Genomic DNA, 57,163 nt, shown 5'->3' on the forward strand with positions numbered 1-57,163 from the left:
GCCAAGGTGGGCGAGGCCGAGTACTTCGTCATCACCACCGACGACCCGGAAGTCACCACCCGCACGGCGGAGCGGGTCAAGCGCCTGTACCCGCACCTGAAAGTGCTGGCCCGCGCGCGTAACCGCCAGCATGTGCACAAGCTGATCGATGTAGGCGCCGAGCCGATTCGCGAGACGTTCTATTCGAGCCTGGAGATGACCCGCCGTGCGCTGGTGGGGTTAGGGTTGAGTGATGAACAAGCGGCGGATCGCATCGCCCGGTTTACCCAACACGACGAAGAAGTGCTGGTAGCCCAAGGGCAGGTGCGTGATGACCGGGCCAAGGTGATGCAGACAGCCAAGGAAGCGCGGGTGGAACTGGAGCGGTTGTTTGATTCGGATGCGGATTGAGTTGTGGATTGAGGCTTGGAGCGCTCGCCGTTAGGTGATTTGTCGCCATAGAGATCGAGCGCCGCGCGGGCGGCGCTCGACTTCATAGGCCTTGAACGCCTATCGACAGGCGCCTAGAAGCCATTAACCAGCCCCACAGATTAAACCGTTAAACTGCGAAACTGCCCTTACCGTTCCACCCGGAGAACGATCATTGGAAGACCTCAACTCCCTCTACTACTTCACCCAGGTAGTGGAGCACGGCGGTTTCGCCCCGGCAGGTCGCGCGCTGGACATGCCCAAGTCCAAGCTCAGCCGGCGTATCGCAGACCTTGAAGAGCGTCTTGGCGTACGCCTGCTGCACCGCACCAGCCGGCATTGCTCGCTGACCGAAATCGGCCAGGCCTACTACAACCGTTGCCTGGCCATGCGCGTGGAGGCCGAGGGCGCGGCGGAGATCATCGAACGCAACCGCAGCGAGCCGCGCGGGCTGGTGCGCATCAGCTGCCCGACCACCCTGCTCAACTCCTGGGTCGGGCCGATGCTGACGCGCTACATGCTCAAGTACCCGCAGGTAGAGCTGTTCATCGAAAGTACCAACCGCCGCGTCGACCTGCTGCATGAAGGCTTCGACGTGGCGCTGCGCGTGCGCTTTCCGCCGCTGGAAAACACCGACATGGTGATGAAGGTGCTGAGCAACAGTACCCAGTGCCTGGTCGGCCAGCCGCAATACCGGGAGCAACTGCCCAAGGGCTTCGACCCGCAGATGCTCGGCCAGCTGCCCAGCGTGCACTGGGGCAGCGCCCAACGTGAGTACCAGTGGGAGCTGTTCCAAGGGGAAGACCAAAGCCACAGCATCGTGATCCCGCACACACCGCGCATGGTCACCGACGACCTGTTTGCCTTGCGCCATTTCGTGGTGGCCGGTGTGGGCATTGCGCACCTGCCCCGGGTAGCCGTGCGCGAGGACCTGGCCGAGGGCCGGCTGGTGGAGCTGTTGCCGGGCTGGCACCCGCGCTGCGGCATCGTGCATGCGATCTTCCCGTCGCGACGCGGCTTGCTGCCGTCGGTGCGGTCGCTGATCGATCACCTGGCCGAGGAGTTCGCCATCAGCGACATGGCCTGAATCTGTACTGCCCTTTCGCGGGTTTACCCGCGAAAGCACACCTTTACAAGACCCTCGCCTGCGCTTGCTCCACAGTCCTGGATCATCCATCCCGGAGCCCCCATGATCCGCGCCACTCACGGCCCCGGCCGCGCCCTGCTCGCCACCCTCGCCCTCTGCCCCGCGCTCAGCCAGGCAGAAGAACCCGGCTGGTCGCTGCTCAGCCGCAACTACTTCCTGCACAGCGACTTCCGCTCGCCTTCCGGCAGCGGCCAGAACTACCGTCAGGAATGGGCGCAAGGCTTCATCGGTGAAATCCGCTCGGGGTTCACCGAAGGCACTGTGGGTGTCGGCATCGATGCCCATGGCTTTCTCGGCCTCAAGCTCGACGGTGGCCGCGGCCATGCCGGTACCGGGCTGCTGCCGCGTGACAGCGATGGCCGTGCCGAGTCCGACTATTCCAGCGCCGGCGCCGCCATCAAGCTGCGCCTGGGCAATACCCTGCTGCGCTATGGCGAGATGACCGTCGAGACACCCGTGTTCGATACCGGCGACAAACGCCTGCACCCCGAATACGCCACCGGCTGGTTGCTGGAGAACACCGCCCTGCCCGGCTGGCGCCTGGAGGCCGGACGCTTTACCGCGTTCAACAACCAGGACAACAGCTCGACCCACGACGATTTTACAGGCTACGGCGCCACCACCCATGGCCGCGCCATCAGCCTGGCCGGCGCCACGTTCGCAGCCGATGGCCCGTTCGGCGGCGCGCTGTACGCCAGCCAACTGCAAGACACCTGGCGCCAGGCCTACCTCAATCTCAACCTGGCCGAAGGCAGTTGGCGCCTGGACGGCAACCTCTACAAGAGCCGTAATACCGGCAACGCCAGCGCCGGCGCCATCGACACCCTTGCCTTCAGCTTGGCGGGCAAGTACAGCTTCGGTGCCCAGGCCCTGACCCTCGCCTACCAGAAGGTCGAAGGCGACACCCCCTTCGACTTCGTCGCTGGCGACTCGATCTACCTGGCCAACTCGATCAAGTACGCCGACTTCAACGGCCCGGGCGAGCGCTCATGGCAGCTGCGCTATGACCTCGACTTCGCCACCCTTGGCATGCCCGGCCTGAGCCTGATGGGCCGCTACGTCAGTGGCCGCGGGGTCGACGGCACGCATGCCCCGGCAAGCGGCGCCTACGCGGCGCAACAGGGCCAGGGCGGGCGCCACTGGGAACGCGATATCGACCTCAGGTATGTGGTGCAGTCCGGCGTCGCCAAAGACCTCAGCCTGGCGCTTTCCCACGTCACCCATCGCGCCAACCAAGCCCAGGCGGGCGACGATATCGACCGCCTCTACCTGATCATCGAATACCCACTCAAAGGCAGCTTCTGAACTGAGCCGATAATTCACTCAAGCAAAAAAAGGGGCCTCTGCAGGCCCCTTCTTCACATCAACTCAGAACGCGAAGCACGAACAACCCAGCGCCCCCCAGAACCCTTGGAAATCGTTCACCGGCACGCTGGAATGCCGCGCCTTTTCATGGCTGTGCGCATGCACCCCACACGGGCCGCTGCACTGGTGCACCGCTGCGGCCAGCGATGGCGTACCCACCCGCCAGTGCCCCGGCACCTTGGCCACCGGCGACCATTCCGGCAGTACTGGCACCTGCGGCGGGCCGAGCCTGTCGAACTCGCCGGCGCCGTACACGACCTTGCCATCGACGAGGGTCAGCACCGACTCGATGCCCTTGATCGCCTCTTCATCGACACTGAAGAAGTCCAGCGACAACGCCGCCAGGTCGGCCAGCTGGCCCACCTTGATCTGGCCTTTCTTGCCCTGCTCACTGGAGAACCAGGCGCTGCCCTGAGTGAACAACTGCAGCGCGGTGTCGCGGCTCAGGCCTTCCGGGTACAGCGCCATGCCGCCAACGGTCTTGCCGCTGACCAACCAATACAACGAAGTCCACGGGTTGTAGCTGGAGACGCGGGTTGCGTCGGTACCGGCCCCGACCGGCACACCCATGTCGAGCATGCGCTGGATCGGCGGTGTCTTTTCGGCTGCCTTGGCACCGTAGCGGTCGACGAAGTATTCACCCTGGAAGGCCATACGGTCCTGGATGGCGATGCCCCCGCCCAGGGCGCGCACGCGCTCGATGTTTTCCGGGGTGATGGTTTCGGCATGGTCGAAGAACCACGGCAGGCCGTTGAACGGAATGTCCCGGTTAACCTTTTCGAACACATCGAGCATGCGCGTGATCGATTCGTTGTAAGTAGCGTGCAGGCGGAACGGCCAGCGCTGCTCGACCAGGTGGCGCACCACCGGCTCCAGCTCTTCTTCCATGGTTTGCGGCAAGTCCGGCCGCGGCTCAAGGAAGTCCTCGAAGTCGGCGGCGGAGAACACCAGCATCTCACCCGCGCCGTTATGGCGCAGGAAGTCCGTGCCGCTGTGAAGCTTCACGCTCGACGTCCACTTCTTGAAGTCGTCGAGTTCTTCCTTAGGCTTCTGGGTGAACAGGTTGTAGGCGATGCGCACGGTCAACTGGCCCTTGTCAGCCAGCTCCTGGATCACCGAATAGTCGTCGGGGAAGTTCTGGTAGCCACCCCCGGCGTCGATGGCGCTGGTCAGGCCCAGACGGTTGAGCTCACGCATGAACTGGCGGGTCGAGTTGACCTGGTATTCCAGCGGCAGCTTCGGCCCCTTGGCCAGGGTAGCGTAGAGGATCATCGCGTTAGGGCGGGCGATGAGCATGCCGGTCGGCTCGCCGAATTTGTTGCGCTGGATCTCGCCACCTGGCGGGTTCGGCGTGTCCTTGGTGTAGCCCACGGCCTTGAGCGCAGCGCGGTTGAGCAGTGCGCGGTCGTACAGGTGCAGCAGGAACACCGGGGTATCGGGCGCGGCCTGGTTGATTTCTTCCAAGGTCGGCATGCGCTTTTCAGCGAACTGGAATTCGTTCCAGCCACCGACCACACGCACCCACTGCGGGGTTGGGGTACGGGCGGCCTGGTCTTTGAGCATGCGCAGGGCATCGGCTACCGACGGTACGCCTTCCCAACGCAGCTCCAGGTTGTAGTTCAGGCCACCACGGATCAAGTGCAGGTGGGAGTCGTTCAGGCCCGGGATGACAGTACGCTGCTTGAGGTCGATGATCTGCGTGGCGGCGCTTTTGTGGGCCATGGCGTCGGCGTCACTGCCGACGGCAATGAAGCGGCCGTCCTTGATGGCAACGGCGGTGGCGGTGGGCTTCTCACGGTCAACGGTGTGCAGTTTGCCGTTGAACAGGATGAGGTCGGCGGTCATGGAGCCTCCTTGGGTGGATGCATGGGCGGAACCGGCGGAGCCGGCGAAGGGCAATGCGGACCAGAGCGCGCCAGCAGCACCGAGCACGGTGCTGGTGGCGAGGAACTGGCGACGGCTCTTGTCGTTGGGGTCCTGGGACATGGTCTTCTCCGTCTGGGTGCGGCGGCGGCAAGCGCAACTGCGGAGCATGCCGGTTCGTGCCTGGCCAAGGCTTGGATGGATGTGCGGTGGGTGGGTGAAGGTTAGCCTTGATCAGCTTTTGTGCAGCGGCCGGCCTCGGCGCGAGGCGGCCGCTGGATTTTCACCGGTTCAAGAACGCCAGCAGGTCTTCGTTCAGCTGCTGCGTATGCGTCACGGCAAAGCCATGCGGCGCGCCTTCATACACCTTCAACTCGGCACCGCGGATCAACTCGGCAGCCTTCTTGCCGGTGGTCTCGAACGGCACGATCTGGTCCGCGTCACCGTGGATAACCAAGGTAGGCACCTCGATCTTGGCCATGTCGGGGCGGAAGTCGGTCTCGGAAAACGCGCTCACGCAATCCAGTGTGCCCTTGATCGAGGCCAGCAGCGCGATGTTCAGGGTTTGCGTCAGCACACCCTGGGACACTTGCTGGCCTTGGTTCAAACCATAGAACGGCGTGGCGAAATCAGCGATGAACTGCGCCCGGTCCGCACGCAGCCCTGCCTGAATGCCTTCGAACACCGATGCATCGACCCCTTCTGGGTTGTCATCACGCTTGCCGAACACCGGCGTCACCGCGCCCAGCAGCACTAGCCCGGCAACTCGCTCGTTGCCATGGCGGGCGATATAACGGCTGACATCGCCGCCGCCCATGGAGAAGCCCACCAGGGTCACTTCACGCAGGTCGAGGTGCTCGATCAACTGGGCGATGTCATCGGCAAAGGTATCGTAGTCGTAACCATTCCACGGTTGGCTCGACCGGCCGAAGCCACGGCGGTCGAACGCGATGGCGCGGTAGCCGCGGCTGGCCAGGAACTCCATCTGCGCGTCCCACATGTCGGCATCCAACGGCCAACCGTGGCTGAACAGCACGGGCTTGCCGCTGCCCCAGTCCTTGAAATAGAGCGAAGTGCCGTCGCGGGTTACGAGTGTGCTCATGTCGGTATCTCCTTGAAAGTCTTTTGGGGTGGGGGGTGGAGCTGGCTCAGCCACGCAGCCAGTTGGCGCAGCGGCGGGTTACCCACGGCATGATGTAGAACACCACGGGCAGGATGACGAACAGGTTGACGATCAGGTTGCCGGTGATCGGGCCGCCCAGCTGCGGGACGCGGGCGAACAACGGCGCCAGCAGTTGCGGGATGATCATGGTCATCGGGCAGATCACCAGGTAGGTCAGCAGTGCCTGCTTCCAGCGCGGCGGTTGCTTCGCGGTGGTGCTCGGCGGGGTGAACCAGAACTCCGGGTCGTCGTGGACCTGGGTGTTGTCACCCTCCTCCAGCAACGGCAGCACCTGGCTGACCAGCGTCTGGCGCTCGGTGGAGTTGACCCAGGCCTGCAACAGGCTGGCGTCGCTGAAGCGCACCACGGTGGTGAAGTGGCGGCCACCGTCTTCCGGGCGGATCACGTTGACATCGAGGTGGCCGGGTTGGCGGCGTGCGGCGCTGACCGTGTGCTTGAGCCACGCTTCGTAGCCTGCCAATGCTTCGGCACGAACCTTGTGCTGGATGACCAGGGTAACCACGTTGCGGTTGTCTTGGAGTGCGGTGTTCATCGGCGTTCCTTGGGATGAGCTGGCCCGCATCCACTGTGCAACGGCGAACGGGCGGAAGATTGCATGGGTGTGCTGCCCTTGCCGGGCACCGACTGGCGGTGCCCGGGGGCGTGGCGGGTTACTTGCCGGCGTTGAAGGCGTTGTAGCTGCTCATCAGGTTGCGGTAGTCCGGGATGTGGTTGGAACACAGCGCCGCCAGGCCTTCGACATCGTTGCGCCAGTCGCGGTGCAGCTCACAGGCCACGCCGAACCAGGTCATCAGTTGCGCACCGGCACGGCTCATGCGGTCATGGGCGGCGTCGCGGGTCATGGCGTTGAAGGTGCCGGACGCATCGGTCACCACGAACACCTCGAACTCTTCTTCCAGGGCTGCCAGGGCCGGGAAGGCTACGCACACCTCAGTCACGACACCGGCGATGATCAGTTGCTTCTTGCCGGTGGCCTTCACGGCCTTGACGAAGTCTTCGTTGTCCCAGGCGTTGATCTGGCCTGGGCGGGCGATGTAGGGCGCGTCCGGGAACAGCGCTTTCAGCTCGGGTACCAGCGGGCCGTTGGGGCCTTGCTCGAAGCTGGTGGTGAGGATGGTTGGCAGGTTGAAGAACTTGGCCAGGTCGGCCAGGGCCAGCACGTTGTTCTTGAAGGCGTCCGGCTCGATGTCACGCACCAGGGACAGCAGGCCAGCCTGGTGGTCGACCAACAGCACGGCTGCGTCGTCTTTGTTCAGGCGGTTGTATTTGAATGGGGTCATGGTCGTTGCTCCTAAGGGTTTTGATCTTCAGTGATTTGGGTGTTTCGCGTTGATGGGAGAAGATTAAAACCATCACCTATGGAGCGGTAGATAGCTGTTTTTGGCTTTAGCGTTCTATTTTGTGAACGATTAGTTGGCAATGGATTTGCTGGCTTGTTTGCGTAGCGGCCTCAGCATTCTGAAATGCCAGCAATGTCCTACTGCGATGTCAGTCATTACCTGCGAAACCGCGTCGCATCGGGAAATCCCCTACGAACTGTGTCGATTCCCTTCTGATTGTTCGCGCTCTGCCCGCTCCCTAGGCTTGTCGAGCCCTATCGCTTCAGCCCTCCGCTTGTCACCAGGTACCTCCTTGACCGTCACTACCCCACCCGCAAAAATCACTGAGAAAGGGTGTCAGCGCACTTGGCTGGATATGGGGCTACCCGATCTCAGGTCACTTCACCGTGAGATGCGTGCTCAAGCTATCGAGGAGATTGCTGCAGCGGACTCCCATGACGATGCTATCGAACTGGTCGCTCAGCACTTCGGCTTTAGCGACTCACCTATCGCCTTTGTGGTTCTCAAGACGCCCTTGGGAGGTGTTCAGGTTCGGCGCAGCTGTATCTGTCACATCGTCGAAAAAAGGCAGGATGCCCGGGAACGTTATGCCCAAGTAGCCTTGGATACCTTGACCGGGCCGTTTGAAGTGTGGAGTGTCGCCTATACCAACGACACACATAGATTGGCATTTATCAGGGTCTATGAGACCAAGCGACAGATGCTGGTGATCGTGACGCTCGAGAGCGGAAAAATGCTGTGGAATTTTATGCAGTGCGACGCGAAAGCGTTGAACAAGCATCGCCATGGCGAGCTGCTCTTCAAACGCTATGCGTTTCTGCCGAACAAAGAAAAGGGCCACTGTAACCAGTAGCCCTGAAAGAGGTGCTTGATATTCATATACACACCCTCAAGCCGGGGTGTGGAGGTCTCACCCTGCGCTGATGATTCAGCCATCGACGGGGTTCCTACGCCAGTTACTGCCGCTGAATGGCAACTGGTTTCGCGCTCAGGTAAAACGCTACCACAGTCCTTGGACAAGTCAACAGGCGACCAGGGTGAGCGCAGCCGGACAACATTGCCTGGCGAACCAACCTGCTCTATTACTACCCACAGCCCTCCCCTCATCCCGAGACCACCATGCTGGCCTTTATCCAGTCTTCCCCGTTGCTGCTCGGCTGCGCCCTGATTCTGCTCGACCTCGTGCTCTGGCAACTGATCCCCCTCCAGCGCCGGGCCTGGCGTATCGGCGCGCGGCTGGTGATCTTCCTGCTGTTCAGCTCGGTGCTGCTGGCCGCCGGCATGAGCCCGTTGCAACCACCGCCATGGCCCGAGGATGTGTCGCGCAACCTGATGGCCACGGTGCTGACGATCGGCTGGTGGCTGTTCGGCGCGCGCACGGTGACGGTGGTGTTCGGCCTGCTGCTGGTGGCGCGCGGCAGCCATGGCGGGCGGTTGCTGCAGGATGTGCTGGGGGCGCTGATATTCCTGGCGGCGGTGGTGGCGGCGGCAGGCTACGTAATGCAGCTGCCGGTGAAGGGGCTGCTGGCCACCTCCGGGGTGATGGCCATCGTTATCGGCCTGGCATTGCAAAGCACCTTGGCCGATGTGTTCAGCGGCATCGTGCTGAACACCACACGGCCCTATCAGATCGGCGATGCGATCTCCATCGATGGCACCGAAGGCAAGGTACTGGACATCGACTGGCGCGCCACCCGCCTGCTGACCGGGTCCGGCAGCCTGGCGGTGATCCCCAACTCGGTCGCGGCCAAGGCCAAGCTGCTCAACCACAGCCGCCCGGCCGATGTGCACGGTGTATCGATCAGCGTGGTGGTGCCGGCCAAGGTGCGGCCGAAGCGGGTATTCGATGCGCTGGAAAAGGCCTTGCAGGGCACCCGCGCGATACTGGCCTCGCCCAAGCCGAAAGTCACGGTGAAGGCCTCGAGCCTGGAATCGGTGGAATACGAGGCCAGTGGTTTCATTGCCGACATGGGCGGCAAGACCGAAGCGCGCAATCAGCTGTTCGACCTGGCCCACCGGCACCTTGAGGCCAGTGGCGTGATGTGGAACGTCGACCTGGCCATGCCGCCACGCAGCCGCCAGCGCGAAGTACTGGACGAGGTGCGGGTGTTCCGCTCGCTGAGCGATGACGAACGCGATGCGCTGAGCCAGCGCATGACCGCGGTAGAGTACCTGGCCGACCAGGTGATCCTGGGGGTGGGCGAACGCTCGGAGCATCTGTTGGTGATTGGCAGCGGCGTGGTTTCGGCGTCAGTCCGCGACGGCGACAAGTTGCTGGAGGCTGGGCGCATGGGGCCTGGGGAGGTACTGGGAATCGAGGGCATCCTCGACGAGGACGACGGCTTCGCTGAATTCCGCACGCTGACCAGCTGCGTGCTTTACCGCATCGACAAGGAACAGGTGAAGAGCTGCCTGGTGCAGCGCGGCGAGGTGCAGACGGCGTTGAGCAAGTTGCAGCGGTTCCGGCGCCAGAGCCGGGAATCGCTACTGCTGCAGAAGCCGACCCTGATCAAGAAGGGCGGCTTCCTCAGTTGGTTGCACAAATGACCTGGGGCCCCTGAATTGGCGCTGATTGTAGGAGCGGCCTTGCGTCGCGAAAGGGCAGCGCAGCGGCCCCAAGTTCTGTGGCGCAGCAAAAATCGCCGGGGCCGCTGCGCGACCCTTTCGCGACGCAAGGCCGCTCCTACAGAACCGTACCAGTACCTTACAGCACCACTCTCAAGCACTGCCCCGCGTGGTACAGCGAGAACCCGGACTCATAGAACGCCGTGCGCAACGACGGCGCACTCACCCCGGTCATCGGCGAGAACGGAATCGGCAAGCTGTCCGCCTCACCCTTGAGCAGGAACTCGGCAAACGCCCGGCCGATCACGGTCCCGGTGGTGTTGCCGCGCCCGTTGTAACCGGTCACCGCGACCAACCCAGGCGCCGGCTCGAACAGCCGCATCAGGTGGTCGGGGGTGAAATCGATGCAGCCAGTCCAGTGCATCTCCCACTCGACCTTGCCCAGCTCCGGGTAGTAATGGCTCTGGATCCGGTCCGCCCAACTGCGCACGAACCAGGCCGGCTTGTTGTCGACCCGGCCCAGGCTGCCCAGCAGCAGGCGGCCCTGGTCGTCACGGCGGATGCTGCTGAGCACAGTGCGGGTGTCCCAGGAGCCTTGGCCATGCGGCAGCACCTTGTCGGCGGCGGCGCCCTGCAGCGGCTTGGACGCCACCTGGTAGTAGTAACCGCGGAAGAACTGCTTCTGCAGGTTGCTCCAGTCGCCTTCAGTGTAGGCACCGGTGGACATCACCACCTTGTCGGCGCGCACCGAGCCGCGCGCGGTCTTCACTCGCCAGCCATCACCCTCGCGCTCCAGGCCCTCGACGGACGACTGCTGGAACACTTTGCCACCCAGGCGCGAGACCGCAGCGGCCAGGCCTTGGGTGTAACCCATGGGGTTGATGGTGCCGGCGCGGCGGTCGAGCAGCGCGGCGGAAATTTTGTTGGTACCGCAGTATTCCTGGCATTGGGCGCCGGTCAGCAGCTCCACATCAGCCCCTCGCCGGCTCCACTGTTCATGGCGGGCTTCGAGGTCGGCGATGCCGGTGGCGTTGTGCGCCATGTGCAGCGTGCCTTTGTGCTGGGCCTGGCAGTCGATGCCAAGGCGCTCGATCATGGCGAAGACCTCGCCGGGTGCCTCGCCGAGCACCTTGTTCAAGCGGCTGCCCTGCTTCTGGCCGAGGGTCGCCTCGACATCGTCGGGGCGGATCCAGGTGCCTGCGTTGACCAGGCCGACGTTACGCCCGGAGCCTCCGTGGCCGATTTGCCAGGCTTCCAGCAGGATCACCGACTTGCCCTGCTCCAGCAGGTGGATAGCTGCGGACAGGCCGGTGATGCCGCCACCGATGACACAGACATCGGCCTTGTGCTCACCGGCCAGGGCCTGGGCGGCGACGGTGGGTTTGCTGACGAATTCCCACAAGCATTGTTGACGCAGTTCGGACATGGCCGGCTCCAGCAGTGTTGTTCTTATTGCGGGTGCATCTCGTGTTTTGGCGCCGCTTTGCGGCCCATTCGCAGGCAAGCCCGCTCCCACAGAGATCGCGTTGTGTGCATGATTTCTGTGGGAGCGGGCTTGCCCCGCGAACCGGGGGCATCGCCCCCGGCCATGCAGCATCAGTCGAACACGATACCCTGCGCCAGCGGCAGCTCGCGCGAGTAGTTGACGGTGTTGGTCTGGCGACGCATGTAGCCTTTCCAGGCATCCGAACCGGACTCACGGCCACCGCCGGTCTCCTTCTCGCCACCAAACGCACCGCCGATCTCGGCGCCGCTGGTGCCGATGTTGACGTTGGCGATGCCGCAGTCGCTGCCCGAGGCACTCTGGAAGCGCTCGGCTTCACGGAGGTCGGTGGTGAAGATGCACGAGGACAGGCCCTGTGGCACTTCGTTGTTCAGGCGCAGGGCCTCTTCGAAGTCGTCGTAGGCCAGCACGTACAGGATCGGCGCGAAGGTTTCGTGGCGCACTACGTCGCTCTGGGCCGGCATCTCGGCGATGGCCGGGGATACGTAGTAGGCGTTCGGGTACTGGTCAGCCAGCTGACGCTCGCCGCCAAACACCTGGCCGCCTTCGTCGCGGGCCTTGGCCAGCGCGCCCTGCATGGCATCGAACGACAGCTTGTCGATCAGCGGGCCCACCAGGTTGTCCTTGCGTGGGTCACCGATACGCACCTTGGCGTAGGCGGCTTTGACGCGGGCAACCACTTCATCCTTGATCGAACGGTGCACGATCAGGCGGCGCAAGGTGGTGCAACGCTGGCCGGCAGTGCCGACGGCCGAGAACAGGATGCCACGCACGGCCAGGTCCAGGTCCGCGCTCGGTGCCAGGATCATGGCGTTGTTGCCACCCAGTTCGAGGATGCTGCGGCCAAAGCGGGCAGCGACACGTGGGCCGACTTCACGGCCCATGCGGGTACTGCCGGTAGCGCTGACCAGCGGCACACGCGGGTCGTCGACCATGGCTTCGCCCGCTTCACGGCCACCGATGACCAGTTGCGCCAGGCCAGCCGGTGCATCGCCAAAGGCTTTCAGGGCTTTTTCGAACAGCGCCTGGCAGGCCAGGGCGGTCAGTGGGGTCTTTTCCGACGGCTTCCACACCACCGAGTTACCGGCCACCAGGGCCAGTGCGGTGTTCCAGGCCCAGACGGCCACCGGGAAGTTGAAGGCGCTGATTACGCCAACCACGCCCAGCGGGTGCCAGCTTTCACGCATGTGGTGGCCCGGGCGCTCGGAGGCGATGGTCAGGCCGTACAGTTGACGCGACAGGCCGACGGCGAAGTCGCAGATGTCGATCATTTCCTGGACTTCGCCCAGGCCTTCCTGGGTAATCTTGCCGGCTTCGATCGAAACCAGCTCGCCGAGGTCGGCCTTGTGCTCACGCAGCACTTCGCCGAACAGGCGGACCAGCTCGCCACGGCGTGGGGCCGGTACGCTGCGCCAGGCTTCGAAGGCGCTGTGGGCCTGATCGATGCGGGCGATGGTCTCGGCCTTGCCGAGCAGCTTCACCGAGGCGATCTGGCTGCCGTCGATCGGCGTGTGAACAGGGTAGTCGCCCTGGGTGTAAGCCTCGGCGGCAACGCCAAGACGCTCGAGCAATCCAGCAACCATTGGTGCATCTCCTACATCGGTGATGGGGTGGAAAAATGATGTGGATCAGTATTAATCCGATCACACCAGTGCAACAAACGACCTTTATTCCGCATATCATTCCGTCAGGTAATGATTTGAGCCGCAGAGACCGCTATGTCCAAACGCCTGGTGCCCTCCATGACCGCCCTGCAGTGCTTTGAAGCCGCAGCCCGTCATTTAAGCTTCACCCGTGCCGCCGAAGAGCTGCACCTGACCCAGAGCGCGGTCAGCAAGCAGGTGGCGCAGCTCGAAGACATGCTGCGCCACCACCTGTTTCTGCGCATTCGCCGCCGCCTGCAACTGACGCCAGCCGGCAGCCTGTACCTGGCCGAGGTCAACAAGATCCTCACCCAGGTCGACATCTCCAGCCGCTACGTCCTGACCTATGGCGAGCAGACCGAGATATTGAAGGTAGCCACTCAACCGAGTTTTGGCGTGCGCTGGTTGATCCCCCACCTCAAGGGGTTTGGCAAACGCCACAGCAATATCCACCTGGACATCCGCAACGAGATGGAGCCGTTCGCCTTGCTGCAAGGCTCGGCGGACGTGGTGTTCTTCTATGGGCAGGGCACCTGGCCGGGGGCGACCTGCATAGAGCTGTTCCGCGAAGAGGTGGTACCGGTATGCGCGCCGGAGCTTTTGGCCGGGCGGGCGCTGGCCGATGCGGGAGAGTTGGCCGAACTGGTGCTGCTGCAGAGCACATCGCGGCCGGAAGCGTGGCATGAGTGGTTTCTCGAACTGGGGCTGCACAGTGTCAGCAGCTACCACGGGCCGCGGTTCGATACCTTCTACATGGCCTTGAGCGCCGCGCAGGCGGGGTGTGGGGTGGCGTTGGTGCCGCAGTACCTAGTGGCCAAGGAATTGAATGAAGGGAGCCTGGTCATTCCGTGGAATCATGCGATGCGCAGTACTGGGGCGCATTACCTGGCGTATGCCGAGCATGCAGCGGAAGTGCCCAAGGTGCGGGCGTTGGTGGAGTGGGTGCGCGAGCAGTTGCAGCGTTGAGCGTGCCGGGGCCGCTTTGCGGCCCTTAGGTCGATCAAAAAAGGAATGACACACCCACTTTTTTTCGCTTGTGAGCCATGTGCATTCCCAGCTTTCATGTAAGCGTCCGAACCTAACCAGGAAGCTAGCGATGCCCGCCCACGATTTCGTCAGCCCAGACAGCATCCGCGCGCAGTTCTCTGCCGCCATGTCGCTCATGTACAAACAGGAAGTACCGCTGTATGGCACGTTGCTGGAGCTGGTGAGCGAAATCAACCAGCAGGTCATGGCCCAGCAACCCAAAGTGGCCGAAGCGCTGCGCTGGACCGGCGAAATCGAACGCCTGGACCAGGAGCGCCACGGCGCCATCCGTGTCGGCACCGCCGAAGAGCTGGCCACCATCGCCAAACTGTTCGCAGTGATGGGCATGGAGCCCGTCGGCTACTACGACCTCAGCTCGGCGGGCGTACCGGTGCACTCCACGGCATTTCGCGCCGTGCACGAGCAATCGCTGCATGTCAGCCCGTTCCGCGTGTTCACCTCGTTGCTGCGCCTGGAACTGATCGACAACCCACAGCTGCGTGAGCTGGCGCAGGGCATCCTGGCCAAACGCGAGATCTTCACCCCGCGCGTGCTTGAACTGATCGAGCAGTGCGAACGTGACGGCGGCCTGAGCGCGGCCGACGCCGAAGCCTTCGTACAGGAAGCGTTGCACACCTTCCGCTGGCACCACGACGCCACGGTAACCGCCGAGCAGTACCAGCAACTGCACGACCAGCACCGTTTGATCGCCGATGTGGTTGCCTTCAAAGGCCCGCACATCAACCACCTCACCCCGCGCACCCTGGACATCGACGCGATCCAGGTCGGCATGCCGGCCAAGGGCATCCCGCCAAAAGCCGTGGTCGAAGGCCCGCCCACCCGTCGTCACCCGATCCTGCTGCGCCAGACCAGCTTCAAGGCACTGCAGGAGAAGGTCGCCTTCTGTGACCAGCAAGGCAGCGAGGGCAGCCACACCGCACGTTTCGGCGAGATCGAACAGCGCGGTGCGGCGCTGACGCCGAAGGGCCGCCAGCTTTACGACAAGTTGCTTGATGCCACGCGCGCGGCCTTGGGCGGTGCCCCCGCCGAAGCCAATGCCGAGCGTTACAAGGCACTGTTGAGCCAGACCTTCGCGGAGTTCCCGGATGACCTGGCGCAGATGCGCGAGCAAGGCCTGGCGTACTTCCGTTACTTTGCCACCGAAAAAGGCCTGGCCGCACGCGATCAGCGCGAGCGCCCGACCACCCTGCAGGGGCTGATCGAAGCAGGGCATGTACACTACGAGGCGCTGGTGTATGAAGACTTCCTGCCGGTGAGCGCGGCAGGGATCTTCCAGTCCAACCTGGGCGATGATGCGCAGGCAGACTATGGCAGCAACGCTAACCGTGAGGCCTTCGAGGCCGCACTGGGGCTGAAGGTGCAGGATGAACTGGCCTTGTATGCGCAAAGCGAGCGCCGCTCGTTGCAGGCCTGTGCGCAGGCGTTGAACCTGGGCTCGATGTAAGGCTCAGGGGTGCATTGGGTCGCGCTGCGGCCCAATCGCCGGCAGGATTTCCACCTTCGGCAGGTCCATGGCCGCCACCTCGTCGTGCAGAAACGCGCTCAACCGCCGCAGCCGCTCGCCGCCCGGCCGGGTACGCGGCCACACCAGGTAATAGTCCATGCCGCTGGGTACCGCCGTCGGCCAGGGCAGGCTCAGGCGCTTCTGCGCCACATCCTCGGCCACCATCAGCAAATCGCCCATGGATATCCCATAGCCACGCGCCGCCGCGATCATGCCCAACTCCAGGGTGTCGAACACCTGGCCGCCCTTGAGCGAGACCTTGTCGCCAAGCCCCATGCGCTGCAGCCACTCTCGCCAGTCGCGCTTGTCCACCGTCGGGTGCAACAACTCGAAGCAGGCCAGCCGATGCTCGTCCCACGGTGCTTCGTCGAGCAGGTCGGGTGCGCCCACTGGGATCAGCAGTTCGGGAAACAACCGGCGCACCTCCCAATGTGCCGGGAACACGCCATCGCTGAGCAACACTGCGCAATCGAAAGGCTCCTGGTTGAAATCGACATGGTCGACGTCCATCCAGGCACTGGTCAGTTGCACTTCATTACCCGGCTGCAGGTGACGAAAGCGGCTCAGGCGCGCCAGCAACCAGCGCATGGTCAGGGTAGAGGGCGCTTTCATGCGCAGGATGTCATCTTCACCGCGCAAGGTATCGCACGCCCGCTCCAGCGCAGTGAAGCCTTCGCGCACGCCGGGCAGCAATAGCCTTGCCGCTTCGGTCAGTTGCAGGCTGCGGCCGCTGCGCACGAACAAGCGGCAGGCGAAGTGCTGCTCAAGGGTGCGTATATGGCGGCTGACAGCACTCTGGGTAATGGACAGCTCTTCGCCGGCGCGGGTGAAGGAGCTCAGCCGGGCAGCGGCTTCGAATGCGCGCAAGGCATACAACGGAGGGAGCTGACGAGACATGAGGCACCTGCCATACGGGGCTGTGAAACCGATCGACCGCAGCATATACCCATGAGTCAGACTCATGCCAATGATCGCTTTTATCCTTTTGTGCAAAGTTGACCAAAGCCTCAGACTCGCCCCTTGCTCACAGAATCAGGAAGAAGGACTACTCACATGCATGTAGCGCCCACCACCGAACTCAAGGCTTTGCTGCGCCTGGCCGGGCCGCTGATCGCCTCGCAGTTGGCGCACATGCTGATGGTGCTGACCGACACCCTGATGATGGCCCGCATCAGCCCACAAGCACTGGCCGGCGGTGGCCTGGGCGCTGCCAGCTACTCGTTCGTGTCGATTTTCTGCCTGGGCGTGATCGCCGCTGTCGGCACGCTGGTGGCCATCCGCAAGGGCGCCAACGACATCGAAGGCGTCACCCGCCTGGCCCAGAACGGCTTGTGGCTGGCCTGGGGCCTGGCGCTGGTCGCGGCGCTGGCGCTGTGGAACCTGGAGCCGGTATTGCTGATGTTCGGCCAGCAGCCGGACAACGTCGCCTCGGCAGCCGAGTTTCTCACCCTGCTGCCGCTGGCCCTGCCCAGCTACCTGACCTTCATGGCCTTGCGCGGGTTCACCAGCGCCCTCGGCCGCTCGACGCCGGTGATGGTCATCAGCGTGATTGGCACGGTGCTCAACTACCTGCTCAACGTCGCGATGATCGAAGGCATGTTCGGCCTGCCCAAGCTGGGCCTGATGGGCATCGGCCTGGTCACTGCGGTGGTGTCGATGGGCATGGCCATTGCCCTGGCACTGTACATCCGCTGGCATTCGGCCTATGCCGCCTACCCGCTGCGCAAGGGCCTGTCGCGCCCTTCGCTGCCGGCCCTGCGCGAGTTGTGGCGGTTGGGCCTGCCGATTGGCGGCACGTACATGGTCGAGGTCGGCCTGTTTGCCTTTGCCGCGCTGTGCATGGGCGTGCTCGGCAGCACGGAACTGGCGGCGCATCAGATCGCGCTGCAGATCGTTTCGACGGCGTTCATGGTGCCCACCGGGCTGTCCTATGCCGTGACCATGCGCGTGGGCTTGTACTACGGCGGCGGCAACCTGCTCGCCGCCCGCAGCGCAGGCCGGGTGGGCATCGGTTTCGGCGGGATGATCATGTTCGCCTTCGCCGCGCTGTTCTGGCTGTTGCCGGATGCCTTGGTGGGGTTGTTCATCGACCGCGACGACCCGGCGTTCGCGGCCATCTACCACTTGGCCGTGCAACTGGTGATGGTGGCGGCGTGGTTCGAACTGTTCGATGGCATGCAGACCATCGCCATGGGCTCGATCCGTGGTTTGAAGGATGCCAAGACCACCTTCCTGATCGGGCTGTGCTGCTATTGGCTAGTGGGCGCACCCAGCGCCTGGCTGTTCGCCTTCAACCTGGGTGGCGGCGCGGTCGGGATCTGGTGGGGGCTGGCGCTGGGGCTGGCCTGCGCGGCAGTGGCGCTGACCTTTGGCTTTGAATGGCGGATGAAGCGGTTGCTGCGCAAGGCTGGGGCTGGCAGCCAGGCAGCGGTGTCGGCCTGAATGCCCGGGGGGGGCGCTTTGCCCTCCCCGGCTATTTCACACGCTGACCAGGTGCGGCTTGCCACTTTCCTGCAAAAACGCCATCAACTCCCCTACCGGCAGCGGCTTGCTGACCAGAAACCCCTGCACCTGGTCACAGCCGAACTCACGCAGCAAGGCCATCTGTGCCTCGCTCTCGACCCCCTCGGCCACCACTTCAAGGTTGAGGTTGTGCGCCAGGTTGATCATCGCGTGCACCAGCTTGCGGTTCTCTTCGCGCATTTCCATTTCGGCAACAAAGCTGCGATCGACCTTGAGCAACGCGATCGGCAGGCTGTTCAAGTGCACGAACGATGAGAACCCCGTGCCGAAATCATCCAGGGAAAACCGCACGCCCAGGCGCCCCAGGGCATCCATGGTCTGGCGTACCAGCTCGTTGCGACGCATGACCGCCGTCTCGGTCAGCTCGAACTCCAGCCAGCGGGCATCGACCCCGTGTTCGATGATCAACCGGCTCAGGGTCGTCAGTAGCTGGCTGTCCTGAAACTGGCGAAAGCTCAGGTTCACCGCCATGTGCAACGGCGCCAGGCCATGCTCGCACAGCGCCTGCATGTCACGCAGCGCGCGCGATATCACCCAGTAGCCCAACGGCACGATCAGCCCGCTCTGCTCGGCCAGCGGCACGAACTCGCTGGGCGGCAACAGGCCGCGTTCGGCATGGCGCCAGCGCACCAACGCCTCCAGGCCGACAATACGCCCATCGGCCAGGTTCAGCCGTGGCTGGTAGTGCAGCTCCAGCTCGTCACGGCGCAGGGCCCGGCGCAGCTCGCTTTCCAGGTCGGCAAGGCTGCGGGCGTTGCAGTTGATGCGTTCATTGAAGACATGAAAGGTACAGCCTTGGCTGCCCTTGGCCTGGCGCATGGCGATATGCGCATGCCACATCAGGGGGTCGGCACCGCTCTGCGCGCGGGCATGCGCCAGGCCCAGGCTGCAGCCGAGCAGCAGGCTTTCGCCGTCGATCCAGTAGGGCTCGGCCAAGGCCTCGATGATGCGTTCGGCCATCCACTCGGCCCGGTTCGGGTCACGGCGGGTATCGATCAGCAGGGCGAATTCGTCGCTGCCCAGTCGCGCCACCAGGTCACCGGCCTCCAGTTGCTGCTTGAGCCGCACCACCACCTGCAGGATAAGGCGGTCGCCGCTCTGGTGGCCGAGGGCGTCGTTGACGTGGCGGAAGTTGTCCAGGTCGAGGTGGCCGAGGGCCAGGCCACGGCCATCACCTTCTGCCAGGCGCGCCGTCAGCAAGGCCTGAAACCCCTGGCGGTTGGCGATGCCGGTCAGTGGGTCCTGCTCGGCCAGGCGTTGCAAGGTGGCCACCAGCACGCCGCGCTCGCGCACATGGCGCAGCGAGCGGCGCAAGGTATCAGCATTGAGATGGTCGCGCACCAGCCAGTCGCTGACCCCGCCGGGCGCCACCTCCGGCTCGTGATCGAGCAGCACGATGGTGGGCAGTTCGCAGCGCCCAGGGGCAGGCTGCAGGGCCGGTGTGGCCAGGACCACGGCCTGGCGGTCATGGCTGAACAGGCTGTCGACCGACTCCCAGTCAGGTGCGGTCAACAACACTGCGCTGCCGCCAAGGGCCTGCACGCACTCACGCAACAGCACGGCCCATTCCGGCTCATCAGCCAACAGCAGCAAACGCAGAGGTTCGACAGGCGTGGACAAGCGGGCTCCTTAGGGCTTGGACGGGGCAGCGGCAGAGGCCAGGTATGCTACTGCATTAATGAAAATGATTTCCATTTTTAGACATGTACACCCCGACGCATTTTGTCGTGCATCCTGCGCGAAACCAGGCCAACCGGCAAATACGATTTTTTCAATGAATAGCATGAGCCTAACTAATGCTTATGCGCAGACAAAAGTCTGACTCAGACGTCAGACGGTCGCGCCATAACCGGCCCATGCCTGTTAGAATGCGCGGCTATTTTCTGGCGACCCCCGGTTTCTAGCATGTCCCGACTCAATCCCCGGCAACAGGAAGCCCGAGACTACGTTGGCGGCCCTCTTTTGGTGCTCGCCGGTGCAGGTTCCGGCAAGACCAGCGTGATCACGCGCAAGATTGCCCACCTCATCCAGAACTGCGGCATCCGTGCCCAGTACATCGTGGCGATGACCTTCACCAACAAGGCCGCACGCGAGATGAAAGAGCGGGTCGCCACCCTGCTGCGGCCGGGGGAAGGCCGCGGCCTGACCGTGTGCACCTTCCACAACCTGGGCTTGAACATCATCCGCAAGGAGCATGAGCGCCTGGGCTACAAGCCTGGTTTTTCGATCTTCGACGAGTCCGACATCAAGGCACTGCTGTCGGACATCATGCAGAAAGAGTATTCCGGCGACGACGGCATCGACGAGATCAAGAACATGATCGGTGCCTGGAAGAACGACTTGATCCTCCCCCCCGAGGCCCTGGAAAAGGCTCGCAACCCGCGCGAGCAGACCGCCGCCATCGTCTATACCCACTACCAGCGCACGCTCAAGGCGTTCAACGCGGTGGACTTCGACGACCTGATCCTGCAGCCGGTCAAGCTGTTCCAGGAACACCCCGAGGTGCTGGAGCGCTGGCAGAACCGCGTGCGCTACCTGCTGGTCGATGAATACCAGGACACCAACGCCAGCCAGTACCTGCTGGTGAAAATGCTGATCGGCATGCGCAACCAGTTCACCGTGGTCGGCGACGACGACCAGTCGATCTACGCCTGGCGCGGCGCGCGGCCCGAGAACCTGATGCTGCTCAAGGAGGACTACCCCTCCCTTAAAATCGTCATGCTGGAGCAGAACTACCGCTCCACCAGCCGCATCCTGCGCTGCGCCAACGTGCTGATCGCCAACAACCCACACGCGTTCGAAAAGCAGCTGTGGAGCGAGATGGGCGTGGGCGACGAGATCCGTGTGATCCGTTGCAAGAACGAGGAAGCCGAGGCCGAACGGGTGGCCATGGAAATCCTCACCCTGCACCTGCGCACCAACCGCCCGTACAGCGACTTCGCCATCCTCTACCGCGGCAACTACCAGGCCAAGCTGATCGAACTCAAGCTGCAGCACCACCAGGTGCCGTATCGCCTGTCCGGCGGCAACAGCTTCTTCGGCCGCCAGGAGGTCAAGGACCTCATGGCCTACCTGCGCCTGCTGGTGAACCCCGACGACGACAACGCCTACCTGCGGGTCATCAATGTGCCGCGCCGGGAAATCGGCTCCACGACCCTGGAAAAGCTCGGTAACTATTCGACCGAACGCGGTATCTCGATGTACGCCGCCAGCGAGGAGATGGGCCTGGGCGAGCACCTGGACGCCCGTTACACCGAGCGCCTGCAGCGCTTCAAGCATTGGCTGGACGGTGTGCGCCACAAGGTGGCGCTGGACGACCCGATCGCCGCGCTGCACGAAATGATCCGCGACATCGACTACGAGAACTGGATCCGCCAGCAAACCGCCAGCGACAAGGCGGCGGAGTTCCGTATCAGCAACGTCTGGTTCCTGGTCGAAGCGCTGAAAAACACCCTCGAGAAGGACGAAGAGGGTGACATGACCATCGAGGACGCCATCGGCAAGCTGGTGCTGCGCGACATGCTCGAGCGCCAGCAGGAAGAGGAAGAAAACGCCGAAGGCGTGCAGATGATGACCCTGCATGCCTCCAAGGGGCTGGAATTCCCTTACGTGTTCATCATGGGCATGGAAGAAGAGATCCTCCCGCACCGCTCCAGCATCGAAGCCGACACCATCGAAGAAGAACGCCGCCTGGCCTACGTGGGCATCACCCGCGCGCGCCAGACCCTGGCCTTCACCTTTGCGGCCAAGCGCAAGCAGTACGGCGAGATCATCGACTGCACACCGAGCCGGTTCCTCGACGAACTGCCGCCGGACGACCTGGCCTGGGAAGGCCTGGACGATGCGCCAGTCGAAGTCAAAGCTGCGCGTGGCAACAACGCACTGGCCGATATTCGGGCGATGCTCAAACGCTGATCAACCCTTACTCTTTAACCGTTGCCGCTGTTGCGGCCACCTTTGCTACATCGAGGAAAACCACAGTGGAAGCACTGCATCAGAAGATTCGCGAAGAAGGCATCGTGCTTTCCGATCAGGTTCTCAAAGTCGACGCGTTTCTCAACCACCAGATCGACCCTGCGCTGATGCAGCTGATCGGTGACGAGTTCGCCCGCCTGTTCGCCGACGCCGGCGTGACCAAGATCGTCACCATCGAAGCCTCGGGCATTGCCCCGGCGGTGATGACGGGCCTGAAGCTGGGCGTGCCGGTGATCTTTGCGCGCAAGCACCAGTCGCTGACGCTGACCGAGAACCTGCTGACTGCCTCGGTGTACTCCTTCACCAAGCAGACCGAGAACACCGTGGCCATCTCGCCGCGCCATCTCAACAGCAGCGACCGCGTGCTGGTGATCGATGACTTCCTGGCCAACGGCAAGGCGTCGCAGGCACTGATCTCGATCATCAAGCAGGCTGGCGCCACGGTGGCTGGGCTGGGTATCGTCATCGAGAAGTCGTTCCAGGGCGGCCGTGCCGAGCTGGACAGCCAGGGCTACCGCGTTGAATCGCTGGCGCGGGTGAAGTCGCTGGCAGGTGGTGTGGTCAGCTTCATCGAGTGATCGCCGTTGGGGCCGCTCCTACAGGTGAAGCAGATCGCGCGAGCCTGTAGGAGCGGCCTTGCGTCGCGAAAGGGCCGCTCTGCGGCCCCGACAATTATCGGGTCGCCGCCAAACCCGCCAGCAATAACCGCTGATAGATTTCTTCCTTCAGCCCTTGGGGATCCCCCAACCCCATGCGCGCCAACTGCGCCGCATACCCCTCCGGCCCCGGCGCATCCAGCGCTGCCTTGCCCAGCCCCAGTACCTCGCTCAACCTGAACTTGCTCTTCAGCCAGTTCAACGCCCGCAGCAAGTCACGCTCTTCGGCCGTGAAATCGGTGCCCAGCGGATACTCCGGAAACAGCCCTGCATGGCGCGCCCGGATGGCCTCAAGGCGCTCTGGCGTGTTGTCGGTAAAGCGTGCTTCCAGCTGGAAATCCCTGGCCAACTTGCCGGCCTTCTTGGCCTGTTCGATCAGCTCGCCCTGGAACCTCGAATCACTGACCGCCAACAACCGTGCAATCACTTCACTGTCGGTCTGCCCGCGCAGGTCGGCGATGCCGTACTCGGTCACCACGATATCGCGCAGGTGCCTGGGGATGGTGCAGTGGCCGTAGGCCCACAGCAGGTTCGAGCTGACCTCGCCCGCCGCCTCGCGCCAGCTACGTAACAGCAGTATCGATCGCCCGCCCTCCAGCGCGTGGCCTTGGGCGACGAAGTTGTACTGCCCGCCCACGCCGCTGAGCACACGGCCATCCTCCAGCTGGTCGGCCACCCCCGCGCCCAGCAGGGTCATGGTGAATACCGTATTGATGAACCGCGCATCCCGGCGCTGGCGGCGCTTCAGTTCTTCCTGGCCATACAGCTCATTGATGAAACTGATACGCGTCATGGCAAACCGTGCGCGCTGCTCCAGCGGCATGTCCCGCAAGCGTTGGTAGAACGCCCGTGGGCCGAGGAAAAACCCGCCATGCACCAGTACGCCCTGCTCGTCTGCCGGGCGCCGCACCACGCCCGCCTCGGCCAGCGCCAGCAGGCCGTTGACGAACATTTCGCTGCATCCGTAGAGGCCTTGGGCGAAGGCATCCAGCCCCCCTTCCCGCTGGATCAGGGTTTGCCAAGGGCCAACATCCAGTTCATCCATCAATGCCCGATAGCCCGCATTGTCGCCCTGGCGCGCTAACAGCGCAGCGGCCACGGCATCGCCCATGGCGCCGATGCCTATCTGCAAGGTGCCGCCATCACGCACCAGGGTGCTGGCGTGCAGGCCGATGCAATGGTCCTGGGTGGTGACCGGCATGTTCGGCGTGGAGAACAGCCGGCGTTGCTCCACCTCATCGATCAGCAGGTCGAATGCGTCGATGCTCAGCTCCGAGTCACCCGGCATGTAGGGCAGCTCGGCATGCACCTGGCCCAGCATGAGAATGGTTTCACCGGCCGCGCGGCGCTTGGCGATCATCGGCAGCAGGTCGAGGGTGATGTCGGGGTTACAGGCCAAGCTCAGGTGCACGGGCTTTTCTGGCGTGGCGGCCACCAGCTGGGCAATCAGGTTAAGGCCCTTGGCGTTGATGTCACGGGCGGCGTGGCTGTAGTTGCTGCTGACGTAGTCCTGCTGGGCGCTCTCGCTGTGCAGCAGGCTGCCGGGCTGCATGAAGAACTGCTCGACGCGGATGTTCGGCGGCAGTTGGTCGTTGCGCAGGTCGGCGAGGTAGGTGAGGTCTTCGTAATCGGCGAACACACGCTCGATGAAGGGTTCGAGGAAGCGCCGCTGCAGGCCGTCGCCCAAGGGTGGACGGCCAAGGGACAAGGCGGTGTAGATCGTCAGCTGGCGCTCGGGCAGTTCGCGCACTCGGGCGTACAGCGCATTGACGAAGGCGTTGGGTTTGCCAAGGCCCAGCGGCAGGCCCATGTGAATGTGGGCCGGCAGGCGCGACAGCGCCTGGTCGACTGCCTGATCGATGGAGCAGAGGTGCATCTTGGCCTCCTGAGTCTTCCATGGGGTCAGGGGTTGGACATGGGGTTCAGCGGGTTGGTTGCCGGCACTGGCTGCACATATACAAAGCCCGCCATCAAAGGCGGGCCTCATGCAATTGAGCGGCTGCTTACAACCCCGACATCTTCTTGATCGCACCCATCAGGTCATCATCCGAGCAATCGGCACAGGTGCCCTTCGGCGGCATGGCATTGATACCGGTAATGGCCTTGGCCAGGATGCCATCCAGGCCGCCCTGGTGGTCGGCACGTTCCTTCCACGCGGCGGTATCGCCGATTTTCGGCGCGCCCAGCAAGCCGGTGCCATGGCAGGCATTGCAGTGCTTGGCGATGATGTCGTCCGGCGTCTTGGCAGCGCCGCCAGCTGCCGCAGTGGCAACCTCCATGCCCTTGCACTCCTGGCCCTGGACGCACACCTGGCCCACCGGCTCTAGGCGCTTGGCGATGTCGTCATTGGTTGCAGCGGTTGCGCTCATTGCCCAGAGGGCGAATACGGCTGCTGGTACAGCCAGCATCTTCTTGATTTGGTTCACGCGTACACCCTCATGGTGGCTAATCACGCTCGCGGCCACGGATCGGCGAGCGTTGAAAAGTATAGCGGGAACCCAGAGGCCGTGAAACGACCCCACACAGGAAAGGGGTATTGCCGAAACAATGCACTGCGCTGGATCAAAAGTTTGAAGGCGTCGCGGCGCTGATCAACCGGGCAGGTTCCTTGAAGGGGTTGCGAAAGCGGTGCGGGCGGGTACTTTCGAAGTAGTAGCTGTCGCCCTCTTCGAGGATGAAAATCTCGTTGCCGACCACCAGCTCAAGCCGCCCTTCAAGCAGGATGCCGGTCTCTTCACCGTCGTGGGTAAGCATCTCGGCACCGGTGTCGGCACCCGGTGGGTAGACCTCGGTGAGAAACGCAATGGCGCGGTTGGGGTGCGACTTGCCCACCAGCTTCATGGTCACCGCACCGTCCGAGATGTCGATCAGCTCATGGGCCTTGTAGACGACCTGCGTAGGGCTCTCGGCGGCCAGTTCGACCGAAAAGAACTCGACCATGGACATCGGAATGCCGCTCAGCACCTTGCGCAGCGAACTGATCGAAGGGCTGACGCTGTTTTTCTCGATCATCGAGATGGTGCTGTTGGTGACACCCGCGCGCTTGGCGAGCTCACGTTGTGACAGGCCCTTGAGCTTGCGGATGGCTTGCAGTCGTTCGCCGACGTCCAAAGCTGGAGCCTCCTGAAACGGGTAGAGAGGGGGGTGAATGTGAACGATATCATGGCAATGCCGTTCAGTATTTACAACACACCACCCTGCAACCTGTCCGCTTCAGCGTCTTATTCGTCGCACCTACTCACCACAGTAGTCCCTCGGCACCCGCTTGAGGTTGCAGAAGATCTGGTACGGAATGGTGCCGGCATGGGCAGCCACCTCGCTGGCCAGCACCTGCTTGCCCCACAGCTCCACCGGGCTGCCCACGGTAGCCTCGGGCACATCGGTCAGGTCGATGCACAGCATGTCCATCGACACCCGGCCAATCAGCTGGCTGCGCTTGCCCGCGACCATCACCGGGGTGCCATTGGGCGCCTGGCGCGGGTAGCCATCGGCATAGCCCATGGCGACCACGCCGACGCGGGTCGGCCGCGTGCCGATGAACTTGGCGCCGTAGCCCACCGGCTCGCCGGCCGGCAGCTCGCGCACGCTGATGACCCGCGATTGCAGGGTCATCACCGGTTGCAGGCGCTCAGCCTCGGCCTGGGCGACTTCGAAGGGGGTGGCGCCATACAGCATGAGGCCCGGGCGCACCCAGTCGCCACCCGCCTGTGGCCACGCCAGCACCCCGGGCGAGTTGCGCAAGCTGCACTCGGCAGCCAGCCCCTGGCGCGCGGCCTCGAACACCGAGATCTGCTCGGCGGTGGCGTCGGCGTCCAGTTCGTCGGCACGGGCGAAGTGGCTCATCAATACGATGCGCAGGACGCTGCCAGTAGCCAGCAGGCGCTGATACGCCTCGTGATAATCCTTGGGGTGCAGGCCGACGCGGTGCATGCCGCTGTCGAGCTTCAGCCAGACGGTCAGCGGCTTGTGCACCTGGGTCTTTTCGATTGCTTCAAGCTGCCACAGCGAATGCACCACGCACCACAGGTCGTGCTCGGCGATCAGGGCCAGTTCGCTGGCCTCGAAGAAGCCTTCGAGCAACAGCACAGGCGCCTTGATGCCAGCTGCGCGCAGCTCTAGCGCTTCTTCGATGCAGGCCACGGCAAAGCCATCGGCTTCGGCCTCCAGTGCCAGGGCGCAACGCACCGCGCCGTGGCCGTAGGCATCGGCCTTGATCACGGCAAGGGCTTTGGCGCCGGTCAGTTCACGGGCAAGGCGGTAGTTGTGGCGCAGGGCCTGGAGGTCGATCAGGGCGCGGGCGGGACGCATGGCGGCATGCCTTATGGTGGTTCAGTTTAATAACGGTGTTTGCCTCTTCGCAGGTAACCCCGCGAAGAGGCCAGCGCAGGCCTTCAAATCATTGATGCACGGGCGCGGTCTGGCCTTGCTTGGTGGCTTCCCGGCTGTTGCCATAACGGGAAATATCCAGGCCTTCGGCACTGATCTGCGGCTTCTTGCGCGCAATCAGGTCTGCCAGCAGGCGACCCGAACCGCACGCCATGGTCCAACCCAAGGTCCCGTGACCGGTGTTCAGGAACAGGTTACGGAACGCAGTGGCACCCACGATCGGTGTACCGTCCGGGGTCGCCGGGCGCAGGCCGGTCCAGAAACTGGCTTGGCTCAGGTCACCGCCGCGAGGATAAAGGTCGTTGACGATCATCTCCAGCGTTTCGCGTCGACGCGGGTTCAGCGACAGGTCAAAACCGGCGATCTCAGCCATGCCGCCGACGCGGATGCGGTTGTCGAAACGGGTGATGGCGACCTTGTAGGTTTCATCGAGAATGGTCGAGGTCGGCGCCATGTCGGCGTTGGTGATCGGCACCGTCAGCGAGTAACCCTTGAGCGGGTAGACCGGCGCCTTGATACCCAGCGGCTTGAGCATCTGCGGCGAATAGCTGCCCAGGGCCAGCACGTAGCGGTCGGCGGTTTCCAGCTTGCCGTCGATCCACACGCCATTGATGCGGTCGCCGGCGAAGTCCAGGCGCTGGATGTCCTGGCCGAAGCGGAACTCCACACCCAGCTTCAGCGCCATGTCGGCAAGCTTGGTGGTGAACAGCTGGCAGTCGCCGGTCTGGTCGTTGGGCAGGCGCAGGGCACCGGCCAGAATGTCTTTTACCCCGGCCAGGGCCGGTTCGACGCGGGCGATGCCGTCGCGGTCGAGCAGTTCATAAGGCACACCGGACTGCTCGAGCACGGCGATGTCTTTGGCGGCGGCATCGACCTGCGCCTGGGTGCGGAACAACTGGGTGGTGCCCAGGGTGCGGGCTTCATAAGCGATGCCGGTTTCGGCACGCAGCTCGTCGAGGCAATCACGGCTGTACTCGGACAGACGCACCATGCGTTCCTTGTTCACCGCATAACGGCTGGCGGTGCAGTTGCGCAGCATCTGTGCCATCCACAGGTACTGGTCAACGTCGCCGGTCAGCTTGATGGCCAGGGGCGCGTGGCGTTCGAGCAACCACTTGATGGCCTTGAGCGGTACACCCGGGGCGGCCCAGGGCGAGGCATAGCCGGGCGAGATCTGGCCTGCGTTGGCGAAGCTGGTTTCCATGGCTACCGCCGGCTGGCGGTCGACCACCGTCACTTCGTAACCTTGCCGGGCCAGATAATAGGCACTGGCGGTTCCGATCACACCGCTACCAAGTACCAGAACTCGCATTGTTGATCCCTCGCACGCGGCGCACCGCTGTCTTTTGTTGAAATGGCATGGATGCGCGCAGTATAAAAATTACAGACCAGTGCAATTCACTATATAAAAGCCTATATTTGGCGAGAATTCTCGGCAATATTGCCTTTCACGGAGGGGCATCCCCTATGAGAACCCAGCACCAGAGCAAGCGTGAACTGGACAAGATCGACCGCAACATACTGCGGATCCTGCAGAATGACGGGCGTATTTCCTTCACCGAACTGGGCGAGAAAGTTGGGCTTTCCACCACCCCTTGCACCGAGCGCGTCCGCCGCCTGGAACGCGAGGGCATCATCATGGGCTACAACGCCCGGCTCAATCCGCAGCACCTGAAGGGCAGCTTGCTGGTGTTCGTCGAAATCAGCCTGGACTACAAGTCTGGCGACACCTTCGAGGAGTTTCGGCGTGCGGTGCTCAAGCTGCCCCATGTGCTGGAGTGCCACCTGGTTTCGGGCGATTTCGACTACCTGGTAAAGGCGCGTATTTCGGAGATGGCGTCGTACCGCAAGCTGCTGGGCGACATCCTGCTGAAGCTGCCGCACGTGCGCGAGTCGAAGAGCTACATCGTGATGGAAGAGGTGAAGGAGAGCCTCTGCCTGCCGATTCCGGACTGACGCTAGACCAGCACCTGGCGGGTGGTGGCAATGAATTGATGAACGAGCTGCTCGGCCTCGGGCTCGATCATCTGCTCCGGGCCACGGCCGCGCGGGCAGGCCATGCGTGGGGTGGTGCCGAACAGGCGGCAGATCATCGGGCGCTCTTCATACACTGTGCAGCCGTTGGGGCCCAAGTGCACGCAGTCCAGGTGCTGCAGCGCAGCGGCTTGCTCGGCCTCGGTCTTGCGCGGCAGGCGAGCCATTTCTTCGGCCGAGGTGGTGACCGGGCCGCAGCAGTCGTGGCAGCCGGGCTCGCACTCGAAAGAAGGGATGAGTTCGCGCAGGAAGTGAATCTTGTGGCGGTTGCAGGACATGGCGGGTACAGAGCAAGAAGGTGGGGTGAATTATAGGCCCATTGCACCGGCCCTGTGGGCGCAGCTTTAACCGCGAACGCGGACGCGGCTCTCGCCTTGTTGCCCACCTTCCGACCCCAGCTTATCCTCCCTCCTCTGCCCAAAAGCCCAGGACCTACCCCATGATTCATAGCGCGCAGCACGCCGCTTCCTATTACGCCGCCAGCAGCGCGCCACACGCCGATCATGCCTTCCTGCAAGGCGAGCACAGCGCCGACGTGTGCATCATTGGCGGTGGCTATTCAGGCCTTAACACCGCCATCGAACTGGCTGAACGTGGCCTCTCGGTGATCCTGCTGGAAGCCCGCAAGCTCGGCTGGGGCGCTAGCGGGCGCAACGGCGGGCAATTGATCCGCGGTGTCGGCCATGGCCTGGAGCAGTTCCTCCCGGTGATCGGCGAGGAAGGCGTGCGCAGCATGAAGCTGATGGGCCTGGAGGCCGTGGAGATCGTCCGCGAGCGGGTCGAGCGCCACAACATCGCCTGCGACCTGACCTGGGGCTACTGCGACCTGGCCAACAAACCTGGCGAGCTGCAAGGCTTTGCCGAAGAAGCCGAAGCATTGCGCAGCCTGGGGTATCGCCACGCGCTGCGTCTGGTGGCGAAAGACGATATTCACAGCGTGGTCGGCTCCGACCGCTATGTGGGCGGCCTGATCGACATGGGCTCGGGCCACCTGCACCCGCTCAACCTGGCCCTCGGCGAAGCGGCCGTGGCCAGCCGCCTTGGCGTGCGGCTGTTCGAGCAGTCAGAGGTCACGCGCATCGAGTACGGCCCCGAAGTCAAGGTACACACCGCTCAAGGCCGGGTCCGTGCCAAGACGTTGGTACTGTGCTGCAACGCCTACCACAATGGCCTCAATCGCGAGCTGGGCGGCAAGGTGCTACCCGCCGGCAGCTACATCATCGCCACCGAGCCCCTGGGCGACGCGCGTGCCCGCGCGCTGCTGCCGCAGAACATGGCCGTGTGCGACCAGCGCGTGGCGCTGGATTACTACCGGCTGTCTGCCGACCAGCGGCTGCTGTTCGGCGGTGCCTGCCACTATTCCGGCCGCGACCCGCAAGACATTGCCGCCTACATGCGGCCAAAGATGCTCAAGGTATTCCCGCAGTTGGCCGATGTGCGCATCGAGTTCCAATGGGGCGGCATGATTGGCATCGGGGCCAACCGCCTGCCACAGATCGGGCGTTTGGCCAGCCAGCCGAACGTCTACTACGCCCAGGCCTATTCCGGCCATGGGCTCAACGCCACCCACCTTGCAGGGCGCCTGCTTGGCGAGGCCATCAGCGGCCAGCAGAGCGGGCGCTTCGACCTGTTCGCCAAGGTGCCGCACATCACCTTCCCTGGCGGCAAGCACCTGCGCTCGCCACTGCTGGCATTGGGGATGCTCTGGCACCGGCTCAAGGAATTGGTTTAGGTGATGTGAGGCGGAGCATGCCTTGAGGGTGATAGTGGCGCGCAAATCGAGCGCCACCATCACCCTCAAGCCATGCACCACGTAGCCCTCAATCAATCCCTCCAAAATGGCTTACGCCCCTCTTCTCGGGCCTGCTCCCAGCTCAGCCCGACATCGCGCAATTCATCATCGGTCAGTTGCAACAAGGCCCTGCGGGTGTGCCAGCGGTGCAGCATCAGCCCCCAACGGCTCAGGCCTGCCGGCGCATTGAAGACCTTGGCGTGCTGCCCGGTTTCCAGCTCCTTGGCCATCAGTTGCAAGCGCACATCGCTCATGCCACCCATCGCTGCGTTCTCCCGCTCAGTTGATACCGTGAAGCAAGCATGCGCGTCGGCACTGATGACAATACAGATCCAATAGCGGCTTATTATTCCCATACAGAATTGGCGAATCGACGGGTGAATGCTGTATTTTCAGCGCAACTGTACTGGTCGCTGCAGCTCAGCGGCGCTGGAGTATGCCGTGACGCTTTACCTCAACCTCGCCGAGTTGCTCGGCGCCCGTATCGAACAGGGCCTGTATCGCCCCGGCCAGCGCCTGCCCTCGGTGCGTGCCCTGAGCGTGGAGCACGGGGTCAGCCTGAGCACCGTGCAACAGGCCTACCGCATGCTCGAAGACAGCGGCATGGTCTCGCCGCGGCCCAAATCCGGCTATTTCGTCAGCGAAGGCCGCCACCTCCCTGCCCTGCCCGCCGTCAGCCGCCCGGCCCAGCGCCCCGTGGACATCTCCCAGTGGGAGCAGGTGCTGGAACTGGTCCGCAGCACCCCACGCCAGGATGTGATGCAGCTGGGGCGCGGCATGCCCGACATCAACAGCCCGACCCTTAAGCCGCTGCTGCGCAGCCTCGCCCAGCTGAGCCGGCGCCAGGACATGCCCGGCCTCTACTACGACAACATCCATGGCAACCTGGCCCTGCGCGAGCAGATCGCCCGCCTGACGCTGGACTCCGGCTGCCGCCTGAGCCCGGCGGACCTGGTGGTGACCACCGGCTGCCATGAGGCGCTGTCCTGCAGCATTCGCGCCGTGTGCGAGCCAGGCGACATTGTTGCGGTCGACTCGCCCAGCTTTCATGGCGCCATGCAAACCCTCAAGGGCCTGGGCATGAAGGCGCTGGAGATCCCCACCGACCCGGTCACCGGCATCAGCCTCGAAGCACTGGAACTGGCCCTGGAGCAGTGGCCGATCAAGCTCATCCAGATCACCCCGAGCTGCAACAACCCACTGGGTTACATCATGCCCGAGGCACGCAAGAAGGCCTTGCTCAGCCTGGCCCAGCGCTATGACGTGGCCATTCTCGAAGACGATGTGTACGGCGACCTGGCCTACACCTACCCGCGCCCGCGCACCCTCAAGTCGTTCGACGACGACGGCCGTGTATTGCTGTGCAGTTCGTTCTCCAAGACCTTGGCACCCGGCCTGCGCATCGGCTGGGTAGCGCCGGGGCGTTACCTGGAGCGGGTGCTGCACATGAAGTACATCAGCACCGGCAGCACCGCCAGCCAGCCCCAGCTGGCCATCGCCGACTTCATCAAAGCCGGCCATTACCAGCCTCACGTGCGGCGCATGCGCAGCCAGTACCAACGCAGCCGCGACCTGATGAGCGACTGGGTGACCCGTTACTTCCCGCCGGGCACGCGTGTCAGTCGGCCCCAGGGTGGCTTCATGCTGTGGGTCGAACTGCCCGAACATTTCGACACGCTGCGGCTGAACCGCGCTTTACTGGAGCAAGGTGTACAGATCGCGGTCGGCAGCATTTTCTCGGCCTCGGGCAAGTTCCGTCACTGCTTGCGCATGAACTTCGCGGCCCTGCCTACGCCGTCAATCGAGGCCGCCGTGCGCAAAGTGGGTGAAACCGCCCTTCGTCTACTGGATCAGGACGACGCCTGCGCGTAACTTTGCGCCGCCCACCATGGTCCAACCCCTTAGGCCTTTGCTGTACAGGACACGCTTACCTTGAGATTGCAGCGAGCTCTGCCGCTTCTGCTGACGCTATTGTGCGGCCTCGCAGGCTGCGCAAGCGTCGACATCCCCCGCGAAGTCAGCCAGGCGCTGCCGGCCAAAGACTCAGCTTTCGGCCGCTCGGTGCTGCGCCAGGCTGCGCCCTACGAGGGCCGTTCGGGCTTTCGTTTGCTGCCCAACAGCAACGAGGCGTTTCGCGCGCGCGCCGAGCTGATCCGCAACGCCCAGGCCAGCATCGACCTGCAGTACTACATCGTTCATGACGGCCTCAGCACCCGTGCGCTGGTCCATGAACTGTTGCGTGCCGCCGACCGCGGCGTGCGCGTGCGCATTCTGCTCGACGACACCACCAGCGACGGCCTGGACACCATCATGGGTACCCTCGACGCCCACCCGAACATCCAGATTCGCGTCTTCAACCCGCTGCACCTGGGGCGTAGCACCGGGGTGACGCGTGCGGTAGGCCGCTTGTTCAACCTGTCGCGCCAGCACCGGCGCATGCACAACAAGCTGTTCCTGGTGGACAACAGCATGGCCATCGTCGGCGGGCGCAACCTGGGCGACGAATACTTCGATGCCGAACCCAACCTCAACTTCACCGACATCGACCTGCTGGGCGTGGGCCCGGTGGCCGAACAACTTGGCCACAGTTTCGACCAGTACTGGAACAGCGCCCTGAGCCGCCCCATCGGCGATTTCCTCTGGCGCCAGCCCGATGCCCACGACCTGCACGCCAGCCGCCATCGCCTGGAAGTTTCCCTGGCCGAGGCGCGTACGCGACGCAAGGCCTTGTATGACCGCTTGATGGCCTACCAGTCGCAGCCGCGCCTGGATGTGTGGCGCAACGAGTTGATCTGGGCGCACAGCCAGGCCCTGTGGGATGCGCCGAGCAAGGTCCTGGCCAATGACGAGCCAGACCCGCAACTGTTGCTGACCCAGCAACTGGCCCCCGACCTGAACAACGTTCGCCACGAGCTGATCCTGGTGTCGGCGTATTTCGTGCCCGGTGAATCGGGCTTGCTGTACCTGACCCACAACGCCGATGCCGGCATCTCGGTCAAACTGCTGACCAACTCGCTGGAAGCGACCGACGTACCTGCGGTGCACGGCGGCTATGCGCCGTATCGCCGGGCGCTGCTCGAACATGGCGTGAAGCTGTATGAATTACGCCGCCAGCCGGGTGACCCGAGTGCCGGGCGGTTGAGCTTCCATGGCGGTTCGGATTCGAGCCTGCACAGCAAGGCGATCGTGTTCGACCGGCGCAAGACCTTCATCGGTTCGTTCAACTTCGACCCGCGATCGGTGCTGTGGAATACCGAAGTCGGTGTGCTGGTGGACAGCCCGGAACTGGCCGAATACACGCGCGCGCTGGCGGTGCAGGGTATGGCCCCGGCGCTGAGCTACCAGCCGCAGTTGCGGGGTGACAAACTGGTGTGGGTGACTGAAGAAGACGGCAAGCAGCGGATACTGACGTCCGAGCCTGGCGGGATGTGGCGACGGTTCAACGCCTGGGTCAGCAAGGCCGTCGGCCTTGAAAAGATGCTGTGATCGCAGCCCTTTAGGCGCCGCCCGACCGTTCAGAAAGGGCCGCAAAGCGGCCCCATACATGCTCAAGCCGAAGCCGGCTCGAAAGCCCCCCGCCGCCGAATCAACACCACCAACCCCGCCGCCCCCACAGCCATCAGCAACGGCAACGCATGCCCGCTGATCCACTGGCTCCCGGCCCCCGCCAAGAGCGGCCCAAGCAGGCAACCAATGCCCCACAACTGCGCCACGTGGGCATTGGCCCGCACCAGCGCATCATCCCGATAGCGCTCGCCGATCAACACCAGCGACAAGGTGAACAGGCCACCGGCACTGGCCCCGAACAGCACCCACAGCGGCCAGATCACCGGCGTGTGCAGCAACAGCGGTATCGCCAGGCTTGAGCACAGCAAGGTCACCGCACAACCGCTGAACAGGGTGCGCCGCGACATGCGGTCGGCCAATGCGCCGATGGGTAATTGCAGCACCGCATCGCCCACCACCACGGTGCTCACCATGAACAGTGCAATCTCGGTAGTGAACCCTTGCTGCAGGCAGTAGACCGGCAGCAAGGTCAGGATCATCGCCTCGAACGAAGCGAACAGGGCAATCGCCCAGGCGATCACCGGCAGGCGCCGGCAGAAGGCGAACAGGTCGCGGAAAGTGACGCTGTACGCTTCGGTGGTAGGCGCCCCGCCGCGCCCCAACAGCACCAGGGGTGCCAGCAACAGCAAGGCGGTCGCGGCCCAGAAACCGAAATCGTCGTCCGAGCCGAGAAAGCCCAGCACCAATGGCCCGGCCAGTTGGCTCAAGGCATAGCTGCTGCCATACAGCGCCACCAGCCGGCCCCGCCATTGCTCGACCACCAGCTGGTTGATCCAGCTTTCGCCAAGGATGAACACCACGGTCAGGGACATGCCGATCAGCAGGCGCAGAGCCAGCCAGAGCGGGTAGCTGGGCAGCAGCGCCAGCAGGCCGATCGACAGCGCACCGCCCCACAGGCACAGGCGCATCGCCGAGGGCACGCCGACCCACCCGGCCAGGCGGCTGGCCAGGCTGGCGCCCAGCAATACGCCCAAGGCAGGCATCGCGGCCATGACGCCGATGGCAAAACTGCCGTAGCCCCACCCGTCCAGGCGCAGGGACACCAGCGGCATGCTCACGCCGAGCGCCAGGCCGACACTGAGTACGGATGCCAGTACGGCGAAGTAGGTGCCCCAGCGCATGTGTTCTTCCTGTTGGATTTTCTTGGGCCCACTCGCGGAACAAGCCCGCTCCCACAAGCTCATCACCGAGATTCTGAAATCAGTGGTGAGCCTGTGGGAGCGGGCTTGCCCCGCGAATGGGCCGCAGCGCGGCCCCAGCGATTTACAGCTTGATCCAGGTCGCCTTCAGCTCGGTGTACTTCTCCAGCGCATGCAGCGACTTGTCACGGCCGTTGCCCGACTGCTTGAAGCCGCCGAACGGTGCGGTCATGTCGCCGCCGTCGTACTGGTTGACCCAGACACTGCCAGCGCGCACGGCACGGGCGGTCTTGTGGGCCTTGGAGATGTCCGAGGTCCAGATGCCGGCGGCCAGGCCATACGGCGTGTCGTTGGCGATGGCGATGGCTTCTTCGGCAGTGTCGAAGGTAATCACCGACAATACTGGGCCAAAGATCTCTTCCTGGGCGATCTTCATGGCGTTGGTCACGCCGTCGAAGATGGTCGGCTCGACGTAGGTGCCGCCGGTCTCTTCGAGGATGCGCTTGCCACCAGCCAGCAGTTTGGCGCCGTCCTTGTGGCCGGCGTCGATGTACGACAGCACGGTGTTCATCTGCTGGGTGTCGACCAGCGCGCCGACGGTGGTCTGCGGGTCCAGTGGGTTGCCAGGCTTCCAGCCTTTGAGGGCCTCGACCACCATAGGCAGGAAGGTATCCTTGATCGAACGCTCGACCAGCAGGCGCGAGCCTGCGGTGCAGACTTCGCCCTGGTTGAAGGCGATGGCGCTGGCGGCGGCTTCGGCGGCAGCTTGCAGGTCTGGCGCGTCGGCGAAGACGATATTCGGGCTCTTGCCACCGGCTTCCAGCCAGATACGCTTCATGTTCGATTCGCCAGCGTAGATCATCAGTTGCTTGGCGATCTTGGTCGAACCGGTGAACACCAGCGTGTCGACATCCATGTGCAGGGCCAGGGCCTTGCCTACTGTGTGGCCGTAGCCTGGCAGCACGTTCAGCACACCGGCCGGGATGCCGGCTTCGATGGCCAGCTGGGCGATGCGGATGGCGGTCAGTGGCGATTTTTCGGACGGCTTCAGGACTACCGAGTTACCGGTGGCCAGGGCTGGGCCGAGCTTCCAGCATGCCATCAGCAGCGGGAAGTTCCACGGCACGATGGCGCCGACCACACCCACCGGCTCACGGGTTACCAGGCCGAGCTGGTCATGCGGCGTCGGCGCGACTTCGTCGTAAACCTTGTCGATAGCTTCGGCATTCCAGTGCAGGGCTTGTGCCGCACCTGGGACGTCGATGCTCGAGGAATCGCCGATCGGCTTGCCCATGTCCAGGGTTTCAAGCAGCGCCAGCTCTTCGACGTTCTTGCGCAGCAGGTCGGCGAAGCGGATCAGCTTGGCTTTGCGCTTGGCCGGCGCCAGGCGCGACCAGACACCGGAATCGAAGGTGGCGCGGGCGTTCTCGACAGCACGGTTGGCGTCGGCCAGGTCGCAGCTGGCGACCTTGGCCAGGAAGCGTCCGTCGACCGGGCTCAGGCACTCGAAGGTTTCACCGGAGGCGGCGTCGGTGTATTCGCCGTTGATGAAGGCACGGCCTTCGATCTTCAGTTGCTGGGCACGTTGTTCCCAGTCCGCACGAGTCAGGGTGGTCATACGAAACTCCTCCTCTTGTTTAGGTGCAACGCCGCACTGAGGACTCACTGGCGTTGTCAGAAATTCTGGCCGGGCGACGAGCGCACACGGGCAAGCGATACCCTAAACCAGGCCGTGTAAACTATCAATATATTTGACACGAAAGGCCTAAACGCCTACTGATGTTCATTTTATTAAACAACAACAGGAGCCGCACCATGAGCATCGCCAGCATCATCGACTTCGCCCAGGTTCTTACCGAGGCCGAACGCTACCGCCCGGCGGCAGAGAAAATCCTCAAAGGCGAGCCGGACCAGGCCGTCTACAACCACTACGCCAGCCCGTGCGGCCAGTTCGCCGCGGGCGTCTGGGAAGGTGAAGTCGGCCAGTGGACGGTCAACTACACCGAACACGAGTACTGCGAGATCGTGCTGGGTGTTTCGGTGCTGCGTGACCAGGACGGCGGCGCCAAGACCCTGCGTGCCGGTGATCGGTTCGTCATCCCGGCAGGCTTCAAGGGCACCTGGGAAGTGCTGGAGCCTTGCCGCAAGATCTATGTAATGTTCGAGCAGAAATAACTATGTAACACAGCCGGCCAGCTGGCATGCGTGAGGATGGCCCTGCCCACACCGGGCCATTTACTTCAGAAGGATACCAAGCATGAACAACGATGAAGCCTTGCAAGCCCTCGCCCATCTGGTCGATACGCCTTACGAGCCTGGGGTTAAAGCCACCATCAGCGCACTCACCGGCCGCACTCGTGTGGTAGGCCCCAATGAGATGTCCACCCTCGAATACGATATCAACCGGGTGCACATCAGGACCGATGCCAACGGCCTGATTAAGGGGTTCAGCTTCGGCTGACCGAGCGAAGGCCATAAAAAAACCCGCATCCTTTCGGATGCGGGTTTTTTTTCAGGTCGCCGATCAATTACTTGATCTTGGCTTCCTTGTACACCACGTGCTTACGAACAACCGGATCATATTTCTTGATCTCGATTTTGTCCGGGGTGGTGCGCTTGTTCTTGTCGGTGGTGTAGAAGTGGCCGGTACCGGCACTCGAAACCAGACGGATCAATTCACGCATGATGTTCTCCCTTAAACCTTGGCGCCAGCTTTACGGATGTCAACCAGAACGGCGTCGATGCCGCGCTTGTCGATGATACGCATGCCCTTGGCGGAAACACGCAGACGCACGAAACGCTTCTCGGACTCAACCCAGAAACGGTGGTGCTGCAGGTTCGGCAGGAAACGACGACGGGTTTTGTTGTTTGCGTGGGAAATGTTGTTCCCGGTTACTGGACCCTTACCAGTAACTTGACAGACTCTCGACATGACTCAGCCCTCTAAAACCACATGCCCAACCCGGCATGGGTTGGCCGCTTAATCTCTCAGTCTTTGGCGCCAGGCGCCGTGATTCTGGAGGTCTTATCGACCGGATCCGCTGATGCGACAGGCCGAGCCCCTAGAAAAGAGCGCTGCTTTATACCAGAAAGACTCGGCTGCAACAACATATGATGAATATTGACACGACGCCGAGTGCGCCGGGGCAGCATAGCGGCAGGCCCCGTCAGGCGTCGACCACTCGTCGCCGAATTTGTAAAAAAGGGTGTGGTCATTTGCAGGCGGGCGCACTAGGGTAGGACGTTTCCAGACTGCACTGGCAGATGGGCCACTGACAGCCAAGGAGTCACGATGCGTGCCGCCGCCCTTTCCCTCTTGTTCACCTCACTGTTTACCGCAGGCGTCACCCAGGCAGCCGCGCTGAGTGTTTGCAGCGAAGCCAGCCCCGAAGGTTTCGACGTGGTCCAGTACAACTCGCTGACCACCACCAACGCCTCGGCCGACGTGCTGATGAACCGCCTGGTGGAGTTCGATGCGGCCCAGGGCAAGGTAGTACCCAGCCTGGCGGCGAGCTGGACGGTGTCGGCCGACGGCCTGATCTACGATTTCAAGCTGCGCGATGACGTGAAGTTTCACACCACTGCCTACTTCAAACCGTCCCGCGCGCTGAACGCCGACGATGTGCTGTTCAGCTTCCAGCGCATGCTCTACCCGGCCCACGCCTGGCACAAGACCGCCCCGGGCGGTTACCCGCACGCACAATCGCTGCAACTGGGCAACCTGATCAAGTCGATCGACGCCCCTGAACCGCAGACCGTGCGCTTCACCCTGGCCCACCCGGATGCCACGTTCCTGGCCACCCTGAGCATGGGCTTTGCCTCGATCTATTCTGCCGAATATGCCGACAAGCTGCTCAAGGCAGGTACCCCGGAAAAGCTCAACAGCCAGCCGATCGGCACCGGGCCGTTCGTCTTCCAGCGCTTCCAGAAGGACGCCGTGGTGCGCTACCGCGCCAACCCCGACTACTTCGCTGGCAAGCCTGGCGTCGACCCGCTGATCTTCGCCATCACCACCGATGCCAACGTGCGCCTGCAGAAGCTCAAGCGCAACGAATGCCAGGTCGCCCTGTCGCCCAAACCGCTGGATATCGCTGAAGCCAGCAAGGATGGCAGCCTCCAGGTCGCCAGCACGCCGGCGTTCATGACCGCCTTCGTCGCCATCAACAGCGCACACCCGCCGCTGGACAAGCCAGAGGTGCGCCAGGCCATCAACCTGGCCTTCGACAAGCAGGCCTACCTCAAGGCCGTGTTCGAAGGCACCGCGACGGCCGCCAACGGCCCCTACCCGCCCAACACCTGGAGCTACGCCAAGGACCTGCCTGGCTACCCCATGGACCTGAAAAAGGCCAAGGCCCTGCTGACCAAAGCAGGCCTGCCAGAGGGCTTCAGCACCACGATCTGGACCCGCCCGTCGGGCAGCCTGCTCAACCCCAACCCCAGCCTTGGGGCGCAGATGCTGCAAGCCGACCTGGGCAAGATCGGCATCAAGGCCGAGATCCGGGTGATCGAATGGGGCGAGCTGATCCGCCGCGCCAAGGCCGGCGAGCATGATTTGCTGTTCATGGGCTGGGCGGGTGACAACGGTGACCCGGATAACTTCCTCAGCCCGCAGTTTTCCTGTGCTGCAGTGAAATCAGGGACCAACTTCGCGCGGTTCTGCGACAGCCGCCTTGACCAGTTGATCAATGCTGGCCGCACCACCAACGACCAGAGCGTGCGCAGCCGCTTGTACCAGCAGGCGCAGACGTTGATCCAGCAGCAGGCACTGTGGGTGCCGCTGGCGCACCCCACGGCGGCCACCTTGCTGCGCCAGGGGGTCGAGGGGTACCAGGTGAGCCCGTTCGGGCGGTTGGATTTCAGCAAGGTTTCGGTGACCCGCTGAGGGTGCAACTGCCTGTGCCGACCTCTTCGCGGGTCAAGCCCGCTCCCACCGGGATGTCACTGCCCTTGAGAACAGTGAAGTACCTGTGGGAGCGGGCTTGACCCGCGAAGAGGCCGGCACATGCACCGCAGCACCTAGGCAACGATCCACCCCTGTTCCACCATCGACAACGGCTCGCCGTCACCCACGATGACGTGGTCCAGCACTCGCACATCGATCAGCCCTAGCGCTCGCTTGAGCGCTAGCGTCATGTGCACATCATCCTGGCTTGGCTCGCTGTTGCCCGACGGATGGTTGTGGCACAAGATCATTGCCGCCGCGTTGTGCAGCAACGCCCGGCGCACCACTTCCCGCGGATAGATACTGGCCCGGTCGATCGTGCCCCTGAACAGGATTTCGAACGCCAGCGGCCGATGTTTGGTATCCAGAAACAAACACCCAAACACCTCACTGGCCTCATGCCGCAGCATGGCCTTGAGGTAACGCCGCACCGCCACCGGGCTTTCCAGCGCAGGCGTGCGCTCGATACCCTCATCCAGGTAACGCCGGCCAATCTCCAGCAAGGCCTGCAACTGGGCGTACTTCACGGGGCCGAGGCCAGGCTCGCGCAAAACGGCTTGGCGATCGGCATCGAGCAACTGCCTCAGGCCACCAAAGCGCACCAGCAACCCTCGCGCCAGGTCCATCACATTACGCCCAGCAACCCCCGAACCCAGCAGCACAGCCACCAGCTCGGCATCCGACAACACCGCTACGCCACGCGACAGCAGCTTCTCCCTCGGCCGCTCTTCAGCCGGCCATTCCCTGATACTCATCCCTGCTCCTTGGTCCTGCTGCGGCACGTTTGGGCCCTGTGTTAATCTAGTTCGCCTCGTACATGCGACGTTCTGCCGCAGGCAGTTCTTGTCGCCGCCCGCTTTCACTGGAAAAAGGCAAAAGCCTATGCAGCGGCTGTATCACAAGCGCATCGTTCTCGGCGTCGGTGGCGGCATTGCCGCCTACAAAAGCGCCGAGCTGATCCGCCGACTCCTGGAGCACGGCGCGCAGGTGCGCGTCGTCATGACCCGTGGCGGTGCAGAGTTCATCACCCCGCTGACCCTGCAGGCGTTGTCCGGCCACCCGGTGCACATGGACCTGCTCGACCCCGCCGCCGAAGCGGCCATGGGCCATATCGAGCTGGCCAAGTGGGCCGACCTGGTGCTCATCGCCCCCGCCACTGCCGACCTGATGGCGCGCATGGCCCAAGGCATGGCAGACGACCTGCTGACCACCCTGATACTGGCCACCGACGCCACCGTTGCCGTGGCCCCGGCCATGAACCAGGCCATGTGGCGCGACCCGGCCACCCAGGCCAATCTCGACCTGCTCAAAAGCCGCGGCATCCAGGTATTCGGCCCGGCTTCCGGCAGCCAGGCCTGTGGCGACGTAGGCCTTGGCCGCATGCTGGAAGCCACCGACCTGGCCTGGTGCGCCGCCGAAAGCTTCAAGCGCCAAACGCTGACCGGCAAACACGTGCTGATCACCGCCGGCCCGACCCAGGAAAACATCGACCCGGTGCGCTACATCACCAATCATAGCTCCGGGAAGATGGGCTTCGCCCTGGCCGAAGCGGCCGCCGAGGCCGGTGCTCGGGTGACCCTCGTCACCGGCCCGGTGCACCTGCCCACGCCCGACCGGGTCAACCGGATCGACGTGGTCAGCGCGCGCGACATGCTCGCGGCCTGTGAAGCGGCCATGCCCTGCGACCTGTTCATTGCCTCGGCGGCCGTCGCGGACTACCGGCCAGAGGTCGTTGCTGCGCAAAAACTCAAGAAAGATCCTACGACCGGCGACGGCATGCTGCTGCAGATGGTGCGCAATCCCGATATCCTTGCAACCATTGCTGGCCGTAGCGACCGCCCGTTCAGTGTCGGCTTCGCCGCCGAGACCGAACACCTGCTCGATTACGCCACGCGCAAGCTCAAGGACAAGAACCTCGACCTGATCGTCGCCAATGATGTGGCCAACCCCAGCATCGGCTTCAACAGCGAAGAAAACGCCTTGACCGTGATCGATCGCCAGCAGCACCAGACCCTCTTTGCGCAGACCAGCAAGGGCAAGATCGCCCGGCAACTGGTCGCCTTCATCGCCGAACGGCTCAACCAGGTTCAATAAGTTACATGCACGCTCTTCAAGCCAAGATCCTCGACCCACGCCTGGGCACCGAATTCCCCCTGCCGCAGTACGCCACCCCGGGTTCCGCCGGGCTGGACCTGCGCGCCCTGCTCAAGGAGGACACTGTCCTCGAGCCAGGCCAGACCCTGCTGATCCCCACCGGCCTGTCGATCTACATCGGCGACCCGGGCCTGGCGGCCATGATCCTGCCGCGCTCGGGCCTGGGCCATAAGCACGGCATCGTGCTGGGCAACCTGGTCGGCCTGATCGACTCGGACTACCAGGGCGAGCTGATGGTGTCGTGCTGGAACCGCGGCAACACCCCATTCACCATCGCCATTGGCGAGCGCATCGCCCAATTGGTGCTGGTGCCGGTGGTGCAGGCGCATTTCGACATCGTCGAGGCCTTCGACGAAAGCCAGCGTGGCACTGGCGGCTTCGGCCACTCCGGCAGCCACTGAGCCGACAGCTGACCGTTCAGGCCAAGGATGGCGAACTCTCTGGCGAAACCACCGTCCAAGCGTTCAGTTTGCGCCTGCCCAGACAGCCTTTGACTAATGGAGCTTCCAGAGATGAACGAAATGGCCCAGCTGGTCCCCGCACTGCCGGACAGCATTTTCCGCGCTTATGACATTCGCGGCGTGGTCGGCAAAACCCTCCACGCCGAAACCGCCTACTGGATCGGCCGCGCCATCGGCGCCCAGACCCTCGCCCAGGGCGAGCCACAGATCGCTGTCGGCCGCGATGGCCGCCTGTCTGGCCCAATGCTGGTCGAGCAGTTGATCAAAGGCCTGGCCGACGCCGGTTGCCAGGTCAGCGACGTCGGCCTGGTGCCGACCCCGGCGCTGTATTACGCCGCCAACGTGCTGGCCGGCAAATCGGGTGTGATGCTGACTGGCAGCCACAACCCATCGGACTACAACGGCTTCAAGATCGTCATCGCCGGTGACACCCTGGCCAACGAACAGATCCAAGCCCTGCTGACCCGCCTGAAAACCAACGACCTGACCCGTGCCGAAGGCAGCGTGCAGAAGGTCGAGATTCTCGAGCGCTACTACCAGCAGATCATCGCCGACGTGAAGCTTTCGAAAAAGCTCAAGGTGGTGGTGGACTGCGGCAACGGCGCGGCCGGCGTTATCGCCCCGCAACTGATCGAAGCACTCGGCTGCGAAGTCGTCCCGCTGTTCTGCGAGGTCGACGGCAACTTCCCCAACCACCACCCAGACCCTGGCAAACCAGAAAACCTCGAAGACCTGATCGCCAAGGTCAAGCAGACCGGTGCCGACATCGGCCTGGCCTTCGACGGCGACGGCGACCGCGTGGGCGTGGTGAGCAACACCGGCACCATCGTCTACCCCGACCGCCTGCTGATGCTGTTTGCCCAGGACGTGCTGTCGCGCAACCCGGGCGCCGAGATCATCTTCGACGTCAAATGCACCCGTCGCCTGACCCCGCTGATCGAACAGCATGGCGGCCGCGCGCTGATGTGGAAGACCGGCCATTCGCTGATCAAGAAGAAGATGAAAGAGACTGGCTCGTTGCTGGCTGGCGAGATGAGCGGGCACATTTTCATCAAGGAGCGCTGGTACGGTTTCGACGACGGCATCTACAGTGCCGCGCGCCTGCTGGAGATCCTCAGCAAGGCCGATCAGGACGCCGAAAGCCTGTTCGCGGCGTTCCCGAACGATATTTCCACGCCGGAAATCAATATTGATGTGACCGACGAGGGTAAATTCAGCATCATTGATGCACTGCAACGCGACGCCGACTGGGGCGCGGCCAACCTGACCACCATCGACGGTGTGCGGGTCGACTACGACCACGGCTGGGGCCTGGTACGCGCCTCCAACACCACACCGGTGCTGGTGCTGCGTTTCGAGGCCGACAGCGACGCCGAATTGCAACGTATCAAGGATGTTTTCCGCGCCCAGTTGCTGCGGGTTGCCCCTGAGCTGCAACTGCCGTTCTGACCGACTATCTGTTCCTTACAGGAGCCCTGCATGACCCTCGATCGCGATGCCGCTTCCCATGTAGCCGAAGTTTTGTCCGAAGCACTGCCTTACATCCGCCGCTTTGTCGGCAAGACCCTGGTGATCAAGTACGGCGGCAACGCGATGGAGAGCGAGGAGCTCAAGACCGGCTTCGCCCGTGACATCGTGCTGATGAAGGCTGTGGGCATCAACCCGGTGGTGGTCCACGGTGGTGGCCCGCAGATCGGCGACCTGCTCAAGCGCCTGTCGATCGAAAGCCACTTCATCGACGGCATGCGCGTCACCGACTCGGCGACCATGGACGTGGTGGAGATGGTGCTGGGTGGCCAGGTCAACAAGGATATCGTCAACCTGATCAACCGCCACGGCGGCAGCGCCATCGGCCTGACCGGCAAGGACGCGGAACTGATCCGCGCCAAGAAGCTGACCGTAAGCCGCCAGACGCCAGAGATGACCACCCCGGAAATCATCGACATCGGCCATGTCGGCGAAGTCGTGAGCGTGAACACCGACCTGCTGAACATGCTCGTCAAGGGCGACTTCATCCCGGTGATCGCGCCGATCGGCGTCGGTGCCAATGGTGAGTCGTACAACATCAACGCCGACCTGGTGGCAGGCAAGGTGGCCGAGGCGCTGAAAGCCGAGAAGCTGATGCTGCTGACCAACATCGCCGGCCTGATGGACAAGCAGGGCCAGGTCCTGACCGGCCTGACCACCGAGCAGGTCAACGAACTGATCGCCGACGGCACCATCTACGGCGGCATGCTGCCGAAGATCAAGTGCGCACTGGATGCGGTGCAAGGTGGCGTGAACAGCTCGCACATCATCGACGGCCGCGTGCCCAATGCGGTGCTGCTGGAGATCTTCACCGACAGCGGTGTGGGCACGTTGATCACCAATCGCAAGCCACGCTGATTCATCAAGCGGCCAGTTCAGGCAGGCACCAAAAAGGCGACCCGCAAAGGTCGCCTTTTTTTGTGCGCTCAGGTGCCTAGAAGCTGTAGCGGGCAGTCAGTTTCACATTGCGCGGGTCGCCGTAGATGTCGTACGGGCTGTAGGCGCCATTGGCCACACTGCTGTAGTAGGTACGGTCGAACAGATTGTTGAGGTTGACCTGTAGGTCCAGTTGCTCGCTGGCCTGGTAGCCTGCCACCAGGCCGACCACCGTGTACGAGCCCTGCTGGTTTTGCCAGGCAGTGGCGCCGGCACCACCCGAGGTGCGGATGCGGCTCTGCTGGTAGATGTCACCGCCCACACGCCAGCGCTGCAACTCACCCGGCAGGGTGTAGATCGTCGACAGCTTGAACAGCTGGCGTGGTTTGGTGCGGTCGAAGTCCTCACCCTCCCGGGCTTTGTTGGCGTCGCTGACGTATTTCGTCTGGGTGTAGGTGTAGCCGGCGGCCAGTTGCCAGTTGTCGGCCAGGGCGCCCTGGATTTCAAGGTCGATGCCCTTGCTGCGGACCAGCCCGGCAGCCTCGTAGCAGGCGCTGGCGGGGCCCGCCCCGCAACCTTTGGCGTCAGGCAGCTCCTGGGCACGGTTTTTCTGGTCGATCTGAAACACCGCTATGCTGGCGTTCAGCGCACCACCAAAGTACTCGCCCTTGATACCCACTTCGTAGTTCTCACCCATTACCGGGTCAAGCACTTTGCTGTCCAGGCCTTTGCTGGTCTGCGGCTTGAAGATATCGGTGTAGCTTGCGTAGACCGAGTGGTGGGTGTCCACGTCGTAGACCAGGCCGGCATAGCGGGTCAGGTTGCGCGTGATCTTGTAGTTGTTCTCACTGCTTTTGCTGTCGTCGAACGCGTACCAGTCGACGCGGCCGCCGAGAATCAACGACAGCGGCTCGCTCAAGCGCAACCGGGTGCTGGCATAGACGCTGTCCTGGGTGGTGGTTTCGGGAAGGCCGTTAGGGCCAATGACGTAATCGGGCTTGGCATGCCCACGAGGGTTCCACTCGAAGGGATTGATGCCAGCGTCGATGTAGGCGCTCCAGGCCTTGCCAGAGCGGTAATCCAGCTGGCGCTTGCTGACGCCCAGGGTCACGTCATGCTGTTGACCGAGCAACTGGAAGGGGCCGCTGAGCGCCAGGTCATAGCCGGTTTCCTTCTGTTCCATGGCCTCTGTCCACAGGTAATGGCGATCGTATTCCCAGACCGAAGAGGCCAGCACATCGGTGTCGGTCTTCGACTGCATGGCTGCCAGGCGCAGCGACCAGTCGTTGGCGAAGCCGTGCTCCAGGGTGGCGAAATAGCCGGTGGTGCGATCGTCCGAATACTCCCAGTCATGGCCGAGGAAGGTGTCGCGCGGCAGCCCCAGATGGCCACCGCCACGGGCCATGGGCAACCCGCCCCAGATATAGTTGGTGTGGTTCTTCTGCCGGTAGGCACCGAGCGTCAGGGTGGTGCTTTCGCTCAGGTCGGCGTCGACCACGCCGTAGAACAGCTCATGGTCACTCTCCACCGCGTCACGGAAGCTCTTGGCGTCCTGCCGCGAGACCACGGTACGTGCGCGCAGGGTGCCGCTTTCATTGAGCGGACCGCCGACGTCCAGCGTGCCGGTGTAATCGTCCCAGCTACCGGCACTGCCGGTGAGCGTGGCCTGAAATTGGTGAGTCGGGCGCTTGCGCACCAGGTTGATGGCGCCACCGGGGTTGCCGGCGCCCTGGGCCAGCCCGGTGGCACCGCGCACGATCTCCACCCGGTCATACATGGCCAGGTTGGCTTCCCCGCTGGGCAGGTAGGTCAGGAAGCTGGTAGGAAAACCGTCGTACATGATGCTGTCGACGTTGAAACCGCGGGCGCTGAACGAGGGCCGCCCTGCACCGCCGGAGTTACTGAGAAAAATGCCCGGCGCACTTTTGACCACATCGCTGATGCTGTTCATGGCCTTGTCGTCCATACGCTTGCGCGTGACCACACTGACCGACTGCGGCGTTTCGCGCAGGCTCAAGGGCAGTTTGGTGGCCGTCTGCATGGCCCCGGTGGTATAGGAGCCGCTGTGCTCGGTAGTCGCCGCCAGGCCTTGGCCGGTAATGTTGGTCGCGCTCAGCTCCAGGCCTGTGCCAGCCGTTGCCTGCGGCGTCAGCAGGTAAAGGCCATTACCTTGCGGCGAGGCTTGCAGACCGGTGCCTTGCAGCAATTGCTGCAGGCCGCCCTGCACGCTGGTGGCGCCATTCAGGCCAGGGCTGCGCAACCCCTCCACCAGGCCCGGCTCGATGGGCAGGGTGATGCCTGCCTGGCTGGCGAAGTCAGAGAGGGCACTGCTGAGGTTACCGGCCGGCACCTGATAGGCACGGTTCTGCCGCGCGCCTTGCTCGGCGGCCTGCAGCGATGCCGCAGCCAGGCCGCCGCCCGCGATGATCAGACCCAGTGCGGCAGCGTGTACTGCCCGCGCCAGTGGTTGAATGCCCTGCGTCGTCGCCATGTGTTCGCCCCTGCCCTGTAAAAGTGATGTGTTTATGGGAGGGACACGCAGCTTGAGAAAAACACGACACGCATTCTGTTCACGCGTTCGCACGCGCGGTGAGGGTGACCCAGTAGGGCGTGCGGTAGAGCACGTTCACCGGTAGGGTCTGGCTCAGGGCGCGAAGAACCTGATCGGTGTCGCGCAACTGGAAGGCGCCGGAAATCAGCAGCCCGGCCACTGCCGGATCGCAGCGCAGCAGGCCAGGTCGATAGCGGCCGAGCTCGTTGATGAAGTCATCGAGGCGCATCTTTTCTGCGCGCAGCACCTGGCTCAACCAATCGAGACGATCTTTCGCCAGCACCATGGGCGGCTGCGCAGCCCGGCTGTTGACGTGCGTCTGTAAGCCGGCCGCCAGGAGCATCAGGCCCTCATCGCCCGGTGACCGCCGCGGGCGCACCCGGGCAGCGCCCTCCAGGGCGGCAAGGTAAGTGCTGTGGGGGTACTGACGCAGCACAAAGCGGCTGCCGAGCAGGGCAATTTCCGCTTCGTCGGTGTCGACGATGAACGGCCGCCCGGCATGCTCATGGGGTACTTCGACGAGCATCTCGCCGGCGATGAGGCGCACGCGTCGAACATGCTCGTCATAGGCGATATCCACGGCGCTGCCGGTGTTCAGGCGAATCTGCCCGCCATCGGGCAACTGCAGGGAGCGTTGCTCCCCCGTGGCCGTGCGCTCGTCCGCCTGCCACTCGCGCCACGGCAGCCCGCGGTATGTCGCGAGGCCTACGGGGGCGGCGGCGATCAGCAACGCCAGGGTCTTGAGCACCTGCCGCCGCTCCAGGCTGCGTGGGCGCTCCAGCGCCACCCGCCCGGCACTGCCGGCAAGCTGCTGGGCTCGACCGCCAAACCTTTCGGCCAGTTGCCAGGCCCGTTCGTGATCCACGTGCCGCGCCCGCCACTCGGCGCCGGCGGCATGCTCGGCGGCGCCGGCGCTGCTGTTCTGCAAGCGTACAAACCATTGGGCCGCTTCACGGGCGATGCGGCGGTCGATGGGCGTATCACTCATGCTGCGCGCCCTGGCTGGCGAGCACGATGCACTCTTCAAAGGCCCGCGCAAGGTGGCGCTGCACCGAGCGCACGCTGAGATTGAGGCGGTTGGCGATCTCTTCCTGGGTATAACCCTCCAGCTGCGCCATCAGGAACGCCTGGCGGGCTTTGGCGGGCAACAGGGCAAGGACCTGGTCGATTTCGTCGAGGGCTTCGAGCACCAGCGCTTGTTGTTCCAGCGACGGAGCGAGGTCTTCTGGCGTTTGCGCCAGCGCGGCCAGGTAGGCCTGCTCCAGCGAGCGGCGACGGTAGAAGTTGAGGGCCAGGCGATTGGCGATGGTGGCCAGATAGGCGCGCGGTGTCGTGCAGTTCAGCGGCTCGCCCGGCGCTCTGCAGAGCAGCCGCACGAACGTGTCCTGGGCCAGATCCGCCGCATCGGCGGCGCTGCCCAAGCGCTTGCGCAGCCAGCCCTGCAGCCAGCCGTGGTGGTGACTGTAGAGCTGGTCGATGGCCTGATGCCGAGGGTGGTTTGCCGAAGAAGTGTGCTGCACGGGAGGCTACAGATGTGAATGAGAATTCGTCTCATCATATCAGCATAAACTTGGCCCCGTACACGTGCAGGGTCAGCCTTCGGTATAGCAACGTCAGGCGGCCTTACTGCCGCCTGAACACGGCGCTTTTTCAGATGCCGTACTGCGCCCGATAGGCCTCGACTGCCGGCAGGTGCTGCTTGAGCTGCGGGTCGTCCGCCAGGAACTCCAGCACCTGGGTCAGCGAAACGATGCTGACCACCGGGATACCGAAGTCACGCTCCACTTCCTGGATTGCCGAAAGCTCGCCATTGCCGCGTTCTTCGCGGTTCAGGGCGATCAGTACGCCAGCGGCCTTGGCCTGCTGGGCATTGATGATCTGCATGACCTCGCGGATGGCGGTGCCGGCGGTGATCACGTCGTCGATGATCAGTACCTCACCGGCCAAGGGTGCGCCTACCAGGCTGCCGCCTTCGCCGTGATCCTTGGCTTCTTTACGGTTGAAGCACCACGGCACATCGAGCTGATGCTGGTCGGCAAGGGCCACGGCGGTAGTCGCCGCCAGGGGGATACCCTTGTAAGCCGGGCCGAACAGCACATCGAAGGGGATCTTGCTGTCGACGATGGCTGCGGCGTAGCAACGCCCCAACTGCGCCAATGCAGAACCTGTGTTGAACAGGCCGGCATTGAAGAAGTACGGGCTGGTACGCCCCGATTTCAGGGTGAATTCACCGAAGCGCAGAACGCCGCGGTCGATGGCAAAACGAATGAAGTCGCGCTGATACGGCTGCATGGAAAGTCCCGGACACCACGGATTTAGCTAAATGAGTTGAGCTCGGGTATCATACACGCACGAGATTTTTGGGGCCATTTATGCGGATCATCAGTGTGAACGTAAATGGCATTCAGGCTGCGGCCGAGCGTGGATTGCTCAGCTGGCTACAAGCCCAGAATGCCGACGTCATCTGCCTTCAGGATACCCGCGCCTCGGCCTTTGAACTCGACGACCCAGCTTTCCAGCTCGATGGCTATTTCCTTTATGCCTGCGACGCGGAGGTGCCCGCCCAAGGTGGCGTGGCCCTTTACTCGCGCATGCAGCCCAAGGCAGTCATCACCGGCCTGGGCTTCGAGACAGCCGACCGTTACGGGCGTTACCTGCAAGCAGATTTCGACAAAGTCAGTATTGCCAGCCTGCTGCTGCCTTCGGGCATGAACGGCGACGAAGACTTGAACCAGAAGTTCAAGTTGATGGACGACTTCGCCAAGTACCTGGATAAACAGCGGCGCAAGCGGCGCGAGTACATCTATTGCGGCTCGTTCTACGTGGCGCAGCAGAAGCTCGACATCAAGAACTGGCGCGACAGCCAGCAAACGCCTGGCTTCCTGGCGCCGGAGCGTGCCTGGATGGACGCGATCACCGGCGAGATGGGCTACGTGGATGCCCTGCGTGAAGTCAGCCGTGAAGGCGACCAGTACAGCTGGTGGCCGGACAACGAACAGGCCGAGATGCTCAACCTGGGCTACCGGTTCGACTACCAGATCCTCACCCCGGGCCTGCGCCGCTTCGTGCGTAACGCCCGCCTGCCGCGTCAGCCGCGCTTCTCGCAGCATGCGCCGCTGATCGTGGACTATGACTGGACGTTGACCATCTGAGTTGTATTCAGATACGAAAAAGCCGACATCAGTGTCGGCTTTTTCGTATCTACAGAAACAGTCAGTCGGCCAAGGCAGCCTGCTGCAGTTCGAAGATCTCGTTCATGCCCTTCTGCGCCACGGCGAGCATGGCATTCAAGTCTTCAGGCTGGAACGGCGCGCCTTCTGCGGTGCCCTGTACTTCGATGAAACCACCGGCGCTGGTCATGACCACGTTCAGGTCGGTCTCGGCGGCGGAGTCTTCCAGGTAATCCAGGTCGAGCACTGCAGCGCCCTGGTACATGCCCACGGAAACCGCAGCGATCATGTGCTTGAGCGGGTTGCCGGCCTTGAGGCCGCCACGCTTCTTGATCACCGCCAGGGCGTCGCACAGGGCGACCATGGCACCGGTGATCGACGCGGTGCGGGTGCCACCGTCGGCCTGGATCACGTCGCAGTCGATGTACAGGGTGATGTCACCCAGCTTGCTCATGTCCAGTGCGGCGCGCAGCGAGCGGCCGATCAGGCGCTGGATTTCCAGGGTGCGGCCACCCTGCTTGCCACGGCTGGCTTCGCGCTGGTTACGCTCGCCGGTGGAGCGCGGCAGCATGCCGTATTCGGCTGTCAGCCAGCCTTGGCCCTGGCCTTTGAGGAAGCGGGGAACACCATTCTCCACGCTGACCGTGCAGATGACCTTGGTGTCACCGAACTCGACCAGTACCGACCCTTCGGCGTGCTTGGTGTAGTTGCGGGTGATGCGGATCGAGCGGAGCTGATCGGCGGCGCGACCACTTGGACGTTTCATCTGGGATACCTGTACTGGGACTTGAATCTGCCGAGCATTATAGAGCTCACGGCCCCGGGAGGACATGCCTATTGTCGCTGCCCTGACGGCCTGTCGCCTTTTCCCATTGTTCATTTCCAGCTCTGTAACATGGCTGGATTGGGCGCCGAGCCCCCACTGCGCTACAATCCTGCGCCTTGCAGCCGAGAGGCTCCCCCCGTTCATTCATCTACGCGAGGTACTCCCCATGGTGCACAGCATGACCGCTTTTGCTCGTGTCGAGCGCGCCGGCAGCCAAGGCACCCTGGTCTGGGAACTGCGCTCGGTCAACCACCGCTACCTGGAACCGCACCTGCGCCTGGCCGAGGCCCTGCGCGACCTCGAAGGCGCAGTCCGTGAAGGCCTGCGCCAAGGGCTGTCGCGTGGCAAGGTGGAATGCACCTTGCGCCTCAACGAAGACAGCACCGGCAAGCCGCTCAAGGTCGACCGCGAGCGCGCGGCGCAACTGGTCGCCGCCGCCGAAGAGGTCGCAGGCCTGATCAAGCAACCGGCACCGCTGAACCCGCTGGAAGTGCTGTCGTGGCCGGGTGTACTGGTCGCTGACGCCAGCGACCCCCAGGCCCTGAACGCCGAAGCCATGGCGCTGTTCGACGAAGCGCTGGCCGAGCTCAAGGCCGGGCGCCTGCGTGAAGGCCAGGAGCTGGCCCGGCTGATCAACGAGCGCCTGGACAACATGGCCAGCGAGGTCACCACCCTGCGCGCCCTGGTGCCGCAGATGCTGGCCGCCCAGCGGCAGAAGATCCTCGACCGCTTCGGCGACATGCAGGCCGAACTCGACCCGCAGCGCCTGGAGCAAGAGATGGTGCTGCTGGCGCAGAAGAGCGACGTCGCCGAAGAGCTCGACCGCCTCAGCACCCACGTCACCGAAGTGCGTCGCGTGCTCAAGTCGGGCGGTGCAGCTGGCCGGCGCCTGGACTTCCTGATGCAGGAACTCAACCGCGAGGCCAATACCCTAGGCTCCAAGGCTTTCGACCCGCGCAGCACGCAAGCGGCGGTCAACCTCAAGGTATTGATCGAACAGATGCGTGAACAAGTACAGAACATCGAGTAAGGCCACCCCGACCATGAATCACAGCAGCGGCACCCTCTACATCGTTTCGGCACCCTCGGGTGCCGGCAAGACCAGCCTGGTCACTGCCCTGACCCAGGACGACCCGCAAATCCGCGTCTCGGTTTCGCACACCACCCGCGCCATGCGCCCGGGCGAGCAGCACGGGGTGAACTACCACTTCGTCGTGCACGAAACATTCAAGGCGCTGATCGAGCAAGGCGACTTCCTCGAGCATGCCGAGGTGTTCGGCAACTTCTACGGCACCTCGCGCAGCGCGCTGCAGCACACCCTCGACCAGGGTTACGACCTGATCCTGGAGATCGACTGGCAGGGTGCTCAGCAGGTGCGCAAACTGATGCCCGAGGCACTGTCGGTGTTCATCCTGCCGCCGAGCCAGGAAGCCCTGCGCCAGCGGCTGGATGGCCGTGGCCAGGACAGCGAGGCGATCATCGCCGGGCGCATGAAGGAAGCGGTCAGCGAGATGGAGCATTACGACGAGTACGATTACCTGATCATCAATGATGACTTCGGCGTCGCGCTGGCGGAGTTGAAGGCGGTGTTCGTTGCCAACCGGTTGCTGCTCAAGAAGCAGCAACAGCGCAACGGCGCATTGCTGAAGCAGTTGGTCGGCTGAAAACGAATGGGGCCGCTTAGCGGCCCCATTTGCTTAGTCCTGCAGTGGCAGCGTCGCCTGCTGACGCAAGGTGGCCCCCAGGAAGTACGCCGGCGCCCGCAGGCGCGACAGCATCATCAGCCCGATGCCGAGCACCGAAATGATCGCGGCAATCACGAACACCAGCCCCAACCCGCCCACATGCGAGCCGCTGCCGAAGTCTGGCGAGGCGCTGTCGATGGCGGTACGCGCGAAGATCACCGACAAGATCACCCCACCTACCAGCGGGCACAGGCCGCGCATGATGAAATGGCGCAGGCTGTCGAACAGGCTGCCGCGGAAATACCAGACGCAGGCAAACGCGGTCAGCGAATAGTAGAAGCAGATCATCATGCCCAGGGCAGTGATGGTATCCGCCAGCACGTTCTCGCTCAGGGTACGCATGGTCACGTAGAACAGGCCAGCGGCAAGGCCTGCGCAGATGGTGGCGTAGCGCGGCGTTTGCGAGCGCGGGCAGACACTGGCGAACTTCTGCGGTACCGCACCGTAGTAACCCATGGCCAACAGGGTGCGCGCCGGCGCCACGAAGGTCGACTGCAGCGACGCTGCGGTGCTGGCCAGCACGGCGATGGACATCAGGATCGCCAGCGGCCCCATGACCGGGCCGGCCAGGTGAGCAAAGACGTTCTCCTGGATGCGCGGGTTGTTCAGGCCCAGGCCCGTTTCGCTGATACCGGCAAACTGCAGTGTGGCGATGGCGGTGAACAGGTACAGGCCGAGGATCAACATCACCGTCCAGGTGGCGGCCTTGCCCGGCACCTCTTCGCTGCCTACCGACTCTTCGCTGACGGTCAGGCACGTGTCCCAGCCCCAGAAGATGAAGATCGACAACGACAGCCCTGCGGCAAACGCCGAGAACGACTCGACGCCGAACGGATTGAACCAGGCGAAATCGAACGCCAGCGGTGGCGGCGCGGTGGTGCCCCCGAAGGCAGCGAAGGCAAACCCGATCAGCACCAGTAACTGCAGGGCCACCAGGCCATACTGCACCGTCATGGTGGTGGCTATGCCGCGACAACAGATCCACACCGCCAGGGCAATGAACACGCAGCAAGTGGCGATATTGATCAGCAGGTTGTCTGCCAAGGCAGCCAGGCCATGGTTGCCCGTGATCTGACCGAGGAACAGATAGAAGAAATCGACCGCCACGCCCGCCAGGTTCGACAGCACGATGGTGGTGGCGACCACCAGCCCCCAGCCACCGATCCAGCCGATCATCGGGCCGAAGGCACGCGCCGACCAGGTGAACGAAGTGCCGCTGTCCGGCTCTGCCGAGTTCAACTCGCGATAGCCGAGGGCGACCAGCAGCATCGGCAGGAAGCCGACGATGAATACCGCTGGCAGGTGGGCACCCACCTCTCGCACGGTAGGGCCAAGCGCGCCGGTCAGGGTATAGACCGGGGCGATGGTGGAAATGCCCAGCACCACGCTGGCCAGCAAGCCCAGGCGACCTTTGGCCAAGCCCTTGCTGCGCTGGGTGTTGCCCGCGTCGGCCGCCACATCGGGTGGGCGGCCGGCTTCTGTGTAATCGCTCATGAGTATTTGCCGTAAATTTTGGAATTGTTTTCACAGGCCTTGCGCGCAAGGCCCGCTTTCACTCATTGAAAGCTTGCAGCGGGGGTGAGTCATCCGAGACTTTCGGCTGACGTCAGCATGCCTTGTGGCGCACACCCTCCCGTGCAGCATGGGCAATACAGGCCTCGCGAAACGCCTGGAAAAGGCGCAGGGAGACCGGGTTTTCGGCGAAACGCCATTCAGGGTGCCACTGCACACCAAGCACGAAGCCCGGCGCATCCGGCATCGACACCGCTTCGATCAGGCCATCCGGGGCCCGTGCCTCGACGCGCAGCCCGGGGGCCAGGCGATCGATGCCCTGGCTGTGCAACGAGTTGACCTCGAATTGCGCAGCCAGGCCCAGGCGCTCGAACAACCCGCCAGGCTCGATGCCGACAGGGTGACGAGGGCCGTATTGCACCTCCAGGGGTGCGTCCTCAGGTTCGCGGTGGTCGAGGTAGCCAGGCAGCGCTTGCACACGCTGGTGCAGGGTGCCGCCAAGGGCCACGTTCAATTCCTGGAAACCACGGCAGATGCAAAACACCGGCACACCGGCGGCAATCGCTGCCTGCAGCAGCGGCAAGGTCAGGCGATCGCGCGCGCGATCATGCCGGGTACCCTCCGCGCTGGGGGCGCCATTGTAATGATGCGGCTCGATATTTGAAGGCGAGCCGGTAAAAAGAATGCCGTCGAGCCGGGCCAGCAACCCAGGGGTATCACTGCCCCCGTCGCGAGCCGGCAGAATCACCGGCAGCCCGGCAAAGCCGGCCGCCTCGACATACTTGTCGCCCACCGTGTGCGACGAGTTCTTCCCCACCTGCTGGCGGCAGGCGCTGATACCGATCAAAGGGACCGCATTTGCGCTCATGGGCTTACACCGTGTGCAGGTACCAGTTGTACTCGAGGTCGGAGATCGACACTTCAAACTCTGCCAGCTCGCTTTCCTTGCAGGCGACGAAGATATCGATGTAGTCCGGGCTGATGTATTGGTTGAGCACTTCGCTGTCATCCAGCGCACGCAGGGCATCGCGCAGGTTGTTCGGCAGCGTCTGCTCCAGCTGCTCGTACGAATTGCCCTCGATCGGCTCGCCCGGCTCGACCTTGTTGGTCAGGCCGTGGTGAATGCCGGCGAGAATGGCCGCGAGCATCAGGTACGGGTTGGCGTCGGCACCGGCCACGCGGTGCTCGATGCGCACGTTTTCGCTGCTGTCGGTCGGCACACGAACCGCCACGGTGCGGTTGTCCAGGCCCCAGCTTGGCGCATTGGGGACGTAGAACTGCGCGCCGAAGCGGCGGTAGGAGTTGACGTTCGGGCAGAGGAAGGCCATCGACGCCGGCATCGTCTCCAGCACGCCACCGATGGCGTGGCGCAGCTCGTCGCTTTGCAGCGGGTCGGTGTTGGCGAAGATGTTCTTGCCGGTTTTCTTGTCCAGCAGCGAGATATGCACGTGCAGGCCGTTGCCCGCCTGCCCTGGGTAGGGCTTGGCCATGAAGGTGGTGTCCATTTCATGGTCGTAGGCAACGTTCTTGATCAGGCGCTTGAGCAGGATCGCGTAGTCGCAGGCCTTCAGCGGGTCGGCAACGTGGTGCAGGTTGACCTCGAACTGCGCCGGGGCGCTTTCCTTGACGATGGCGTCGGCAGGCAGGTCCTGCTCCTTGGCCGCTTCGAGCATGTCTTGCAGGCAGTCGGCATATTCGTCGAGGTCGTCGATCAGGTACACCTGGGTCGACTGCGGGCGCTTGCCGGAAATCGGCGAG

51 protein-coding genes and 1 pseudogene (2 of these 52 cut by a window edge) are annotated in these 57,163 nt (G+C 63.5%); 24 read left to right on the forward strand and 28 right to left on the reverse strand.

Annotated features, from left to right (window positions below):
• From LJX93_RS26295 to LJX93_RS26305, 3 genes are all read left to right on the forward strand, one after another.
• Positions 1–390, forward strand: the final stretch of a protein-coding gene (locus LJX93_RS26295; RefSeq protein WP_033702242.1) for a monovalent cation:proton antiporter-2 (CPA2) family protein. The gene continues 1,398 nt to the left of window position 1, outside the view; only the last 390 of its 1,788 coding nucleotides appear in the window; the start codon falls outside the window, past its left edge; the stop codon is at positions 388–390.
• Between the two features lie 193 nt (positions 391–583).
• On the forward strand, positions 584–1,495 hold the full coding sequence (locus tag LJX93_RS26300) for a LysR substrate-binding domain-containing protein (protein ID WP_033702243.1): 912 nt from the start codon (positions 584–586) through the stop codon (positions 1,493–1,495).
• A gap of 102 nt (positions 1,496–1,597) precedes the next feature.
• Complete coding sequence (locus tag LJX93_RS26305; RefSeq protein ID WP_095063928.1) at positions 1,598–2,860, forward strand: OprD family porin; 1,263 nt, start codon at positions 1,598–1,600, stop codon at positions 2,858–2,860.
• Positions 2,861–2,923: 63 nt separating this feature from the next.
• Here LJX93_RS26305 and LJX93_RS26310 read toward each other — a convergent pair whose 3' ends face one another.
• The 4 genes from LJX93_RS26310 to ycaC all read right to left on the reverse strand — a co-directional run bounded on the left by LJX93_RS26310 (position 2,924) and on the right by ycaC (position 7,246).
• Entirely contained in the window at positions 2,924–4,765 is a 1,842-nt protein-coding gene (locus tag LJX93_RS26310) for an amidohydrolase (RefSeq protein ID WP_162181163.1), read from the reverse strand.
• Positions 4,766–5,066: 301 nt separating this feature from the next.
• Complete coding sequence (locus LJX93_RS26315; protein ID WP_033702249.1) at positions 5,067–5,885, reverse strand: alpha/beta fold hydrolase; 819 nt, start codon at positions 5,883–5,885, stop codon at positions 5,067–5,069.
• Between the two features lie 46 nt (positions 5,886–5,931).
• A complete protein-coding gene (locus tag LJX93_RS26320; protein WP_081874765.1) occupies positions 5,932–6,498 on the reverse strand; it encodes an antibiotic biosynthesis monooxygenase in 567 nt (188 codons plus the stop codon).
• Between the two features lie 118 nt (positions 6,499–6,616).
• Positions 6,617–7,246: an isochorismate family cysteine hydrolase YcaC gene (gene ycaC / locus LJX93_RS26325; RefSeq protein ID WP_033702251.1), complete on the reverse strand. Its 630-nt coding sequence runs from the start codon at positions 7,244–7,246 to the stop codon at positions 6,617–6,619.
• Between the two features lie 352 nt (positions 7,247–7,598).
• Between ycaC and LJX93_RS26330 the strand changes: the two genes are divergently transcribed.
• Together LJX93_RS26330 and LJX93_RS26335 are read left to right on the forward strand one after the other, a co-directional pair.
• A complete protein-coding gene (locus LJX93_RS26330; RefSeq protein WP_227696596.1) occupies positions 7,599–8,159 on the forward strand; it encodes a PBECR2 nuclease fold domain-containing protein in 561 nt (186 codons plus the stop codon).
• A 266-nt stretch (positions 8,160–8,425) separates the two neighbouring features.
• Positions 8,426–9,853 (forward strand): mechanosensitive ion channel family protein, encoded by a 1,428-nt coding sequence (locus LJX93_RS26335; protein ID WP_095063929.1) that lies wholly within the window; start codon positions 8,426–8,428, stop codon positions 9,851–9,853.
• Positions 9,854–10,010: 157 nt separating this feature from the next.
• Here the strand turns inward: LJX93_RS26335 and LJX93_RS26340 are convergent, their stop codons facing one another.
• On the reverse strand, positions 10,011–11,297 hold the full coding sequence (locus LJX93_RS26340; protein WP_033702256.1) for an NAD(P)/FAD-dependent oxidoreductase: 1,287 nt from the start codon (positions 11,295–11,297) through the stop codon (positions 10,011–10,013).
• Positions 11,298–11,467: 170 nt separating this feature from the next.
• A complete protein-coding gene (locus tag LJX93_RS26345; RefSeq protein WP_033702257.1) occupies positions 11,468–12,958 on the reverse strand; it encodes an aldehyde dehydrogenase family protein in 1,491 nt (496 codons plus the stop codon).
• Positions 12,959–13,093: 135 nt separating this feature from the next.
• Between LJX93_RS26345 and LJX93_RS26350 the strand changes: the two genes are divergently transcribed.
• Positions 13,094–13,984 (forward strand): LysR family transcriptional regulator, encoded by an 891-nt coding sequence (locus LJX93_RS26350; RefSeq protein WP_033702259.1) that lies wholly within the window; start codon positions 13,094–13,096, stop codon positions 13,982–13,984.
• A 130-nt stretch (positions 13,985–14,114) separates the two neighbouring features.
• Positions 14,115–15,509: a VOC family protein gene (locus tag LJX93_RS26355; RefSeq protein WP_033702261.1), complete on the forward strand. Its 1,395-nt coding sequence runs from the start codon at positions 14,115–14,117 to the stop codon at positions 15,507–15,509.
• Between the two features lie 3 nt (positions 15,510–15,512).
• Here LJX93_RS26355 and LJX93_RS26360 read toward each other — a convergent pair whose 3' ends face one another.
• Complete coding sequence (locus LJX93_RS26360) at positions 15,513–16,466, reverse strand: LysR substrate-binding domain-containing protein (protein WP_095063930.1); 954 nt, start codon at positions 16,464–16,466, stop codon at positions 15,513–15,515.
• Positions 16,467–16,622: 156 nt separating this feature from the next.
• Between LJX93_RS26360 and LJX93_RS26365 the strand changes: the two genes are divergently transcribed.
• A complete protein-coding gene (locus LJX93_RS26365; RefSeq protein WP_033702265.1) occupies positions 16,623–18,011 on the forward strand; it encodes a NorM family multidrug efflux MATE transporter in 1,389 nt (462 codons plus the stop codon).
• A 36-nt stretch (positions 18,012–18,047) separates the two neighbouring features.
• On the opposite strand, the gene LJX93_RS26370 is transcribed toward LJX93_RS26365, so the two are convergent.
• Positions 18,048–19,712: a putative bifunctional diguanylate cyclase/phosphodiesterase gene (locus tag LJX93_RS26370; protein ID WP_033702266.1), complete on the reverse strand. Its 1,665-nt coding sequence runs from the start codon at positions 19,710–19,712 to the stop codon at positions 18,048–18,050.
• Between the two features lie 285 nt (positions 19,713–19,997).
• Here LJX93_RS26370 and rep point away from each other — a divergent pair, with 285 nt between their 5' ends.
• Together rep and LJX93_RS26380 are read left to right on the forward strand one after the other, a co-directional pair.
• Positions 19,998–22,007 (forward strand): DNA helicase Rep, encoded by a 2,010-nt coding sequence (rep, locus tag LJX93_RS26375; RefSeq protein WP_033702267.1) that lies wholly within the window; start codon positions 19,998–20,000, stop codon positions 22,005–22,007.
• A 65-nt stretch (positions 22,008–22,072) separates the two neighbouring features.
• Positions 22,073–22,645, forward strand: coding sequence for a xanthine phosphoribosyltransferase (locus tag LJX93_RS26380; RefSeq protein ID WP_033702269.1), 573 nt, complete (start codon positions 22,073–22,075; stop codon positions 22,643–22,645).
• Between the two features lie 94 nt (positions 22,646–22,739).
• Here the strand turns inward: LJX93_RS26380 and LJX93_RS26385 are convergent, their stop codons facing one another.
• From LJX93_RS26385 to dadA, 5 genes are all read right to left on the reverse strand, one after another.
• On the reverse strand, positions 22,740–24,599 hold the full coding sequence (locus LJX93_RS26385; RefSeq protein WP_033702271.1) for an acetyl-CoA hydrolase/transferase C-terminal domain-containing protein: 1,860 nt from the start codon (positions 24,597–24,599) through the stop codon (positions 22,740–22,742).
• A 127-nt stretch (positions 24,600–24,726) separates the two neighbouring features.
• A complete protein-coding gene (locus LJX93_RS26390) occupies positions 24,727–25,131 on the reverse strand; it encodes a c-type cytochrome (RefSeq protein ID WP_047582592.1) in 405 nt (134 codons plus the stop codon).
• A gap of 154 nt (positions 25,132–25,285) precedes the next feature.
• Entirely contained in the window at positions 25,286–25,834 is a 549-nt protein-coding gene (locus LJX93_RS26395; RefSeq protein ID WP_033702273.1) for a cupin domain-containing protein, read from the reverse strand.
• Between the two features lie 123 nt (positions 25,835–25,957).
• The gene (gene alr, locus LJX93_RS26400) at positions 25,958–27,031 is read right to left on the reverse strand and encodes an alanine racemase (protein ID WP_033702275.1); all 1,074 of its coding nucleotides are present in this window, start codon (positions 27,029–27,031) and stop codon (positions 25,958–25,960) included.
• Positions 27,032–27,119: 88 nt separating this feature from the next.
• Positions 27,120–28,421, reverse strand: coding sequence for a D-amino acid dehydrogenase (dadA, locus tag LJX93_RS26405; protein WP_033702277.1), 1,302 nt, complete (start codon positions 28,419–28,421; stop codon positions 27,120–27,122).
• A gap of 155 nt (positions 28,422–28,576) precedes the next feature.
• Between dadA and dadR the strand changes: the two genes are divergently transcribed.
• Positions 28,577–29,065 (forward strand): transcriptional regulator DadR, encoded by a 489-nt coding sequence (gene dadR, locus LJX93_RS26410; protein ID WP_003258963.1) that lies wholly within the window; start codon positions 28,577–28,579, stop codon positions 29,063–29,065.
• A 2-nt stretch (positions 29,066–29,067) separates the two neighbouring features.
• Here dadR and LJX93_RS26415 read toward each other — a convergent pair whose 3' ends face one another.
• Positions 29,068–29,421: a YkgJ family cysteine cluster protein gene (locus LJX93_RS26415; RefSeq protein WP_033702279.1), complete on the reverse strand. Its 354-nt coding sequence runs from the start codon at positions 29,419–29,421 to the stop codon at positions 29,068–29,070.
• A 161-nt stretch (positions 29,422–29,582) separates the two neighbouring features.
• Here LJX93_RS26415 and LJX93_RS26420 point away from each other — a divergent pair, with 161 nt between their 5' ends.
• Entirely contained in the window at positions 29,583–30,875 is a 1,293-nt protein-coding gene (locus LJX93_RS26420; protein ID WP_033702281.1) for an NAD(P)/FAD-dependent oxidoreductase, read from the forward strand.
• A 92-nt stretch (positions 30,876–30,967) separates the two neighbouring features.
• Here LJX93_RS26420 and LJX93_RS26425 read toward each other — a convergent pair whose 3' ends face one another.
• Positions 30,968–31,198 (reverse strand): DUF1127 domain-containing protein, encoded by a 231-nt coding sequence (locus tag LJX93_RS26425; protein WP_033702284.1) that lies wholly within the window; start codon positions 31,196–31,198, stop codon positions 30,968–30,970.
• A gap of 178 nt (positions 31,199–31,376) precedes the next feature.
• On the opposite strand from LJX93_RS26425, the gene LJX93_RS26430 reads away from it, so the two are divergent.
• Together LJX93_RS26430 and LJX93_RS26435 are read left to right on the forward strand one after the other, a co-directional pair.
• Positions 31,377–32,807: a PLP-dependent aminotransferase family protein gene (locus LJX93_RS26430; RefSeq protein WP_162525053.1), complete on the forward strand. Its 1,431-nt coding sequence runs from the start codon at positions 31,377–31,379 to the stop codon at positions 32,805–32,807.
• 60 nt (positions 32,808–32,867) lie between these two features.
• Positions 32,868–34,421: a phospholipase D family protein gene (locus LJX93_RS26435; protein WP_033702288.1), complete on the forward strand. Its 1,554-nt coding sequence runs from the start codon at positions 32,868–32,870 to the stop codon at positions 34,419–34,421.
• 62 nt (positions 34,422–34,483) lie between these two features.
• On the opposite strand, the gene LJX93_RS26440 is transcribed toward LJX93_RS26435, so the two are convergent.
• Both LJX93_RS26440 and LJX93_RS26445 read right to left on the reverse strand, forming a co-directional pair.
• Complete coding sequence (locus LJX93_RS26440) at positions 34,484–35,623, reverse strand: MFS transporter (RefSeq protein WP_033702291.1); 1,140 nt, start codon at positions 35,621–35,623, stop codon at positions 34,484–34,486.
• A gap of 142 nt (positions 35,624–35,765) precedes the next feature.
• The gene (locus LJX93_RS26445; RefSeq protein ID WP_033702292.1) at positions 35,766–37,259 is read right to left on the reverse strand and encodes an aldehyde dehydrogenase; all 1,494 of its coding nucleotides are present in this window, start codon (positions 37,257–37,259) and stop codon (positions 35,766–35,768) included.
• A 197-nt stretch (positions 37,260–37,456) separates the two neighbouring features.
• On the opposite strand from LJX93_RS26445, the gene LJX93_RS26450 reads away from it, so the two are divergent.
• Together LJX93_RS26450 and LJX93_RS26455 are read left to right on the forward strand one after the other, a co-directional pair.
• Positions 37,457–37,816: a cupin domain-containing protein gene (locus LJX93_RS26450; RefSeq protein ID WP_033702294.1), complete on the forward strand. Its 360-nt coding sequence runs from the start codon at positions 37,457–37,459 to the stop codon at positions 37,814–37,816.
• Between the two features lie 82 nt (positions 37,817–37,898).
• A complete protein-coding gene (locus LJX93_RS26455) occupies positions 37,899–38,102 on the forward strand; it encodes an I78 family peptidase inhibitor (RefSeq protein ID WP_033702296.1) in 204 nt (67 codons plus the stop codon).
• Positions 38,103–38,169: 67 nt separating this feature from the next.
• Here LJX93_RS26455 and rpmG read toward each other — a convergent pair whose 3' ends face one another.
• Both rpmG and rpmB read right to left on the reverse strand, forming a co-directional pair.
• Entirely contained in the window at positions 38,170–38,325 is a 156-nt protein-coding gene (gene rpmG, locus LJX93_RS26460; protein WP_003253507.1) for a 50S ribosomal protein L33, read from the reverse strand.
• A gap of 11 nt (positions 38,326–38,336) precedes the next feature.
• On the reverse strand, positions 38,337–38,573 hold the full coding sequence (gene rpmB / locus LJX93_RS26465; RefSeq protein WP_003253504.1) for a 50S ribosomal protein L28: 237 nt from the start codon (positions 38,571–38,573) through the stop codon (positions 38,337–38,339).
• Between the two features lie 360 nt (positions 38,574–38,933).
• Between rpmB and LJX93_RS26470 the strand changes: the two genes are divergently transcribed.
• A complete protein-coding gene (locus tag LJX93_RS26470) occupies positions 38,934–40,523 on the forward strand; it encodes an ABC transporter substrate-binding protein (RefSeq protein ID WP_033702297.1) in 1,590 nt (529 codons plus the stop codon).
• A 134-nt stretch (positions 40,524–40,657) separates the two neighbouring features.
• Here the strand turns inward: LJX93_RS26470 and radC are convergent, their stop codons facing one another.
• A complete protein-coding gene (gene radC / locus LJX93_RS26475) occupies positions 40,658–41,338 on the reverse strand; it encodes a RadC family protein (RefSeq protein ID WP_047582561.1) in 681 nt (226 codons plus the stop codon).
• A gap of 127 nt (positions 41,339–41,465) precedes the next feature.
• Between radC and coaBC the strand changes: the two genes are divergently transcribed.
• The 4 genes and pseudogenes from coaBC (at position 41,466) to argB (ending at position 45,583) form a co-directional block, all read left to right on the forward strand.
• A complete protein-coding gene (coaBC, locus tag LJX93_RS26480; protein ID WP_033702301.1) occupies positions 41,466–42,677 on the forward strand; it encodes a bifunctional phosphopantothenoylcysteine decarboxylase/phosphopantothenate--cysteine ligase CoaBC in 1,212 nt (403 codons plus the stop codon).
• Between the two features lie 5 nt (positions 42,678–42,682).
• Entirely contained in the window at positions 42,683–43,138 is a 456-nt protein-coding gene (gene dut, locus LJX93_RS26485) for a dUTP diphosphatase (RefSeq protein ID WP_027592160.1), read from the forward strand.
• 135 nt (positions 43,139–43,273) lie between these two features.
• Positions 43,274–44,647 (forward strand): annotated as a pseudogene (locus LJX93_RS26490) (phosphomannomutase/phosphoglucomutase); the annotation flags it as partial.
• A gap of 30 nt (positions 44,648–44,677) precedes the next feature.
• On the forward strand, positions 44,678–45,583 hold the full coding sequence (gene argB, locus LJX93_RS26495) for an acetylglutamate kinase (RefSeq protein ID WP_027592158.1): 906 nt from the start codon (positions 44,678–44,680) through the stop codon (positions 45,581–45,583).
• 76 nt (positions 45,584–45,659) lie between these two features.
• Here argB and LJX93_RS26500 read toward each other — a convergent pair whose 3' ends face one another.
• From LJX93_RS26500 to pyrE, 4 genes are all read right to left on the reverse strand, one after another.
• Entirely contained in the window at positions 45,660–48,092 is a 2,433-nt protein-coding gene (locus LJX93_RS26500; RefSeq protein WP_227696597.1) for a TonB-dependent siderophore receptor, read from the reverse strand.
• Between the two features lie 79 nt (positions 48,093–48,171).
• Positions 48,172–49,140 (reverse strand): FecR domain-containing protein, encoded by a 969-nt coding sequence (locus tag LJX93_RS26505; protein ID WP_156309976.1) that lies wholly within the window; start codon positions 49,138–49,140, stop codon positions 48,172–48,174.
• Positions 49,133–49,672 (reverse strand): sigma-70 family RNA polymerase sigma factor, encoded by a 540-nt coding sequence (locus LJX93_RS26510; RefSeq protein WP_052040640.1) that lies wholly within the window; start codon positions 49,670–49,672, stop codon positions 49,133–49,135. Before LJX93_RS26510 ends, LJX93_RS26505 begins: the two co-directional genes overlap by 8 nt.
• Before the next feature lie 130 nt (positions 49,673–49,802).
• On the reverse strand, positions 49,803–50,444 hold the full coding sequence (pyrE, locus tag LJX93_RS26515) for an orotate phosphoribosyltransferase (RefSeq protein ID WP_016394033.1): 642 nt from the start codon (positions 50,442–50,444) through the stop codon (positions 49,803–49,805).
• 80 nt (positions 50,445–50,524) lie between these two features.
• On the opposite strand from pyrE, the gene LJX93_RS26520 reads away from it, so the two are divergent.
• The gene (locus tag LJX93_RS26520) at positions 50,525–51,304 is read left to right on the forward strand and encodes an exodeoxyribonuclease III (RefSeq protein ID WP_033702309.1); all 780 of its coding nucleotides are present in this window, start codon (positions 50,525–50,527) and stop codon (positions 51,302–51,304) included.
• A gap of 61 nt (positions 51,305–51,365) precedes the next feature.
• Here LJX93_RS26520 and rph read toward each other — a convergent pair whose 3' ends face one another.
• Positions 51,366–52,088: a ribonuclease PH gene (rph, locus tag LJX93_RS26525; RefSeq protein ID WP_033702311.1), complete on the reverse strand. Its 723-nt coding sequence runs from the start codon at positions 52,086–52,088 to the stop codon at positions 51,366–51,368.
• Between the two features lie 226 nt (positions 52,089–52,314).
• Here rph and LJX93_RS26530 point away from each other — a divergent pair, with 226 nt between their 5' ends.
• Together LJX93_RS26530 and gmk are read left to right on the forward strand one after the other, a co-directional pair.
• The gene (locus tag LJX93_RS26530; RefSeq protein WP_033702312.1) at positions 52,315–53,178 is read left to right on the forward strand and encodes a YicC/YloC family endoribonuclease; all 864 of its coding nucleotides are present in this window, start codon (positions 52,315–52,317) and stop codon (positions 53,176–53,178) included.
• A 13-nt stretch (positions 53,179–53,191) separates the two neighbouring features.
• A complete protein-coding gene (gmk, locus tag LJX93_RS26535) occupies positions 53,192–53,812 on the forward strand; it encodes a guanylate kinase (protein ID WP_047582551.1) in 621 nt (206 codons plus the stop codon).
• 33 nt (positions 53,813–53,845) lie between these two features.
• Here gmk and LJX93_RS26540 read toward each other — a convergent pair whose 3' ends face one another.
• The 3 genes from LJX93_RS26540 to LJX93_RS26550 form a co-directional block, all read right to left on the reverse strand.
• A complete protein-coding gene (locus LJX93_RS26540; protein ID WP_033702314.1) occupies positions 53,846–55,387 on the reverse strand; it encodes an APC family permease in 1,542 nt (513 codons plus the stop codon).
• Between the two features lie 112 nt (positions 55,388–55,499).
• Positions 55,500–56,273, reverse strand: a complete 774-nt coding sequence (locus LJX93_RS26545) for a gamma-glutamyl-gamma-aminobutyrate hydrolase family protein (RefSeq protein ID WP_033702315.1) — start codon at positions 56,271–56,273, stop codon at positions 55,500–55,502.
• A gap of 4 nt (positions 56,274–56,277) precedes the next feature.
• Positions 56,278–57,163: the 3' portion of a glutamine synthetase family protein gene (locus LJX93_RS26550; protein ID WP_371856399.1), read on the reverse strand. Its footprint extends 458 nt past the window's final position; 886 of the gene's 1,344 nt are visible here — the last part of the coding sequence; its start codon lies off the right edge, out of view — the gene reads right to left on this strand; it ends in the stop codon at positions 56,278–56,280.

Origin of the sequence: Pseudomonas sp. HN2-3 (assembly GCF_020691745.1) — a bacterium.
GTDB classification, from domain to species: Bacteria; Pseudomonadota; Gammaproteobacteria; order Pseudomonadales; family Pseudomonadaceae; genus Aquipseudomonas; species Aquipseudomonas capeferrum.

Excerpts from the sequence above, each read along its gene's own strand:
- LJX93_RS26390 (WP_047582592.1), bottom strand. The coding sequence starts at position 25,131 with ATGCTGGCTGTACCAGCAGCCGTATTCGCCCTCTGGGCAATGAGCGCA.
- LJX93_RS26320 (WP_081874765.1), bottom strand. The coding sequence starts at position 6,498 with ATGAACACCGCACTCCAAGACAACCGCAACGTGGTTACCCTGGTCATC.
- LJX93_RS26365 (WP_033702265.1), top strand. The coding sequence starts at position 16,623 with ATGCATGTAGCGCCCACCACCGAACTCAAGGCTTTGCTGCGCCTGGCC.
- dadA (WP_033702277.1), bottom strand. The coding sequence starts at position 28,421 with ATGCGAGTTCTGGTACTTGGTAGCGGTGTGATCGGAACCGCCAGTGCC.
- LJX93_RS26545 (WP_033702315.1), bottom strand. The coding sequence starts at position 56,273 with ATGAGCGCAAATGCGGTCCCTTTGATCGGTATCAGCGCCTGCCGCCAG.
- LJX93_RS26315 (WP_033702249.1), bottom strand. The coding sequence starts at position 5,885 with ATGAGCACACTCGTAACCCGCGACGGCACTTCGCTCTATTTCAAGGAC.
- LJX93_RS26470 (WP_033702297.1), top strand. The coding sequence starts at position 38,934 with ATGCGTGCCGCCGCCCTTTCCCTCTTGTTCACCTCACTGTTTACCGCA.
- LJX93_RS26355 (WP_033702261.1), top strand. The coding sequence starts at position 14,115 with ATGCCCGCCCACGATTTCGTCAGCCCAGACAGCATCCGCGCGCAGTTC.
- rpmB (WP_003253504.1), bottom strand. The coding sequence starts at position 38,573 with ATGTCGAGAGTCTGTCAAGTTACTGGTAAGGGTCCAGTAACCGGGAAC.
- LJX93_RS26500 (WP_227696597.1), bottom strand. The coding sequence starts at position 48,092 with ATGGCGACGACGCAGGGCATTCAACCACTGGCGCGGGCAGTACACGCT.
- LJX93_RS26415 (WP_033702279.1), bottom strand. The coding sequence starts at position 29,421 with ATGTCCTGCAACCGCCACAAGATTCACTTCCTGCGCGAACTCATCCCT.
- LJX93_RS26420 (WP_033702281.1), top strand. The coding sequence starts at position 29,583 with ATGATTCATAGCGCGCAGCACGCCGCTTCCTATTACGCCGCCAGCAGC.
- LJX93_RS26450 (WP_033702294.1), top strand. The coding sequence starts at position 37,457 with ATGAGCATCGCCAGCATCATCGACTTCGCCCAGGTTCTTACCGAGGCC.
- LJX93_RS26540 (WP_033702314.1), bottom strand. The coding sequence starts at position 55,387 with ATGAGCGATTACACAGAAGCCGGCCGCCCACCCGATGTGGCGGCCGAC.
- LJX93_RS26310 (WP_162181163.1), bottom strand. The coding sequence starts at position 4,765 with ATGACCGCCGACCTCATCCTGTTCAACGGCAAACTGCACACCGTTGAC.
- LJX93_RS26335 (WP_095063929.1), top strand. The coding sequence starts at position 8,426 with ATGCTGGCCTTTATCCAGTCTTCCCCGTTGCTGCTCGGCTGCGCCCTG.
- LJX93_RS26440 (WP_033702291.1), bottom strand. The coding sequence starts at position 35,623 with ATGCGCTGGGGCACCTACTTCGCCGTACTGGCATCCGTACTCAGTGTC.
- dut (WP_027592160.1), top strand. The coding sequence starts at position 42,683 with ATGCACGCTCTTCAAGCCAAGATCCTCGACCCACGCCTGGGCACCGAA.
- LJX93_RS26340 (WP_033702256.1), bottom strand. The coding sequence starts at position 11,297 with ATGTCCGAACTGCGTCAACAATGCTTGTGGGAATTCGTCAGCAAACCC.
- ycaC (WP_033702251.1), bottom strand. The coding sequence starts at position 7,246 with ATGACCCCATTCAAATACAACCGCCTGAACAAAGACGACGCAGCCGTG.
- coaBC (WP_033702301.1), top strand. The coding sequence starts at position 41,466 with ATGCAGCGGCTGTATCACAAGCGCATCGTTCTCGGCGTCGGTGGCGGC.
- LJX93_RS26345 (WP_033702257.1), bottom strand. The coding sequence starts at position 12,958 with ATGGTTGCTGGATTGCTCGAGCGTCTTGGCGTTGCCGCCGAGGCTTAC.
- alr (WP_033702275.1), bottom strand. The coding sequence starts at position 27,031 with ATGCGTCCCGCCCGCGCCCTGATCGACCTCCAGGCCCTGCGCCACAAC.
- LJX93_RS26520 (WP_033702309.1), top strand. The coding sequence starts at position 50,525 with ATGCGGATCATCAGTGTGAACGTAAATGGCATTCAGGCTGCGGCCGAG.
- LJX93_RS26360 (WP_095063930.1), bottom strand. The coding sequence starts at position 16,466 with ATGTCTCGTCAGCTCCCTCCGTTGTATGCCTTGCGCGCATTCGAAGCC.
- LJX93_RS26425 (WP_033702284.1), bottom strand. The coding sequence starts at position 31,198 with ATGGGTGGCATGAGCGATGTGCGCTTGCAACTGATGGCCAAGGAGCTG.
- LJX93_RS26445 (WP_033702292.1), bottom strand. The coding sequence starts at position 37,259 with ATGACCACCCTGACTCGTGCGGACTGGGAACAACGTGCCCAGCAACTG.
- LJX93_RS26455 (WP_033702296.1), top strand. The coding sequence starts at position 37,899 with ATGAACAACGATGAAGCCTTGCAAGCCCTCGCCCATCTGGTCGATACG.
- LJX93_RS26350 (WP_033702259.1), top strand. The coding sequence starts at position 13,094 with ATGTCCAAACGCCTGGTGCCCTCCATGACCGCCCTGCAGTGCTTTGAA.
- LJX93_RS26530 (WP_033702312.1), top strand. The coding sequence starts at position 52,315 with ATGGTGCACAGCATGACCGCTTTTGCTCGTGTCGAGCGCGCCGGCAGC.
- LJX93_RS26385 (WP_033702271.1), bottom strand. The coding sequence starts at position 24,599 with ATGCACCTCTGCTCCATCGATCAGGCAGTCGACCAGGCGCTGTCGCGC.
- LJX93_RS26305 (WP_095063928.1), top strand. The coding sequence starts at position 1,598 with ATGATCCGCGCCACTCACGGCCCCGGCCGCGCCCTGCTCGCCACCCTC.
- radC (WP_047582561.1), bottom strand. The coding sequence starts at position 41,338 with ATGAGTATCAGGGAATGGCCGGCTGAAGAGCGGCCGAGGGAGAAGCTG.
- LJX93_RS26505 (WP_156309976.1), bottom strand. The coding sequence starts at position 49,140 with ATGAGTGATACGCCCATCGACCGCCGCATCGCCCGTGAAGCGGCCCAA.
- dadR (WP_003258963.1), top strand. The coding sequence starts at position 28,577 with ATGAGAACCCAGCACCAGAGCAAGCGTGAACTGGACAAGATCGACCGC.
- rpmG (WP_003253507.1), bottom strand. The coding sequence starts at position 38,325 with ATGCGTGAATTGATCCGTCTGGTTTCGAGTGCCGGTACCGGCCACTTC.
- rph (WP_033702311.1), bottom strand. The coding sequence starts at position 52,088 with ATGAAACGTCCAAGTGGTCGCGCCGCCGATCAGCTCCGCTCGATCCGC.
- gmk (WP_047582551.1), top strand. The coding sequence starts at position 53,192 with ATGAATCACAGCAGCGGCACCCTCTACATCGTTTCGGCACCCTCGGGT.
- argB (WP_027592158.1), top strand. The coding sequence starts at position 44,678 with ATGACCCTCGATCGCGATGCCGCTTCCCATGTAGCCGAAGTTTTGTCC.
- pyrE (WP_016394033.1), bottom strand. The coding sequence starts at position 50,444 with ATGCAGCCGTATCAGCGCGACTTCATTCGTTTTGCCATCGACCGCGGC.
- rep (WP_033702267.1), top strand. The coding sequence starts at position 19,998 with ATGTCCCGACTCAATCCCCGGCAACAGGAAGCCCGAGACTACGTTGGC.